Annotated in this window: 47 protein-coding genes and 2 rRNA genes (2 of these 49 only partly in view); 31 read left to right on the top strand and 18 right to left on the bottom strand. The window is 45.3% G+C overall.

The window, feature by feature from the left end:
• The 3 genes in view from ACZ5PW_RS09430 to prsT are tightly spaced (at most 22 nt apart) and all read right to left on the bottom strand, a layout consistent with a single transcriptional unit that may run on beyond the window.
• Positions 1-416, bottom strand: the 5' portion of a protein-coding gene (locus ACZ5PW_RS09430; protein WP_464560205.1) for a polysaccharide biosynthesis/export family protein. The gene continues 385 nt to the left of window position 1, outside the view; the window shows 416 of its 801 coding nt (coding positions 1-416); the start codon lies at positions 414-416; the stop codon falls past the left edge of the window.
• Positions 417-438: 22 nt separating this feature from the next.
• The gene (locus ACZ5PW_RS09425) at positions 439-1,794 is read right to left on the bottom strand and encodes a TIGR03013 family XrtA/PEP-CTERM system glycosyltransferase (protein ID WP_464560203.1); all 1,356 of its coding nucleotides are present in this window, start codon (positions 1,792-1,794) and stop codon (positions 439-441) included.
• Positions 1,794-4,466, bottom strand: coding sequence for an XrtA/PEP-CTERM system TPR-repeat protein PrsT (gene prsT, locus ACZ5PW_RS09420; RefSeq protein ID WP_464560201.1), 2,673 nt, complete (start codon positions 4,464-4,466; stop codon positions 1,794-1,796). Before prsT ends, ACZ5PW_RS09425 begins: the two co-directional genes overlap by 1 nt.
• A 751-nt stretch (positions 4,467-5,217) precedes the next feature.
• On the opposite strand from prsT, the gene ACZ5PW_RS09415 reads away from it, so the two are divergent.
• From ACZ5PW_RS09415 to ACZ5PW_RS09400, 4 genes are all read left to right on the top strand, one after another.
• The gene (locus ACZ5PW_RS09415; RefSeq protein ID WP_464560199.1) at positions 5,218-5,973 is read left to right on the top strand and encodes a PEP-CTERM sorting domain-containing protein; all 756 of its coding nucleotides are present in this window, start codon (positions 5,218-5,220) and stop codon (positions 5,971-5,973) included.
• Between the two features lie 132 nt (positions 5,974-6,105).
• Positions 6,106-6,777 carry a CAAX prenyl protease-related protein gene (locus tag ACZ5PW_RS09410; RefSeq protein ID WP_464560197.1) on the top strand — a complete coding sequence of 224 codons (672 nt, stop codon included), beginning with the start codon at positions 6,106-6,108 and terminating at the stop codon, positions 6,775-6,777.
• A gap of 147 nt (positions 6,778-6,924) precedes the next feature.
• Entirely contained in the window at positions 6,925-7,815 is an 891-nt protein-coding gene (locus ACZ5PW_RS09405; RefSeq protein WP_464560195.1) for a PEP-CTERM sorting domain-containing protein, read from the top strand.
• 74 nt (positions 7,816-7,889) lie between these two features.
• Positions 7,890-8,633, top strand: a complete 744-nt coding sequence (locus tag ACZ5PW_RS09400) for a class I SAM-dependent methyltransferase (protein ID WP_464560193.1) — start codon at positions 7,890-7,892, stop codon at positions 8,631-8,633.
• Positions 8,634-8,635: 2 nt separating this feature from the next.
• On the opposite strand, the gene ACZ5PW_RS09395 is transcribed toward ACZ5PW_RS09400, so the two are convergent.
• From ACZ5PW_RS09395 to ACZ5PW_RS09385, 3 genes are all read right to left on the bottom strand, one after another.
• Complete coding sequence (locus ACZ5PW_RS09395) at positions 8,636-10,654, bottom strand: ThiF family adenylyltransferase (RefSeq protein WP_464560191.1); 2,019 nt, start codon at positions 10,652-10,654, stop codon at positions 8,636-8,638.
• Positions 10,655-10,693: 39 nt separating this feature from the next.
• Positions 10,694-11,506 (bottom strand): N-acyl amino acid synthase FeeM domain-containing protein, encoded by an 813-nt coding sequence (locus ACZ5PW_RS09390; RefSeq protein WP_464560189.1) that lies wholly within the window; start codon positions 11,504-11,506, stop codon positions 10,694-10,696.
• Between the two features lie 76 nt (positions 11,507-11,582).
• On the bottom strand, positions 11,583-12,086 hold the full coding sequence (locus ACZ5PW_RS09385) for a PilZ domain-containing protein (RefSeq protein ID WP_464560187.1): 504 nt from the start codon (positions 12,084-12,086) through the stop codon (positions 11,583-11,585).
• 370 nt (positions 12,087-12,456) lie between these two features.
• Between ACZ5PW_RS09385 and ACZ5PW_RS09380 the strand changes: the two genes are divergently transcribed.
• Positions 12,457-13,890, top strand: a complete 1,434-nt coding sequence (locus ACZ5PW_RS09380; RefSeq protein WP_464560185.1) for a sigma-54-dependent transcriptional regulator — start codon at positions 12,457-12,459, stop codon at positions 13,888-13,890.
• A gap of 54 nt (positions 13,891-13,944) precedes the next feature.
• Complete coding sequence (locus ACZ5PW_RS09375) at positions 13,945-14,394, top strand: hypothetical protein (RefSeq protein ID WP_464560183.1); 450 nt, start codon at positions 13,945-13,947, stop codon at positions 14,392-14,394.
• 41 nt (positions 14,395-14,435) lie between these two features.
• Here the strand turns inward: ACZ5PW_RS09375 and ACZ5PW_RS09370 are convergent, their stop codons facing one another.
• Complete coding sequence (locus ACZ5PW_RS09370) at positions 14,436-16,085, bottom strand: diguanylate cyclase domain-containing protein (RefSeq protein WP_464560181.1); 1,650 nt, start codon at positions 16,083-16,085, stop codon at positions 14,436-14,438.
• A gap of 354 nt (positions 16,086-16,439) precedes the next feature.
• Between ACZ5PW_RS09370 and ACZ5PW_RS09365 the strand changes: the two genes are divergently transcribed.
• Positions 16,440-17,270: a PHP domain-containing protein gene (locus ACZ5PW_RS09365; protein WP_464560179.1), complete on the top strand. Its 831-nt coding sequence runs from the start codon at positions 16,440-16,442 to the stop codon at positions 17,268-17,270.
• A gap of 10 nt (positions 17,271-17,280) precedes the next feature.
• Here ACZ5PW_RS09365 and ACZ5PW_RS09360 read toward each other — a convergent pair whose 3' ends face one another.
• Both ACZ5PW_RS09360 and ACZ5PW_RS09355 read right to left on the bottom strand, forming a co-directional pair.
• The gene (locus tag ACZ5PW_RS09360) at positions 17,281-18,252 is read right to left on the bottom strand and encodes a glycosyltransferase family 2 protein (protein ID WP_464560177.1); all 972 of its coding nucleotides are present in this window, start codon (positions 18,250-18,252) and stop codon (positions 17,281-17,283) included.
• 45 nt (positions 18,253-18,297) lie between these two features.
• A complete protein-coding gene (locus ACZ5PW_RS09355) occupies positions 18,298-19,935 on the bottom strand; it encodes an ArnT family glycosyltransferase (RefSeq protein WP_464560175.1) in 1,638 nt (545 codons plus the stop codon).
• A 444-nt stretch (positions 19,936-20,379) separates the two neighbouring features.
• Between ACZ5PW_RS09355 and ACZ5PW_RS09350 the strand changes: the two genes are divergently transcribed.
• From ACZ5PW_RS09350 to ACZ5PW_RS09325, 6 genes are all read left to right on the top strand, one after another.
• Entirely contained in the window at positions 20,380-22,530 is a 2,151-nt protein-coding gene (locus ACZ5PW_RS09350) for a VPS10 domain-containing protein (protein ID WP_464560173.1), read from the top strand.
• Between the two features lie 153 nt (positions 22,531-22,683).
• On the top strand, positions 22,684-23,913 hold the full coding sequence (locus ACZ5PW_RS09345; protein WP_464560171.1) for a glycosyltransferase family 4 protein: 1,230 nt from the start codon (positions 22,684-22,686) through the stop codon (positions 23,911-23,913).
• Positions 23,914-23,921: 8 nt separating this feature from the next.
• Complete coding sequence (locus ACZ5PW_RS09340) at positions 23,922-24,941, top strand: glycosyltransferase (RefSeq protein ID WP_464560169.1); 1,020 nt, start codon at positions 23,922-23,924, stop codon at positions 24,939-24,941.
• A gap of 3 nt (positions 24,942-24,944) precedes the next feature.
• Positions 24,945-25,952: an acyltransferase family protein gene (locus ACZ5PW_RS09335; protein WP_464560167.1), complete on the top strand. Its 1,008-nt coding sequence runs from the start codon at positions 24,945-24,947 to the stop codon at positions 25,950-25,952.
• Between the two features lie 14 nt (positions 25,953-25,966).
• Positions 25,967-27,514, top strand: coding sequence for an acyltransferase family protein (locus ACZ5PW_RS09330; protein ID WP_464560165.1), 1,548 nt, complete (start codon positions 25,967-25,969; stop codon positions 27,512-27,514).
• A gap of 159 nt (positions 27,515-27,673) precedes the next feature.
• Entirely contained in the window at positions 27,674-28,726 is a 1,053-nt protein-coding gene (locus tag ACZ5PW_RS09325) for a class I fructose-bisphosphate aldolase (RefSeq protein WP_464560163.1), read from the top strand.
• Positions 28,727-28,898: 172 nt separating this feature from the next.
• Here ACZ5PW_RS09325 and ACZ5PW_RS09320 read toward each other — a convergent pair whose 3' ends face one another.
• Positions 28,899-30,959, bottom strand: coding sequence for a sigma-54-dependent Fis family transcriptional regulator (locus ACZ5PW_RS09320; protein ID WP_464560161.1), 2,061 nt, complete (start codon positions 30,957-30,959; stop codon positions 28,899-28,901).
• A gap of 317 nt (positions 30,960-31,276) precedes the next feature.
• Here ACZ5PW_RS09320 and ACZ5PW_RS09315 point away from each other — a divergent pair, with 317 nt between their 5' ends.
• From ACZ5PW_RS09315 to ACZ5PW_RS09290, 6 genes are all read left to right on the top strand, one after another.
• Positions 31,277-32,614 (top strand): dihydrolipoamide acetyltransferase family protein, encoded by a 1,338-nt coding sequence (locus ACZ5PW_RS09315; RefSeq protein WP_464560159.1) that lies wholly within the window; start codon positions 31,277-31,279, stop codon positions 32,612-32,614.
• Between the two features lie 7 nt (positions 32,615-32,621).
• Positions 32,622-33,008 (top strand): Lin0512 family protein, encoded by a 387-nt coding sequence (locus ACZ5PW_RS09310; RefSeq protein WP_464560157.1) that lies wholly within the window; start codon positions 32,622-32,624, stop codon positions 33,006-33,008.
• Between the two features lie 55 nt (positions 33,009-33,063).
• Complete coding sequence (locus ACZ5PW_RS09305; RefSeq protein WP_464560155.1) at positions 33,064-34,023, top strand: thiamine pyrophosphate-dependent dehydrogenase E1 component subunit alpha; 960 nt, start codon at positions 33,064-33,066, stop codon at positions 34,021-34,023.
• 52 nt (positions 34,024-34,075) lie between these two features.
• Positions 34,076-35,047 (top strand): alpha-ketoacid dehydrogenase subunit beta, encoded by a 972-nt coding sequence (locus ACZ5PW_RS09300; RefSeq protein ID WP_464560153.1) that lies wholly within the window; start codon positions 34,076-34,078, stop codon positions 35,045-35,047.
• 61 nt (positions 35,048-35,108) lie between these two features.
• Positions 35,109-36,089 (top strand): NAD(+)/NADH kinase, encoded by a 981-nt coding sequence (locus ACZ5PW_RS09295; protein ID WP_464560151.1) that lies wholly within the window; start codon positions 35,109-35,111, stop codon positions 36,087-36,089.
• A gap of 21 nt (positions 36,090-36,110) precedes the next feature.
• Positions 36,111-36,419, top strand: coding sequence for a DUF6506 family protein (locus ACZ5PW_RS09290; RefSeq protein WP_464560149.1), 309 nt, complete (start codon positions 36,111-36,113; stop codon positions 36,417-36,419).
• Between the two features lie 128 nt (positions 36,420-36,547).
• On the opposite strand, the gene ACZ5PW_RS09285 is transcribed toward ACZ5PW_RS09290, so the two are convergent.
• Positions 36,548-36,937: a PaaI family thioesterase gene (locus ACZ5PW_RS09285; RefSeq protein WP_464560147.1), complete on the bottom strand. Its 390-nt coding sequence runs from the start codon at positions 36,935-36,937 to the stop codon at positions 36,548-36,550.
• A 101-nt stretch (positions 36,938-37,038) separates the two neighbouring features.
• A complete protein-coding gene (locus tag ACZ5PW_RS09280; RefSeq protein WP_464560145.1) occupies positions 37,039-37,365 on the bottom strand; it encodes a carboxymuconolactone decarboxylase family protein in 327 nt (108 codons plus the stop codon).
• 315 nt (positions 37,366-37,680) lie between these two features.
• On the opposite strand from ACZ5PW_RS09280, the gene lipB reads away from it, so the two are divergent.
• Together lipB and lipA are read left to right on the top strand one after the other, a co-directional pair.
• On the top strand, positions 37,681-38,394 hold the full coding sequence (gene lipB, locus ACZ5PW_RS09275; RefSeq protein ID WP_464560143.1) for a lipoyl(octanoyl) transferase LipB: 714 nt from the start codon (positions 37,681-37,683) through the stop codon (positions 38,392-38,394).
• Positions 38,381-39,268 carry a lipoyl synthase gene (lipA, locus tag ACZ5PW_RS09270; protein ID WP_464560141.1) on the top strand — a complete coding sequence of 296 codons (888 nt, stop codon included), beginning with the start codon at positions 38,381-38,383 and terminating at the stop codon, positions 39,266-39,268. Before lipB ends, lipA begins: the two co-directional genes overlap by 14 nt.
• Positions 39,269-39,358: 90 nt before the next feature.
• Here the strand turns inward: lipA and ACZ5PW_RS09265 are convergent, their stop codons facing one another.
• Entirely contained in the window at positions 39,359-40,159 is an 801-nt protein-coding gene (locus ACZ5PW_RS09265) for an MBL fold metallo-hydrolase (protein ID WP_464560139.1), read from the bottom strand.
• 295 nt (positions 40,160-40,454) lie between these two features.
• On the bottom strand, positions 40,455-41,525 hold the full coding sequence (locus tag ACZ5PW_RS09260; protein WP_464560137.1) for a 2,3-butanediol dehydrogenase: 1,071 nt from the start codon (positions 41,523-41,525) through the stop codon (positions 40,455-40,457).
• Positions 41,526-41,974: 449 nt separating this feature from the next.
• On the opposite strand from ACZ5PW_RS09260, the gene ACZ5PW_RS09255 reads away from it, so the two are divergent.
• The 8 genes from ACZ5PW_RS09255 to ACZ5PW_RS09220 all read left to right on the top strand — a co-directional run bounded on the left by ACZ5PW_RS09255 (position 41,975) and on the right by ACZ5PW_RS09220 (position 49,234).
• Positions 41,975-43,372 (top strand): sigma 54-interacting transcriptional regulator, encoded by a 1,398-nt coding sequence (locus tag ACZ5PW_RS09255; protein WP_464560135.1) that lies wholly within the window; start codon positions 41,975-41,977, stop codon positions 43,370-43,372.
• Positions 43,373-43,640: 268 nt separating this feature from the next.
• Positions 43,641-43,913, top strand: a complete 273-nt coding sequence (locus ACZ5PW_RS09250; RefSeq protein ID WP_464560133.1) for a hypothetical protein — start codon at positions 43,641-43,643, stop codon at positions 43,911-43,913.
• 89 nt (positions 43,914-44,002) lie between these two features.
• Complete coding sequence (locus ACZ5PW_RS09245; protein ID WP_464560131.1) at positions 44,003-44,557, top strand: GNAT family N-acetyltransferase; 555 nt, start codon at positions 44,003-44,005, stop codon at positions 44,555-44,557.
• 14 nt (positions 44,558-44,571) lie between these two features.
• Positions 44,572-44,841, top strand: a complete 270-nt coding sequence (locus tag ACZ5PW_RS09240) for a hypothetical protein (protein ID WP_464560129.1) — start codon at positions 44,572-44,574, stop codon at positions 44,839-44,841.
• Positions 44,842-45,479: 638 nt separating this feature from the next.
• Entirely contained in the window at positions 45,480-46,598 is a 1,119-nt protein-coding gene (gene potA / locus ACZ5PW_RS09235; protein ID WP_464560127.1) for a spermidine/putrescine ABC transporter ATP-binding protein PotA, read from the top strand.
• Positions 46,588-47,442 (top strand): spermidine/putrescine ABC transporter permease PotB, encoded by an 855-nt coding sequence (potB, locus tag ACZ5PW_RS09230; RefSeq protein WP_464560125.1) that lies wholly within the window; start codon positions 46,588-46,590, stop codon positions 47,440-47,442. Before potA ends, potB begins: the two co-directional genes overlap by 11 nt.
• Positions 47,439-48,209: a spermidine/putrescine ABC transporter permease PotC gene (potC, locus tag ACZ5PW_RS09225; protein WP_464560123.1), complete on the top strand. Its 771-nt coding sequence runs from the start codon at positions 47,439-47,441 to the stop codon at positions 48,207-48,209. The genes potB and potC overlap by 4 nt, the downstream gene beginning before the upstream one ends.
• Positions 48,206-49,234 carry an extracellular solute-binding protein gene (locus ACZ5PW_RS09220; RefSeq protein ID WP_464560121.1) on the top strand — a complete coding sequence of 343 codons (1,029 nt, stop codon included), beginning with the start codon at positions 48,206-48,208 and terminating at the stop codon, positions 49,232-49,234. Before potC ends, ACZ5PW_RS09220 begins: the two co-directional genes overlap by 4 nt.
• A gap of 282 nt (positions 49,235-49,516) precedes the next feature.
• Here the strand turns inward: ACZ5PW_RS09220 and ACZ5PW_RS09215 are convergent, their stop codons facing one another.
• A complete protein-coding gene (locus tag ACZ5PW_RS09215) occupies positions 49,517-50,566 on the bottom strand; it encodes an acyltransferase family protein (protein ID WP_464560119.1) in 1,050 nt (349 codons plus the stop codon).
• 522 nt (positions 50,567-51,088) lie between these two features.
• On the opposite strand from ACZ5PW_RS09215, the gene ACZ5PW_RS09210 reads away from it, so the two are divergent.
• Complete coding sequence (locus tag ACZ5PW_RS09210) at positions 51,089-51,892, top strand: YkgJ family cysteine cluster protein (protein ID WP_464560117.1); 804 nt, start codon at positions 51,089-51,091, stop codon at positions 51,890-51,892.
• Between the two features lie 116 nt (positions 51,893-52,008).
• On the opposite strand, the gene ccsA is transcribed toward ACZ5PW_RS09210, so the two are convergent.
• A complete protein-coding gene (gene ccsA / locus ACZ5PW_RS09205; RefSeq protein WP_464560115.1) occupies positions 52,009-52,443 on the bottom strand; it encodes a cytochrome c biogenesis protein CcsA in 435 nt (144 codons plus the stop codon).
• Positions 52,444-52,755: 312 nt separating this feature from the next.
• On the opposite strand from ccsA, the gene ACZ5PW_RS09200 reads away from it, so the two are divergent.
• The gene (locus ACZ5PW_RS09200; RefSeq protein ID WP_464560113.1) at positions 52,756-55,164 is read left to right on the top strand and encodes an acetate--CoA ligase family protein; all 2,409 of its coding nucleotides are present in this window, start codon (positions 52,756-52,758) and stop codon (positions 55,162-55,164) included.
• A gap of 841 nt (positions 55,165-56,005) precedes the next feature.
• Here ACZ5PW_RS09200 and rrf read toward each other — a convergent pair.
• Both rrf and ACZ5PW_RS09190 read right to left on the bottom strand, forming a co-directional pair.
• Positions 56,006-56,120 (bottom strand): 5S ribosomal RNA (gene rrf, locus ACZ5PW_RS09195).
• Between the two features lie 209 nt (positions 56,121-56,329).
• A 23S ribosomal RNA gene (locus tag ACZ5PW_RS09190) occupies positions 56,330-57,671 on the bottom strand; it runs 1,594 nt beyond the window's last position.

Here is a 57,671-nt window from a genome sequence, read left to right as displayed (position 1 = left end):
TATGCTTTCTCAAGATCAGCCGCATCAAGACTGCCGACAGAAGCCAGAACCTGCAGCAGCGTTGTGCGCTGGGGCATATCGTAAACAGTGGGGTTAACTCCTCCACCAACAATAAAAACTCTGCTGTTAACACTTCTGATCAGGGAAACACTGACGATGGAATCTTTAACCAGCCGTGCAATCTGTTTCTCGGCTCTTTCTTTGAATTGGGTAAGGGTCAACCCGGCCGCTTTCAAATCATCAATACCGGGCATTGACACTTTACCGTCCGGACGGACAATAACCTGGGATTCAAGCTCTGATTCACCCCAGACCTGAACTTTAAGAGTATCGCCCTCACCGATAATGTAATCGCGAGCAAAAGAATTAGGGACCAGAGCTAACATCAACAGCAGTGTAAGAATAATTTTTTTCACAATCAGACCTCTTAAACCCGGACTATTGTCCCATTTTTTTCGCCATAACTGAAACAGTCTCCAGCATGATCCTGTAATCGAACCTGAGCGAATAGTTCTTAATGTAATACAAATCGTAACGCAGCTTTTCGATAGCATCCTCTTCAGACTCACCGTAAGGATAACAGACCTGTGCCCACCCTGTTATTCCCGGCTTAACAAAATGCCGTTCTGAATAGTAAGGAATTACCTTTTTAAGGTTCTTGACAAACTCCGGACGCTCCGGACGCGGACCGACAAGACTCATGTCACCTTTGAGAGAGTTGATAAGCTGAGGCAGTTCATCTATGCGGGACTTTCTAAGAAATTCCCCGACACGGGTAACACGTGCATCATTCTTTCGGGCCCATACTGCCCCGGATTTCTTTTCGGCATCTTTGCACATTGTGCGGAATTTATAGATCGTAAAATTCCTGTCTCCCTGCCCCACCCTTGTCTGCTTGAAAAGGATCGGTCCTTCAGAGTCGAGCTTGATGGCAAGGGCGATAAACGGGACAAAGGGCAGCACAACTACCAAGCCTATCAGAGAAAAAACAATATCAATAGTTCGCTTGATGAACCTACGCAAACCGAGAATTTTGAAGCCGCTTGAAAAAATAAACGAACTGGGCTTTATATTCTCCAGAAAAAGCTTACGTTCAACGCGTTCATAGAATTCAGGAGCATCAATAACTTCATAACCGCTCAGCTTGCAATTGATAAGCTGCTGCAGGGGCAGAGTTCCCCTTCGTTCAGAGAGAGACACTACGATAAGTGACGCCTTTTCAGAACGGGCTTTATCAAGAATTACGTTAGGGAGCTCCTCATTTGAATCATCACAGTCAAATTCGCCCGGTCTGCATTCCACAAAACCGCTCAGCTCATATCTCCCATTGCCGCCACTGGCCATGCAACACATATCTTCTGCCAGGGCCCCGTTGCCGACGACAAGGACATTATTCATCATGCCTGGAATTATCTTCCAATGGCTGACAATAAATATACAAACAAGCTGGGTCAGACCGAAGAAAAAGAGAATGAAGAAAACCATTTCCTCTATTTTTGAGAAAAGTCCGGTTGTCCAATACAGGACAAAGGCAATATTGGTAGCCAGAATCAGGCTGATAGCCAAGGTCAGAATGCTCCCTACTTCTCTTGGACGGGTAAGGTAAGTCACCACATGGACCACCACTGAGGAGAATACCGCCACCCCGGCAAGAATTGAAAGCTCAGAGGCCCGTAAGGACATTACTGAAAACATCTGTGCGAAATCCTTGAAAAAGAACAGCGAACAAATGAGCAAGGCAAACGAGAACAATAAAAAGTCCTTGAATATTCTAACGGAAGCTAAGGCAACCATTATTCTTTACCTCCTTGTTTAGAGCTATCTTTATTTATTCTGGATATTAGCTTTACTGCTTCACCCGACTCCTGGCAGTTCACGCACTCCGCAACCTTTTTGAAGTAGACAAGAGCCTCCTCGCTGCGGCCTGAATCAAGATAGGCAAGACCGAGGTGATAACCGATTGATGGATCATCCCCATTTATTGAGAGAGCTTTTTCAAGAACTGGAACTGCTTCCTTGGCCCGGTCATTTTTAATAAGTGTATAGCCGAATGTATCTAGAACAGTAGGTTCAAGCGGTTCCTGAAGATAAGCAGTATAGGCAAGACGCATTGCTTCAAGAGAGGTTTCAGGATCCTCAACATACAGCATTGCAAGATTGTTCAATGCGGGTACATAGCGGTCAGAATACTGCAGAGCCTTGCTGAAACTGTCTGCAGCTTTTTTCTCATATCCCATCTGCAGGAGAATATTTCCCTTGATTGTATGAGCAGCATGGTCCTGTTCATTACGCTTGATGGCTGCATCGACAAAATTTAAGGCTTTCTTGTACTCGCCACGGCTGCTGTAGTAGCCGGAGAAAGTTGTCATTATAACTGATTTGGGTCCACACTTCTGCTGGGCTTCCTTAAGAATCCCATAGGCACGCTCCGAGTCACCGATGCTGGAATATATCCTGTAAAGAGTAAGGTAACCTACAGGCTGCTTAGGAAAAAAATCAACAATCTGTCGGGCTGAACGTATGGCCTTATCACTGTCACCCATTATCATATGGGTGCGGATTCTTAATCCCAGTGCTGCACCCTGCTCTATCTTTTCCATTTCATTACAAAGCTGCAGGACTTCCTGAAACCTTTTCATTTCGAAAAGTACGCTCGCACGAGTCTGGGCAAGGCGCAGACTCATGGGATTCAACTTTCTTCCCTGCGCAAGAATTTCAAGAGCTCTGTCATTCTCACCATTTCGGGCTTTGCTGACAGCGTAACGAATAAAAGCCTCCGGAGCTTCGCTCTCCAAGGCCTTAAGATAACAAGCTTCTGCTTCATCTTTCCGGTCAAGCATATTGAGAATCTGGGCTTTGCCAAGAAGCCCCCTAAGAAAATCAGGATTTTGTTCAAGGGCACGATTGTACATGACAAGAGCTTCATCGGTTTTCTTTTCTGCAAGGTTCATTGTAGCAAGCATCATGTAAGGAGTGACTCCCTTCGGGTCCGCTTCAATAGCCTTGTTCAGATAATTCTTAGCCTTATCATATTTATTCTCAATCAGATCCATTCTTGCAAGAAGGGTGTAAAGCAGAGCATCCTCGGGACTTCCGTCCAATCCGCTGGCAAGAACCTCGCGAGCTTTGGCGTTCTCGGCATTGCGGAGATAAAAAGCCGCGAGAACAACCTTTGGACGAACATTTTCAGGTGATGCACTTATGGCATCCTTGAGAGCGGATTCGGTTTTGCCGAGTTCTCCCATGGAATAATGAACAGCTCCCATTTTGAAATATGACTGCGCAACTTCAGGATCTAGCTTAGTCGCCTTTTCATACTCTGCAATGGCCTTACTGCTCTCGCCCTTGGCAAAATATGCATCACCCAGTGTCATCCTTGCAAAAAGGTTGTCACTGTCTTCTTCAATAATCTTACGAGCTTCAGCAACGGATTCGTCATATCTCTGCTGATGGAGGAGAATCTGACTGATCAGTTCTCTTGCGCGTGAAAAGCCGGGCGAATAATCAACAGCTTTACGAAGATGGCTTATAGCTGTCTCGTAATTGCCATTTTCATAGTTACAAATACCCAGCATATAATAACCTTCAGGATCGGGACGCACGGAAACAGCTTCCATGTATGCATTGACCGCCGCGTCATATTTTTTCTGGGTATAGAAAGACAGCCCAACCAACTTTCGTCCGAAACCTGTTTCAGGAGCTATTTTATCCAGACTGTTGGCCAGACTCCATGCCTTGTCGAATTTACCTTCCTTAACAAGACGCTTACCTACTACATAAGCGGCATATGCATCATTAGGATGATTTTCATGGATTTTCAGGAAAATATCTTTGTAGGCTTCAGTGTCACCACGCTCAACAACGCATTTGGCCTTAAGGTACAACCCTTCATGGTTGATTTGATCTTTGGCAAGAATCTTATCGACAAGGACCTCAGCATCAGCGGTTTTTGCGTTGGACAGTAGAACGCGGGCCTTACCGAGCATTGCTCTGATATTTTCGGGATCAAGATTCAGGGCTTTATTGAAATAATCCATTGCCGCCCCATTATTGCGGGAGAAAAAGAAAGCCTGTCCCATCAGGATATTTCCTTCTACTGATTCGGGGTAAGCTTCATTATACTTACGCAGCAACTCGAGAGCCTTGATAAAATTTTTATTATGGAAAGCTATCTTACCTAAATCAAGGTAGACAGTATTGTCGTAAGGATTCTGTAAAAGATATTTATCAAAATTCTTTTGTGCACTCTCGTATTTCTCTGCCATTAAGTATGATCTGGCAAGACCGAGTCGTGCATCGAGGTTTTCAGGAGACTTATCAAGAACACTCTTGTAAACCACAATCGCGCCATTATAATTTTTGTCGGCAAAATGCTTCTTACCTTCCTCGACGAGTTTTCCGGCATTGCTTCCGCCACAACCAGCCAATGCTCCAATGACAAAGATAATTAGTATTAATCGCTTCAAAATGAATCTCCCGGAATTATATTTTGCCACCCAACTAAGCTATTTCCGTGCCAACTATATCTTCACAGACATAAACAACGGGATGGAATCAATTTTATAAAACCGAGAAAAACAGGAATAAATACAGACAATTACACAAAAAACATCGATATTTAAATTTACCGTCATATCATAAAACCGGAACTGTTAAACATACCATGAGAGGCCCCCGAACCTTACTAAACAAAGGAATATAGAAAAGGGAGGTTCTGGAAGAATAAATAAATAATCTATCAAACTTCTTATGGAACAAATTTAAACAAGATTAGCCTTTTTTATTTTTATGAAAGCCTTGAAAAGCCGCCAATATAACATCAGAACAGGAATAATCCGGATACCCGAGTACATAGTCCGGTAAAATCAGACGGCCACCTCAGCCAACACTCAAAGCATTTACCCTTATAAATCAGAATATTATAAATTATAAAAAAACACCCAAAAACCAACCCTATAGAATTATACCCTTAATACCCTCTACAAGTAGTGTCTGTTTAAGCCGGACAATCTAAACTTGCCCGTGCTACTCTCAGTACCTCTGTAGATCACAGGTTAGGATAAACAGTGTCCACTTTTTCAGGATTAGTATTCAGAATTGATTAGCTCATTTCACAACTGGAAAATTAAACTTCAATAAAATGCACATCAGAAAAACAGGACACGACTTTCACAAAAACTGGCACACATTATGCTTAGAATCAGCAGAGGTGAAAATATGAAAAACAAATCGCTACTGTTTATTATCACATTGTTTCTGATGCTGCAGTCATCGTTTGCTAGTGCAGGATATCTAAATTTCTACGACACCGCGAATGAGTGGGATGGAATCCAAACGAGATATCACAACACTGACGTGGTGGGAACGCCGCAACTTACAGGCGGAAGATTCGTTTTTGATGATCATACACTTAAAGGAATCGAACTTGATTACACTTCCACCAGTAAAAACATAATGCCCGCTGACTGGTTTTTTGATTTTGACCAGGACAACAAGTGGGACTACATTCTACATAACGTCAGTACCTGGAACGGTTGGCGTACGAGCAGGCGCAGCAACTATGACCTTTACAAGGTGGACATGCCCATCGATGACTGGGATAACTACATTGAAGCTTTCGTTCCATACGGTCATGGCAGAACCGGGCATGTTGTGCAGGCCGACAAGTGGTACCTGAATAAGTACGGAACACTCCTAGATAGATACATCAGTTTTTCCCAATGGGATTACAACACAAAAAGGGTAACAGAAGACTCTCCGGCTACGGCTATTTGGTCCGGTTTTGAAATTGAACTTGACCAGTATGCCGGACAGCACATGACCTATGCTTTTGCAATGACCTGCGCCAATGACGTTTTGTTCAGCGAGATTCCAATTCCATCTCCCGAACCCGGAACTTTCATTCTGTTCGGAGCGGGTGCGATAGGTCTCTTCTTTTATCAGCGCAGAAGACAATCTTCTAAAATAATTTAGGCAAGGAAAACTCAATAAGAAACACCATCAACTGGGAATACCCGGTTGCTGGTGTTTTTTCTTATCCCCTTCATTTACTCATTGCATTCTTCCGGACAGCAAAAGCAACACCTTCGAAATCTCGAGAAAAAGATGAACCACACCCTGGCCAGAGTACTCCCGTTTTCAATATATATGTCCTTTATTGCCATCCTTGAGATGCTGAAACTTTCGGGAATACACATCTCCTCCCAAGAGTTATGCTTAATCTATCCTGTAAAGATTGTTCTGGTTGTAATTTCGCTGGTAGTATTCAGGAAATTTTACACTGAAATAGTATGGAGTCAGTTGCTTTACCTGCGCCATACACTGCTAAGCATTATTGTCGGAACTGTGGTGATTATTCTCTGGATAAACTTGGCTGTACCGCCTTTCATTAGTGGAAAACTGTCCCCTTATGCCCATAACGTGTTTCTCGATGAGCGGATTAATATTTTATTGCTGTTAATCCGGGCTTCTGGTGCGGTGCTGGTCGTACCTGTGATGGAAGAACTTTTCTGGAGATCCTTTCTTTGCCGTTACCTTGTTAATTCTGACTTCATGTCTGTCAGACAAGGAAAATTTACACCTTTCACCTTCATTTCAACTGTGATCCTGTTCGGGCTTGAGCACCAACTCTGGCTGGCCGGTATGATCGCAGGCATCGCATATAACTATATATACTATAAAACAAGCAGCTTAGCCCAGTGTATTCTTAGTCATGCACTGAGTAATATGCTTTTAGCCCTCTTTGTCGTTTACGGTGACAACTGGAAATTCTGGTAAGCTGTAAACATTTACTTAAAAAAGCGTCGGAGAGTTTTACAGTTTTCACCAAAAAAACCTTATTTAAAAAATAAGCCCTTTAAAAACAACTATATAAAACATGGCACACACATTGCTAAGACTAAAGAAAACCAAAAGGAGTTTAAAATGAGGATTAAATCAATTGTTCTTAGCATGGCAGTTCTCATGACAATGGCTTTCGCCAGCTTTGCCCACGCAGACTATCTCGGCATGGATGATGTTGGTGATTACACCTGGAACCTGAGTTTCTACCAGAATGTTGTGGATGAAGCCGGTAATGACATCGACTTCAGCTACTCAGAATTTGCAGATGTCAGCACTCTCAGAACCAAGCTTGTTGGAAAATACATCTGGGGTGTTATGGATCTTGAAAAAGTACAGAACATCAGCAATGTTTCTGAAGATGTATGGCCTGAATCCGGAACCCCGCTGACAGTTACCGGTGTGTTCTGGGGACTTAAAATCGAAGATATTGATCCCGCCACACTCGTAATGAGCTTTTCCGGTGGTGAAGGTAAATTCTACTCCAGTGAAACAACTGATGTTACAACTGCACCTGAAGCTCCCACAGCCGGCACTACAGACATTACTAACGGCGAACTCGACCTTTCATGGTTCGAAGCCCAGTACGGTTCTTCACTTGCTCTCGATAGCGAGCTCGCAGATTTCCAGTGGGTCCCCGGTGCTGATGCCACTAACGCTGACATTACCCAGACTGCAGTAGTTCTGCCTCAGCTTGCTCAGGGAACCTTCTTCCTGGACTTCCTGAACACGAGCTTTGCTGACCACATCGGAGATGACACTTACTCAAATCTGGTAGATGGTACCATCTACGATGCAGCAGCACGCGGAACAGCCACTATCCAGTACGAAGACCCCAACGGATGGGACTTTGCAAGCAACCTCGGAACAACTCTGACCATGCATGCAGTACCTGAACCCAGTTCCTTTATCCTCATCGGACTCGGTCTGGCTGGTTGTTTCTTCTACACCCGCAGACAGAGAAATCTTCTTTAGAAATATACTCCCCAAGCCTAACCACAAGCGAAGCCGATTACCCCGGCTTCGCTTTTTCGCATTGAGGAAAAGCCATGAATACTCCACCAAGAATCCTTGAAAAAGAGATTATGTCCTCAGAGCAGGATGTCATTGCATATGACCAGCTCACCAAACAGTATCTTAATATACTGCACACCGGATTTGTCGAATCCATAGTCAATCTTGCTCCTGAAGAAGGACGATTCCTGGAAGTCGGTTGCGGTACAGGTTGGATATCCATAGGTGTGGCAACTCACAGCAGAGCTGTCATCACCGGGATAGATCTATCCGAAAACATGCTGAAAAGAGCCCGCAGTAATGCGGAAAGTGAAGGCATACACAATATCAACTTCACCAAAGGTGATGCTCTCAAAATTCCCTTTGAAGATAACTCCTTTGATTGTGTATACTCACATAACATGATGCATCATCTCGAAAATCCGGGGACGATGCTTAAAGAAATCATGAGAGTTTCCAAGAATAATGGTGCAATACTGGTACGAGATCTCAAACGGCTCTCCAGAATTGAGACAGCCCTGCACGTAAGTATTTTCGGATTTTCCTATGACAGTCTGATGAGAAAACAATACAGGGACTCAATCAGAGCAAGCCTGACTGAAAATGAGATGATCTCCCTTGCAGAAAGCGTGGGCCTTTCCCGAGACTCTTTTGCCAGATACTTCCTGACCCATATGGGACTGGAGCGCCCTGCTGCTGCAAGGCGCAAATCCAAAATAAGCATTTCTGTTCCCATGCGTCAGGCACTTGCAAAAAACTTCTACGTTTCACGCAAATAAGTTCAGCTTATGAAACTTTCAAGCGGCCTGCGATAGGTTCCATACTTGATTGATTTCCCGAAACCGATTCTGAAAAACAGGATCGGTTTTTTATTTGAAAATCCTGGAAAACACTGCTCGATTATCGGCCAGGTATTTTTTAGCTTCTGTCTGTGTTCCGGGGAAAAGCAGTCATCCCCTCTTTCAAGAACACGCATGCGGAACAGGGCCGGAGCGGCAATTGGCTGAAATTCGATTCCATAATGGGTGAAAGTAAGCCATGAACGCTGAAAAGCGCGTCCGGCTCTAAAAATGGAATCAGGATCATAAGAGTCAGCGCAGACAAGCCCTATCCCTCCGGATCGGAGAACTCCCTGCTCTGCTATTTTTGCAATTCCCTTGCTGGCCCCCATTGTATTCAAGACCTTGGCAACCGACCATTTTCTAAGTGCCTTCAAAAAATAATTTCCGACAAATCCGGCTTCAAGATTGTCAAGGGGCAACCCGTCTCTTGTTAACGCAGCTTCTTCCCTCGTAAACCTTATCTTCTCAAAAAGAAATTCATGAAGGTCCCTGCGCTCTGCGCGGACCTGATCTGCAATAAAAACAGCTTTAGCAAAAGTAGACAGCCGTTCTCTGTCAGAAATCCAATGTAAAGAGATTCCATCCAGATCAGAAAGGGACTCAGCTGCAGTCTCCCATATTCCCGGAACAACCATTTTTTTATCAAAAGGCTTACGGTTTGTGGTGCGCTTCCAGATGGAATCGAACAGCTGGGGTTCGTGAATGTTGTCGTCCTTTTCCAGATCAATTTTTACGGACAGACCGGATTCGCTTTGCTCACGCACAGAAACCATGGGATCGAAACCACACGCCTTAGAAGCAAGAACCATGTTTTCAACAGCGGCTCCGCAAGAGATAATTGACGCGGACTGATTGAGGTTGAAAAAGCTGTCGTCCGCTTTAGAGTCGAGCCTCAGAGTAATTCCATTATCATCCTTGATATATATCCAGGGCTGACAGTTATCACCGGAAGGAGCCTGAATCCCCGCCCGAATAATATAATCCCAAACGGCTCCGAAACCTTCGGACCTCAGGTCCGGAAAGTCCGGAACAACCGGACCGATGGTCTTCTTACGCTCAATCATTAAATTTTTTACAAGCCAGAGCTTCGCCCTCTGAGTATAAGCTCGGTTTCCTTTGCTCAATTTTCCCTGGATATATTTCCTCGTATAGGGATCAAACTGATGAAAGTATGGAGCAGCTTTCACTTTTCCTCTGCCTAGCAGGATTCTAACGGCCTCCGTTGTGGCCAGACCGGCACACAGTTGGCAGGCTGAACCGAAAGAAGGCCCCCGCTTACCGGCAAGATCCACAAATTTATCATCCATATATTTGAAATGTTTACCTCTTGGAGAAAGACCGATGGCAAACTTCAATATGCAGTCAAGATAGGAGTCATTGTCCTGGATATCAAAATATTGATCAAAATTCATGGAATCAGAGGTAAAAACCAGTAACGCTGAACTAAAGCCCAACGGTCCGGCTGTTATTACCGGAATGCCTTTGCGGTGTGCCGCCATGAACAATTCCCGGCGGATATCGAAGACAAAGAAATCAAGACCATCAATAACGACGTCAACTTCTTCCAGAAATTTATCAATGTTATCAAGAGAAAGCCCGGACGAGAACTTATCAATCTCCAGGTAAGGATTTATTTCATAAGCCGTTTGAGACATCACGTCTATTTTTGCACGGCCAAAGTTGTTTACATTCGCTCCATACTGCCTGTTGATATTGACCGGATCAAAAGTATCATAATCAGCAAGCCTGAATCTCCCGATCCCCGCTCTAACCAGAGTTATAAGGTGTGACCCTCCTACCCCTCCCATGCCGGGAATAGCCACCCTGGAATTCTTCAACTTTTCAAAATCATTGGCATTAACAACCCCAAGACTGCGACTGAAAGCCGTGCCAAAGTAAGTATTCCTACCGGAAACAGAAAAATTACCCAACTTCTCGCCAATATTCTCTTTGATCAAAATTCCCTCGCTCTCCACGGTAGCGGATTCATGTCCATTTCAATTCAAATAGTCTATACGTGACTGATTGCGCAAAGCCAACTTCTGTTTGTCACTTAAAGACTGCATCATGTCGGGACGTTTCTCGATAAAATGATCGAGAGTCTTCTGGTCAAGATAAATCTTGTTACTGTTGGGGTCCTCAAGACTAGGATCTAATTTGACATCAAAAACTTCAGTAAAGAAAGTATGCAAGTTGGTTTCAAAATCATTTTCGCCGTAAGCTTTCTTTATTCTCTCCATATAGGTATTCATATCAGCGCCGACTGCGATTGCAGGAGCACTCACAGCATCATACCATTTCTCATCCCCATACTGGTCAAACATGAGAACATCCGTGTAAAAGCGTAAATGTTTTGGATTTATCATCGCGCAGATGTGATCGAACCTGGTCATTATCGCATAATTGATAGCGACTTTAACTAGATAAATAACCAGATTATTCATACGCTTCTTTTTTGGAGTCGCAAGCATTCCCATCTCTACCAGCCTGCGTCCATTTTTCCTCAGTTCATCAAGCTCATCTTTGTATAAAGAATCCATGGGAAGCCCGAACTCTTTATTATCCCCGAAACTGGAAAGTGTGGAGACAACATCCAGATATTCCTTGAATATGAATACATTTGATGTAGGCAGCAGACAATAATGGTTATAATACATCTTGTCTGTGTTTGGCGGGATATAATTGCTGTCACGATAAGTCCTGTAGACTATTTTGAAAGCCTGCTCCAACTCATCAATAGTCTCAGCACATTTCAATGCGGGGCGGTCCAGATCCTCAAGTTTACTCTTGGTAAGTGCCGAACGTCTCAATCTAATTGTCCGGCGCCTCTCTATTCCAGGCTTCAATTTAGTTTTCCCCCTATTGCAGTCTATTCCGCATTTACAGTTAATGAGCGATGGACTCCTTGACCATGGAATCCACCATAGTTATGGCATTATCATCATTACCTTCAAAAGTTCCCACCATTGATACGTTTTCCGAAACATCATGGCGTAAACATTTACAGGATAAAGAAACTATTTGGGAATTGTGGGGAATAGTGAAAACTATCTCAAAGGAAGAAACCTTGGAAAGCTTCCTCACCAGATCAGATGAGCTCTTCTTAAAAGAGATACGCACGCCCCCTTTAGAGATATCCTCAACCACGACCGGATAACTGCGCAGTTCTTTGTCGGATATATTTACACATGATACCCCGGATATTGACACTTTTGCCCTAGGATGGACTCTCTTGTCATTATTGCCTTCAGCCTGGCCTTTCTTAGAGGCTTTAGACAGATAGCGGTTTAAAATATTTTTAGCGCAGCTGTTGATATCCAGACCGTTTCCCTCTGCCAGTTTTCTAAGAACATGAAATTCTTCACGTTCAAGATAGAATGAGATCATCATATTCAACCTGCACCTGCTCATTGTTTTCAAGTTCAGCTCTTAATATCATTGAGGAAGAAGCATACGAGCGAATGCTTATTTGCTTGCTTGGGAAAAGACAGATGCAATAAGCGTGCAATTAGACAAACGATGAAAACAACACTGATAATACTAACAAAACTATTAACGTTAAGACTCATGTTATTTTTAACCTTAAAGCCTATCAACCGCATAACTTTAAAACTTAACAAATAAACATTAAAATCGGACTGCTGTGAGGCTGACACACCTTAAATTATTTGATAGACAACACCTTCTGCAGTAATGATCAAATAATACTGAAAAAATGATCTGGCCTGAAGAAAATAAGTCAAAATAGAGGGTATCACCAGTGGGATCTATTCTAATCATAGATGATGACATTCTAGTCTGCGCCGAAGCGGAGCTGAGAATCACCAAATTCGGCCACGAATGCAGATATGTCCACTCCACCAGAGAAGCCAAAAAAGAACTCTTGAAGAACAAGTACAATATAATTCTTCTAGATATCCATCTGCGAGGCGAAAACGGTCTGGATCATGTTGAAGAGCTCTCTGAACTCAGCCCCGGAGCAAACATCGTTGCCTACACCAGCGAAAGTAACGACCAGTTCATCACTCAGGCTTTTGACGCCGGGGTTACTGACTATCTGATAAAACCGACTCCCAAAAAACAACTTAAGCAGCTGATTTCAAAACTACTCAGCCACAAAGGCAGTTATGAAAGCCTCGTTGACCTTGAACGCAACTTCATTGTCGGCGAAAGCTCCGAATTGCAGAACAGCCTGAAACAGCTCTCTGTTGCCGCAGGCACCAATGCCAACACCCTCATCACAGGCGAAACAGGTACAGGCAAGGAGCTCTTTGCAAGAGCATTACATAAAAACAGTTCAAGAGCGGATAACAGCTACATTGTTGTAGATTGTACGAATCTGCCGGCCCCTCTGGCGGAAAGCCTGCTGTTCGGACACGATAAAGGCTCTTTCACCGGCGCAAATTCCAAAAAAAAGGGAATGTTTCACCAGGCAGACGGCGGAACTATTTTTCTCGACGAAATAGGGGACCTCGACCTTGATATTCAAAAGTCACTCCTTCGAGTACTCCAGGAAAAGACCTTCAGACCGCTAAGTTCCAGCAAGGAAGTCTACAGTGATTTTCGCATTGTGGCTGCAACAAACCGCGACCTTGATGCGATGGTCAAAAACAAACAGTTCAGACAGGATCTCTACTACAGGCTCAACGCTCTGAGCATAAACCTACCTCCCCTCAAAGACAGAAAAGGCGACATAAAACTGCTCTGTGATTTCTTTATCAACAACTTCTGCGAAGAAAACGGAGTCCCGTTTAAAAGTATAGACTCTGAAGTCTTCGATACTCTCGAAACATACGACTGGCCCGGCAATGTACGCGAACTTCTCAACGTTCTTCAGACCGCTTTTTACAGATCTACATCATCAGACACAATAACCGTTTATGACCTGCCCAAGCACCTGCGCATGTGCCGCGTTTACAAAAACGCTAAAGACACGGAATGTGAACATAATCGGGAGCAGGAACATTTGTTGCAAAATGAAGTTGGTCTTCCGTTTGTTTTCAGCACAGGAGAATTGCCACCTATCAAGGCTGTCCGGCAGCAAACCATAGAACTAATGGAGCAGGCCTATTTGGAAAAACTTGTGGAAGCCTCTGATGCTTCTGTTGCGAAAGCCTGTAATATATCCGGGCTATCCAGGGCAAGATTATACGAATTACTGCAAAAACATCGTCTTTCCCTACAAAACAGTTAAAAATATGTTATTATAAAAAATAAAAACTGAATATCCCTGAAAAATGGAGCAGTTATGAAAAACAACAATTCTGCTGACCAGATCATGCAACTCATGATGGATGAAGAACATCAGGAGATTAAAAACGTCATTAAAGAGCTGGAAAGGTATAATTCGGAGCAGTGTGATAAAATTTCAACTGACCGCAGGAAAAATTTCAGAAAAGAAATCAACATCTCAGGCATGATCAAACTGACAATGAATACAAATGAAATTCTGTTTCTGCCTGTAGTGATTAAAAACATCTCCCGCAAAGGAATGCTCTTAGCTCTACACGACAAAGGTTATGTATTTGTGGAAATGCTGGACCGGATAACCGATATATCCGTTTCTTTTATTGCTGAAGATAAAGAGATCTCCACAGTGCACTGCCTGCCGAAGCATGTGCAGTTGAAAGAGCATATTAATGTAGGTGTTGAAATGCTGCGCGAGGATAAAGATCTTATTCACAAGTACCTGATGTAAATAATACCGACACCTCCTCTAACACATACACACTTAGTCCTCTACTCTGAACCGCCCTGCTGCTCTTTTTTGTCGCGATACATATTGGAATCCGCACAGCGCAACAGCTCCTCGAAAGTTTCACCTGAATCGGGATAAAATGAATACCCCATAGCTCCGCTGACCTGAAAAGAGATACCATCGATCACAACTGGGGCTGCGAGCTGCTCCCGTACGCGACTTGCAAAAACATCTACATCCTGCTGACTTTGCATGTCAGGCAGCAAAAATATAAACTCGTCTCCACCATACCTCGCCACTATATCTGTCTCCCTGATACAGGAATCAAGTATTTCACCGACCTTTATCAGCAGCTTATCTCCCACAGCATGTCCGTGGGTATCATTTACATTTTTGAAGCCGTTCAAATCAAGCATCATCAAGGCTATCTTAGTTTCTGAACGTTTAGCCCGTTTAATCTCCATATCAAGTCTTTCATAGAGCAGGGCCCGGTTTGGCAACCGGGTCAACTGGTCTGAATAGGCAAGACGGCGGACTGCATTTTCCGCATTATGCTGCTCTGTCTTATCCTGCAGACTGAAAACAAAGCCGCATGTTCCGTTTTCCTTAGGCAGACTGCTTATTCGCAACTCCAGAACTTTTTTTACTCCATCCACCATACACCATGAATTTACGGGGGCATGCTCGCCAAGGTCCATGGAGGCAATCGCTTTGCCCAGCCTGGGTCCGGAAATATTACAAAGAGAGGCTATATCTGCAAAATTGCACCCCAACCTGAGTTGCTCAGGGTTTTCAAAAAAGCGACTCATTGCCTCATTGAAATATATAATACTCAGGCTTTCATCAGTTCCCACAATTCCAGTCTGCAGGGATTTTGATAATGCCGTATTCAGAAAAAGAGCGTCATTTTCATTGTAGCGGCAATAATTATTTGGGGGACACTCATCAAGCCCGAAACTATTAGCTATATCAGAAAGTGAAACGGTTCCTTTTATGGTCCCTCCGCAATCGCTTACTACAATAATATCCCCGCCGACTGAAACAGCTCTTGAATAAGCATCTTTCAACCATGATTCCTCCGGCACACACACTACCGGCTGAACACATCTACCGGCTTTGGTGTTCCAAATATCGCATCCCTTCTCCACCAACTTACCAAGAAAAAAATCCGAGATCTGTCCACAGACTTCGCCGTCATCATTCCTGACCAGCGCCATCTTTTTCCTTTCCCTGTATAATCTGGTATGAACGCTATAGACGCTATCGTTTACACTGCTGATCACGAAATCTTCTGAAAGCTGCAGGTTCTGCACCCTGGGAACAATCGAAGGGGTAAGATGAACAAGTATTTCCTGGGCAGAAATACAACCAAGCACCCCATCATCCTTATTTACTACAAAAAGGGTATCATCCTTAAGATTCCTGTCATTCAGATAGACACAAACATAATCCTCAGGCGTAACATTAATAACGGACTGTGCAGGCTTGTCGCCACGTTCTAAATTGAGAGTCTGATCAAGAATATCAAGTGCTTCATTGGCTGTTAGTGAAATAACTCCAGCCTGTTCTGTCATAACCGGGACAGGTCGGAACTTGGTATCCCGAAGCACCTTCAGCATAGAGTCGATATTGCTCAGCAGGGCTGCGCCGTAAACTTTGCGCAGAGGTAGATCATTAAAATATGTAGGCATACATGCTCATTCTTTTTATTATTGATGCAAACTTTCTGATGAACCCGCCGCTCAATTCTCGTTACAGGGCGAATTCCTTTTATTAATCTCTTATGATCTCCGGAAAGCAATACCAGAAAAAACATACAATTTTAATCAGGTTTTCAGAACAGCCACAGTTGTCGGCGTTATATATAAAATACACAAGAAAAAAAATCTATAGTCAGTTTAATTTTTCCGAATGTAAAATTTCTGAAAACAAATTTTAAGACAAATTTAATTTGCTAAATATCTCTTGAACTATTCTTATAAACGGGTGAAAGTTCAACTAGATACAAAGTCTGCATAGAACCTGACACAAACCGAACCCTACAAATGAGTAAAATAGATTTACACATGCACTCCAGAGAGTCTGACGGCTCCCTGTCGCCGACTGAACTGGTAATGGCTGCCAAACAGGAAGGGCTTGAAGTAATTGCCCTAACCGACCATGACACCGTCAGCGGCATTCATGAAGCTCTGTGCGCAGGACGGGCTTATGGACTGGAAGTTATTCCAGGCTGTGAGCTTACCATCCAGTCAAACTCAGGCCTACTCCATATTCTCGGACTGTGGGTCAACCACGAATCCCCGGAACTGTCTCAAAAACTGAGCGAGATGAGCAGACAAGAACAGGCACGAATAAAAATAACAATCAACAAGCTTAACTCACTGGGGATCAATATTGACTTTGAAGACGTGCAAGAGACCACACAAGGTCAAATCAGTCAGATACACATAGCATCAGTTCTCAAAAACAAAGGAGCAGTCAACTCTATCAAAGAAGCTTTCGATCTATTTTTAGGCCATACCGGAAAAGCATTCATCCCCAGAGAAAAAATGTCAGCGGAAGAAGGACTCAGCATGCTCAGGTCAAATGGAGCCATTCCGATCCTTGCCCATCCTTTCAAATATTGTTCCGAAATAAACATATTGCGCAAGGAATTGGTAAGACTGAAATCACTAGGGCTGCAGGGAATAGAAGCATATTACGGTCTCCACAGCCGGAGCGAAGAAATAGCATGTGAACAGCTTGCGGAGGAACTGGGGCTTGTTTTAAGCGGTGGATCGGATTTTCACGGCAGAGCCAAGCCGCAAATAAATATGGGGCTTGGCAACATGACTGTAAAAAATTTTTACAAGTTAAAACAGATAAGATACCGGTAGTGAAACATCTTTAATTACGCTCCACATTTTTATCAAATCCAATAGAATTACGGACAATATAAATAGGCCTTCCCTTCACTTCTATAAATATTCTGGCGAGATACTCCCCTATAATCCCTAAGCTTATCAGAATGAGACCTGACATGAACAGCAGGACAACCATCAGGGAAGCATACCCCGGAACATCAATGCCGAAATAAAGAGTTTTAACTATTGTGAAAACTCCATACACAAATCCTGAAAAAGCTATAATTGCCCCCAGATAGGACCATATCTTCAAAGGGAATGAAGTAAAGGAGAGTATCCCCTCAAGGGCAAGGCGGTACAGTTTCACATAATTCCACTTGGTCTCACCCGCAGCACGAGCAGGACGCACATACTCTACAGTCGTGGTTCTAAACCCCAGAGAAGCAAACAGACCTTTCATGAACCGGGAGCGTTCCGGATACATCCGCAATGCATCCAGGACCTTGCGGTCCAACAATCTGAAATCCCCGACATTTGCAGGGATATCTATCTCCGACATTGAGTCTATAAGCTTATAAAAAAGATTTGAAGTCTGGCGCTTTACAAAAGTATCTGAATCTCGGTTGGAACGTTTGGCCAGAACAACATCATATCCCTCTCGCCATTTATCATACATTTCCAGGATAACTTCAGGCGGGTCCTGCAGATCACAATCAATGGGAACTGCTGCCAGCCCCGTGGCGTAATCAAGCCCCGCAGTCAGGGCCAGTTCCTTTCCGAAATTACGGGACAGATCAACCACTTTCACTCGCTGATCTTTTTCAGCGTAGCCAGTTATTATTTCAATCGTTCTGTCGGAGCTACCATCATTGATGCATATTATCTCATAATTTATATTTCGAGGGCTCAAGCATTTATCTATCTCTTTGAAAAAATGCTCAACTACTTCTTCCTCATTGAACATGGGTGCGATCAATGAAAGCTCGACAACGTCTGTCCCTGTTCCAGTACTCATAAATGCTCCTTAAACAACCAAATTAATGAGTAATAAAATCTATCTTCAACTTCCGGTTTCAACCGGACTGTCAAAATAATAAAGAAAGAAACTATTATTTATTATTTCTACGGGTTCATACTTTTTTAGCCAGAAATATTCCGATTTAGAAAATAAAGGATTCGCATTGATGGCAACCCAGCCTTGAACCGTTTCGGGCATATCTTTGGTGATATCCAGAAAAGAAGGAAGCGGATGTTTTTCCAGATCAGCAGTACCTACATAAATAATTGAAAATTTCTTAATATCCCTGTCTTCAAGAGAATCAGCCAGGTCCATTACATACTGACCCCAGTCAAGGTCTGCTTTGACCAGATACTCATATGGCTTATCACGAGCAATAAGATTGAATGACGAGATGTATGTTGGATGAGCCAAAACCGAAGCGGCAAGGATTAAGACCGCCAAACAGATTCCGAGCGCCCGGTATAATGAGGGCATCCTGTAAAATCGGACAAGCGCGTAACCTGCGACTACAGCAATGAAAGGAAAGATTGGAAGCACATGTCTGATCCCGATATTCATATTGGAAACAAACATGCATGAACAAAGCACTGCCACCGGAATGATCACCAGAAGGTAACGCATGCTTCCGACTTTTTCTCTGTCCAGAAAAACCAGACACCCACCTGATAAAAAGGTAATTAGAATTGCCAAAGGTACTTTTACTCCCAGCACAACAGGGAAATAATACCACCAACCATGCAGACCAACTTCTCCAAGAAGGTAAGTACCATGACCTTCCACATTATGCTTAACAACAGCGGCGATTCCTCTGAACAGCTCACTAAGAGGCAACGGAAAACTTCCAGCAGCGATTAACGTTTCCTTTGAGATATGCAGTTTGGCACTGAACAGATCAATCCAGTGCATATCTCTGGGAAAAGAAAGAAGAGGGTTAACCGAAAATCGGTAGGAAGCCCATCCGGCAAAAAGAAAAACAGCCACCACAAGGCTTAACATTTTAAAAAAACGTCCCCAACTGTCCGACTTATCGTAGAGTTCTCCCCGAAAGAACAACAAGGGGAGAACCACAACGAAACCTATTAGAAGGTAAAGAATAGTCGAAAACTTACTGAAAACACACGCAGCCAGGAGAATTCCCAGGACAACAGAATTCCTGATACTTTTATCCCTCCACCAAAAAGCAAAAAGCATTATCGCAGGAGCGTAAAAGGCAGTCGGTCCCATATCTGTTGTTGCAACTGCGGAATTTCCCAATATTGATGGCATCATAGTAAAAACAAATACCGACGCCACTGCAGTGAGAGGATCAAATATTCGCCAGGCCAAAACCGCCACTCCGATTGAAGCAAGAACAAAAAAGAGAAGATTACCAGCCCGGGCGGCCTTAAGAGTCTTCATGTAGTCGTTATTGTAGAGGATAAGGTTACCTTCTTCCCATATTGAACCTCCGCCCTGACTTCGCTCGCCAATGAGATAAGGCCCTACTGCCGCCATAATTCTCGTGAGGGGCGGATGCTGAGGCTCGTAAAAATATGTTCCCTTATCTATCCATTCCATTCCACACGCAATATGCGCCGGTTCATCATAAGTTTGAATAAATTCATCATGAACACTTATAATTCTTGCACATCCCACCAGTATCAGGAGAAAAATAAGCAATATTAATCTCTTACTCATTAGCTGTATCCAATTCAGTTTTTAGGGTCATCTCTGTTTATCAATACGAACCATTACATTTAAGACTGGATTTCCATGATCCAACCCTTTCCCTACGATTTTCTTGTCAGGCAACACACAGAATTAAACAGTAGCAAAATAATAAATGACACTGTTTTGCATTAACTGTGCCTAAAAAACATATCAGACAGCCACCATTTTTTGTCTCCATTTTCAGAAAACATTCTCCCAACATCATTCATATCAAACATGACCTCAAAACACGGACCAATAATTGCATTCAAACTTCGACTAAAAAAAACTTTTTAAATCAAGCATGATAAACGGGTTATCTGCAATGGCGACCTTCCCCCTACAACCTTAAAAGGAATTCATAAAAATCAATCATGAAAACTTTTTCATTGGATTAATTAAAGCAACCAGTATGAATCAGGAGAACACTTGATGAAACGGCTTTTAGTAATATTAATGATATTTCTTGGATTCTCACAGGCAGCTCCGGCAGCTGAACCGACTCCTCCAACGGTCACAAACTTCTCTCAGCGGGGAATTGGCGGGGGGGGAGGGATCTTCAGTCCGGCCATATCTCCTTTCAACCCGGACCTGCTTTTTGTGGCCTGTGACATGAGCGGAGTCTACCGCTCTACTGACCGGGGAAAGACCTGGGCTCTAATCCCTTCCAAGCATATCAAAGGAATTGCGGCGGCAAAATCTCCTGCTTTTTTCAAAGACAGAATGTACTGGTACACTCTCTATTCTCCACTGGTAAGTATGGATGAAGGCATCACATGGAAAAAAGTCAAATGGCCCTGGAGACCACGGCGTAAGATTCAGGGAATTAAGGCATACAACGGAAATAGAGACATACTTTTCATAGCAACCAAACAGGATCTCTGGCGTCTTGATATTCCAGATGACAAGTGGGACATGGTCCTCAAAGGAGGATGCCTTGCTCCGGCAATTCTCGGAGATACAATTGTAACAGCAAGCTCTGACAGAATCATGAGCAGTACAGATGACGGTCTGACATGGAAACAGAAAGCGGCGGTCGGACTTGATAAAGGAAAGATACTGTCTATAGCCGGTTCATCCAATGGAGATAAGTCGCTGCTTATAGCAAGTGTTGAAAACAAGGGGCTTTTCCGTTCAACTGATAAAGGTGCCAGCTGGACCAAAGTAGCTCCTTTTGACAACCAGTGGATACTGAGCATCCCACAGAATCAGGTGGATGTAGCCTGGGTGGCGGAGAAGAGAAAACACACCGGTAAAAAGCTATGGCGTTCTGAAGATGGCGGCCGCAGCTGGGAAATTGCATTCAATTATTACGGCTTGAGCAAAAATGTTGAATACTCATGGATCGAAAATGATCTGCGCTGGGGATACTTCATCACCAAAACAGGCTTCACCGCATCCCCCACTTCATCGGATGTCGCTCTGCTGACCACACAGGCTGAAGTTTTCATAACCGAAGACGGTGGTAAATCATGGAGCTCTCTGGTTAACACAAAGGTTGGGACCTCCCCTGACAATGGAATGCCTATCTACAAAAGCAGCGGACTCGAAGTGACCACCTGCTACCAGTATCAGATTCACCCGGAAAAGCAGAATATGCACTTCATATCATATACTGATATCGGATTTGCGCGTTCGCAGGACCACGGTAAAACCTGGAGTATTAGCACAAAAGGAAGCCCGTGGCGAAATTCATTTTACAGGGTTCGCTTCGACCCCGAAACCCCTAAAGTTATGTACGCAGCCGCAGCAAGCAGACATGACATCCCCCACTGGCCCCAACTGGGAATTCCCTGGAGATGCAAAAAATGCAATACAGGTGGGGTCAATATATCAAAAGACTACGGAGCAAACTGGACTCCTCTGGGTGATGGTTTCCCAGAAGCGTCCTGCACTGACGTAATCGTATACATGGATAAAGAGAATAAAGAGCGGATTCTTTTCGCAACTGCTTACGGGAAAGGACTTTTTAGATCTCGTGACAGCGGACAGACCTGGCAGGATATCACTTCCGCTTTCGATCCTGAAAACCATAATTTCCTCAGACTTTGGAGAACCCCGTCAACCGGAAACCTGTTCTGCCTTGTTACCGCTCTGAGAGAAAAAGGTGAAATGATTCATGGAGGCTTATGGAAATCCACAGACGACGGCGAAAGCTGGAAAGATATAACAGCATCAAGCCCGATGGACTGGCCCAATGCTTTTTACGTCGACCCTGAAAATGAAAAGATCATATACCTCGCCACAGCCAGTATTCCCGGCAAAAAAGTCCTTCAGGGCGGTGTCTGGAAATCTGAAGACGGCGGTGAAAGCTGGCAGCATAAAATAGACCGCAAAAAACTGTCATTTGCTAAAATGATGGCTATTGCCGTTCATCCGGAAAACAAAAATGTTGTACTAACCGGTGGAGTTAAAAACGGTCTATGGTTTTCAATTGATTCAGGTGAATCATGGAAGAAATATGATGATTTCCCTTTCAAGGCTGTTCAGGGAATAGATTTCAACCCGCAGAATCCCGATGAAATTTTCGTCACTACTTTCGGAAGCGGAGTGTGGGTTGGTCCGGTTATTCCAGAGAATTAAAGTCACTGTATATCTTACATTTGAAAATCAACTACAGGGGACTGATGCCTTACAGGCATCTCCCCTGCGTTACGGAACTTCAAGAATACATTAATATAGAACTTAAGCTCCGGAAATCGGACTGGAAACTAGCCTCCGGGCAGGAGAACATTCATGCAGGAGAAAGCCGACTCTCCTTTCAAGAAGACCAAGGTCCTCTTTCTTAGTTATTACATATACGATCCTTCGGTTCCGGGGTTCAAACCCAAATATGAACTGCTTTCCAGTGAATGGAAAGGAGATATATTTCATCTGACCACAAGCACAAAAGATCTCAAGGCCGGATCATTCACATTCCGGGGCTGTAAATCTCTCCAGACCAATGTGATTTTCAAGCAGATGTACTACTTGTGGTTCTGCATCCGGTCAGCCATGCGCCATGGCCCATACGATGTAATCATCAGCTATGACCCGATGATATGTGGCATTATAAGTATTCTTTTGAAATTTTTCATGAGATCAAAGCTTCTTATTGAAGTAAACACGGACCATTTTTATCGAGTTCCCGGCGAGGGAACAGGGATCAAATCAAAGATGATCCGCAGAATAAAAGAATTCATGATGCGGATATCATTCAGCAGGGCTGATGCAGTTAAATTCATCAACTCCAAGCTTGCCACAGAATACAGGGCAAGATTCGACCTTCCCGAGGATAAAATACACCAGGATGTTTTTTTTTCGTACATTGGGACTCAAGCCTTTTACCCCTCTGAAAAACCTGAAGAGAACACTATCCTCATGGTAGGGCACCCATTCAGGATTAAAGGTGTTGATATCCTCATCAAAGCCTTCAACCGGATATCCACAGACTATCCGGATGTAAAACTGCGCATAATCGGCATGTGCAGAAATCTGGATCATTACAAATCAATGGTTGCAGACAACAGCAAAGTCGAATTTCTGCCCGGTATACCTCATGATGAGATTGTCCGTTATTTCCAGAACTGTATGTTCTATGTTCTGGCTTCACGGACAGAAGCAATGGGAAGAGTAATGATTGAAGCAATGGCCTGCGCCAAACCTGTTATCGGGTCAAGGGTAAGCGGAGTTCTGGATGTGGTCGATGACGGAAAAACCGGCCTCATTTTTGAGTCGGAAAATGATGAAGATCTCAGCGAAAAAATGCGCATACTTCTGGATAATCCTGAAACGAGAATGAGTATGGGACGTGCAGGTTTAAAGCGGGTGACTGAATATTTTTCTCCGGAAATTTACGCTCGGCGTTATTTTGATTTTATGAGTAAGGTCATTTCAGAACCAGAGAACAACAAAGGAGATAAACAGGACGCGACGGATATACATGGCAAAACAGAAAAGCAGGATTTATCCAAACAGGCACTGTAAGGCAACTGATGAATAAAATTGAATGTAAAGTTTATACCAATGACATTGTGCGTCATCTAACACAGGTTGTTTCGGGTTTTTTTAAAATAAAAAAAAACCCGCAATACTCTGTAATATTTTCCAGAAATAATGATGAGTCATATTCCGGTGCATACCTTCTTACCAGAATAAACAACATCAAAGTAGTCTATGACCTTTACGACAACAGTACTATAAACGGGGAAATTTACTCTCAGTGCGATTTCTACTTCAAGCGCAGTTTTCTGGATAGCCATGCCATAGATTACCCTAAAGTCCGAGCGCTGGGTTTTTATTTTGCAATTGCAGATTACTTTAAAGAACTCCACCCATTCAAATTTAACTTGCAGAACACTGCAGGAGCTTTTCTTGGCAGAACCATGCATCTTTGTGAAAAGGATATCCTTACTGATCCTTTCGTGAGCGATAATCCCCGTATACTTTTTATACCTAGACTATGGGACCCAGATGCTCCGGATATCGAGAATAATGATGTCCGTAAAGAACGCATTGAAATTAACAGTTTCAGAATTGCCTGCGTTAAAGAGTGTCTAAAAAAATTCCCCGAATCATTCACCGGAGGAATTCAGCCTACTGATTTTGCATTCAAACACCTCGGAACAGACTTACAATTGATTATGGATAAAAAAAGTACAATTCGCGGACGCTACATCAACATAATGAAATCAACTGACATATGCGTTTCCACTCAGGGGTTGCACAAATCTAACCCCGGCAAGATCGCCGAGTATATAGCTGCTTCTCGTGCAATAGTGAGTGAACCGCTGCATTACAAAGTGACCGGGAACTTTGAGGAAGGCAAAAATTATCTTAGTTTTTCATCAGTTGATGAACTTATCTCCAACATACTGACCCTGTACAACAACTCTGAACTTCGTCTGGAAATGATGAAATCAAACCGCGACTATCGAGACAGATATTCACTCACTGAAAAAATAGTCGAGAACTCAATAAATACCGTCATCGCACAAAGCAGCACAACTGAGTGAATCATGCGCAGTACTATCGATGCGGGGGAAAATATATCGAAAGGGAGGCTTAAGATGGACAAGCAGGAAAGCTCAAACATGAATATGCTAAGAGGTCTGGTTATCCTGTACATAGTTGGGATATGCCATCTGGACAACTACATAGGAGGGGTTCTTGAATCTCCTCTGAATTCGGTCTTGACGTATATGTGTCTGGGATGGCTGTTCTGGTCCTCAGGGTACACCCTTTCAAGTATCTATTCCGGGCAATTTTCGAAATCCGAAGCCGTAACCTTCCTCAAAAAAAGATTCATCAGAATATATCCGCTGTTCCTGCTGGTCAGTGTCCCGTTTTATTTCGCTGTTGATCAGAATTTAGACAAGCTTATCAATACAGTTACATTTGCAAGTATATTTACAGGTGAATCAATGTACACCCTCTGGTTCGTTCCTGTAATATTCTCCTGCTACATTATATTTGTCCTAGGTAGAATGACTCCGAAAAAGTACCGTTACATATTTTTAGTATCACTATACATCCCAATGGCTTTAATATGGGCTAAGTTTAAAATATTCGAATTCAGAGTAATAGCATATATTCCGATATTCTACTTAGGATGCGCTGCCGCTGAATCACAAAAAATTAAAAATATACTGACTGCCAAAAAAACTCTGATAGCGAGCATCCTGTCATTTATCTTCATTGTAGGGATGGAATCATTCCACCCACTAAAATATTACCAGATAATGTTTCTCAGCGCGGTAGTAGCGGTTCCTCCCCTGCTTATATCTGCTCAAAAAGTAGACATATCCATATCAAGTCTTGATTTATTCAAAAAACTTTCTCTGGCTTCCTATGTAATGTATCTAATACATAGGATAATATACACTTTAATATCAGAGACTTTCAATTCTTTTAATATTGAATGGAAAACTATTGCACTATACCTAATCGGCCTCCCATTGGTAATCGGACTTTCCTATATCATCCAAAATAAATACAACATGAAAATGGCTAAAGCTGCCGCATAGATAAATCAATAAACATGATGGACTACTCCAGACAAAAGAATGAAGCATATCTTCTTTACATAACATCAGGTATATTTATTATACTTGGTCACCTTCTCCAATACACATCAACTATTAATACTCTCGATTATCCATTCACATTACTATATTTACAGATTGCGTATGGATTTATTTTCTTCATTTCCGGCTACCTTTGCGCATTGGAAATGAAAAATAGACGCTCGGAATCTTCGTTAAAACTGGCACTTAAAAACATATCCTACATCTACCCTCTTTATCTGTTAGCTATTTCCTCATATGCTTTACTTGGATTTATAGACAAAACAACTTTCATACATGGCGCAACGCTGCTTTCTATATTCAGGACACCTCCCCTCCCTACTTTGTGGTTTGCAACAATCATAATACTTCTAACCATGCTTACACCCGCCCTGCACTACATCCAGAACAAAAAATCCAGGACGGTTTATTACGTATTGCTATCGTTAAGCCTCATAGCAATACTTACTTTTTATAAGCTCATATTCCAAGCACTTGATATAAGGATTGTTCTGTATCTCCCAAGTTTTATCGGCGGTTTTTATCTTGCGCAAAACCGGGTTAGGGGATCAACATGTCTTGGTCTACTCATCCTTGCAGCAGTTTTTTATTTATTACCTTTAAAAAAAGGCTACTTCGAAATTATTTCCACAGCACCTTTAATTTTTATGGTGCCAGCCTTTACAATGGTGTTATTGAATACTTTTCTACGGCAAGTTACCCCCCGCGTAGAAATTACAATCACATACAAAACAATCTTATGTGCACTTTTATTTTACAGGGTAATTTTTTACGGTATTATAAACATATTCTTCCCGGCTAAGGATCCATATTCATTTATATATCTGGCTTTGATATGCCTACCAAGCATATTGCTAATTTCTTATGTTATTCAACGAACGTACAGCGTGACCTATAACAAGATTATGATCAAAGATCATGCAGTGCATAAAACTATTTATGCACTATTTTTTAGCACGTTAGTATTTTTAATATTCACATATTCTTTTACTTCTTCACATCCAAAAGTTCCTGCCGACTATAAAAATAAAATAAACCATGAGATGATTACGTTAGCCAACAGACTGATGTCGATCAAAATCAATCCATACATGCAATACAGCTATGCTTTGATGGAAAAGGGGGTTCTGCAAAATACCGACAGAAGATATACCTACGACTATATCCCCGAAAGCATCAAAGGAGGATATTTGTTTCAAGGAATCCACAGAACCCCTAGAGGAACTTCCTTCAACTTTAAGGTACATGAACCGCTAAAAATCTTTTTCTTTTTTCATACAAGGCTGGATGGCGGATACGGATCTGTTTTTCCTAAAATGGCGAGATGGCAAAAAGAAAATGACGTACCCATGTATGACATATACAATGGAGACCATGGACGATCGATAACTATGTATTCCGCTGAGTTTGCCCCCGGCAGCTTCACACTGCCAGAGACAACATCAAAAGATGCGTGCATTGGCTTTGTTGTAAAAGCAATTTCTCAAGATAATCCTTTATAGGCTTGGAATTAAAAGCGTAAAATAAGAATTAACATCCCCCGGCCAAACAGATCAAGGTTCTCGTAGGACTAAATTTCACTAAGCACTTTCTATTCTTACCGACTCTGTTATAGTGATGTTAACCCCTGCTTAAACCATAGCTAAAATGAGGATTCATCAATGACAGTAAACATTCAAAATTTATTGGGAGCTGAAGCCGAGTCACTCCTTTCTCACACATGTACCACTGTAGACAAAGATGTCCTTCACATACCCGGTCCTGACTTTGTGGACCGTGTCTTCAGGATCAGCGATCGTCCGGTTAATGTGTTGCGCAACCTACAACTACTTTATAATCACGGACGTTTGGGAGGCACTGGATATCTTTCAATCCTGCCTGTAGATCAGGGGGTGGAACATACTGCAGGCGCGTCATTTGGTCCTAATCCAGTGTATTTCGATCCTGAGAATATCATAAAACTGGCAATCGAAGCTGGATGTAACGCTGTTGCGTCCACGCACGGGATTTTATCCATGACGGCCCGTAAGTATGCACACAAGATTCCATATATCCTGAAGATAAATCATAATGAACTTATGACTTATCCTCAGAAAAATGAGCAAATCCTGTTTTCGCATGTTAAGCAGGCTTTTGAGATGGGAGCCACGGCCATTGGAGCAACCTGTTACTTTGGTTCACACGACTCCAATCGCGAGATACAATACCTGACTGAAGCCTTTCGTATAGCCCATGAGTTTGGTTTGGTTTGTATTTTATGGGCTTATACTCGTAATGATGCCTTCAAACATAAGGGAGTGGACTATCATGCCGCGGCCGATCTCACAGGTCAGGCAGTGTATCTGGCAAGCACCATGGGCGCGGATATTGTGAAGCAGAAACTTCCTGTAAATAATGGTGGTTTTACCGCTTTAAATTATTCCAAGACACATCCGGCAATGTATGAACAACTTTGCTCCGACCATCCTATAGACATGTGCCGCTATCAAGTGTTGAATTGCTATAATGGACGTATAGGATTGATCAATTCCGGCGGAGGCTCGGGAGAAAATGATCTCGCAGCGGCTGTAAAAACTGCTGTCATCAACAAACGCGCAGGTGGTATGGGACTGATTTTGGGTCGCAAAGCTTTTCAGAAGCCTTTCAGTCAGGGCGTAGAACTTATCAATGCCGTTCAGGATGTATATTTGGACGATACTGTGACCATCGCCTGATTTAATATCTGAAAGTAAAAGAGCTTCTGTACTTAAATATCAAATAAAATAAAAAGGTTAACCCATGCTTTGAGTTAACCTTTTTTATATTTGGTTCATCATGTCGAACTAAAATTCGAGATCAATCCAGGCTGTCGTGAATATTTCCCGGTAAGGACGGTAGTCGCCGGCTTCATATCAGAATATTATGCCTTTCCAACTTGGAATATAAAGTATTCCTTCCAATCCCCAGAGCTTTTGCAGTCTTGCTTATATTTCCTTTGTGGTAGTCAAGTGCCTTACGGATGGTATTCGCCTCCATCTGTTTCAACGCAAAGCCGGAATCAAGAGATTGCCTGCCATTTGTCTTGCGGTCTTTGGTTCTTTCAAGCAGGTAAGGAGGTAGATTTTTTACCTCCAGCCAGACGCCGGACATATTGTTTACCGCATATTCAATACAGTTGACTAATTCCCTGACATTTCCCGGCCAGTCATGAAGCATAAAAACACTTTTTGCTTCATCGGTCATACCCTCACATTCAATGCCGAAATCATCACACATGCGCTTCAAATGAAATTGAGCCAACTGAACAACATCATCACCGCGTTCACGCAATGAAGGGATACTGACACCAACAACATTCAGACGATAATACAAATCTTCCCTGAATCTTCCTTCCTTCACCAGTTGCAGCAAATCCTTATTTGTTGCGGCGATAATCTTGACATCAACAGGCTGTGGAGTTGTTCCTCCCACAGGAACCACAGCCCTTTCCTCAAGCACCCTCAGCAGTTTAACCTGCTGGGAAAGAGGCATCTCTGAAATTTCATCCAGAAATAAAACCCCTTTATCCGCCTTTTGAAACTTGCCCTCGCGACCTTTTTTAGACGCTCCGGTAAAAGCTCCACCCCGATAACCGAACAGTTCACTCTGAACCAGTTCTTCGGAAAAGGAGCCACAGTTCATGGCAATAAAAGGCTTATCCGCTCTTGGACCCGCCTTATGGATTCCTTTAGCAAAAAGCTCTTTTCCCGTACCGGATTCACCGAAGAGCAGGACGGTTGAAGGAGTTCTTGCAGCTTTTGAAGCCTGCCGGATAACCTGCCTCATACATTCACAGGAGTGAAGGATGTGCTCAAATCCTTCCGGGGTACTTTCAGATTGAATATTTTTCCTTACGCTTGCTGCACCGATCTTATGAGAAGGCTGTGTCTCGCAGATAGTCACGATTGTATCAAGTCTGGAACCGGTCAGACTGTAGACAGTCAGTCCACGAACAAACAAATCAGGGTTTACATGACAATCCATTGTTACCGGTTCGCGTAATGAAGAACGCTTTACCTTTGCTGAAAATGACTCAAAATCAAAAAAATCGGATGCACGACGACCTCGCAATGGCTCCCACGGATTACCAAGCAGAGTCTCCGCAGCGGAATTGGCACTTAGAATAGTTCCGGAACGGTCAAGAGACAGAACTCCTGTCATTACTGAATTGAACATTGAAGAGAACATGGTTCCCAGATGGCCTTCAAGTTCAGAACAATAAAGGCGGCACAGCCTCTGCTCCAGTGACCTTGTAGCCTGCAGAACGAGTTCAAGATTTTTGCTGTGATCTGAATCAATGGGGCCGGAAATGTCGAAGCAGCCCCAGATACTTCCATGGGGATCTACAATAGGAGAAGCGGTGCAGCTCCAGCTGTGATGACTGCGGCAGAAATGCTCTTCACCGAAAACCTGCATGGGCCGTCCGATTTTAAGTGCAGTGCCTATAGCATTGGTCCCGACACAGTCTTCGGACCAGTTTGCTCCCGGGCCGAAATTAAGATTATCGGCCTGCTTCAGCACTTCGAGATCTCCGCAGGTACGGATTACCCGGCCCTCGGCATTTGTAAAGGTGATAAGCAGCCTCTTCCCCCTGATGGCTTCATAGGCGGTCTGCTCAACATTTTTACATATTTTTTCAAGTGTAGACGAATAAGGTTCAAGCTGTGACATGGGTAAAAAATCCCAACAGCTTCGGGGATTATGGTCTACGGCCATCCCCCTGCATCTATCCCAGGAATCGACAATCGCACTATCGAGCCCCTTCAGATCTACCTTCTTTCCCTCAACAAACCTCTTCCACCGCGCGTAATCAGTCTGTGGACCACGCTTGGGGGTTGGGCATGAAAAATGATTTTTAACCGGACCTGACGGCTCACCCTGCTTAGGGCTGATTTCAAAGCTGTCACCATCTCTAATGAGTAAATGCATCTCAATCTCCGTGACAAAGCAAAAATATTCTCGATTATTTTAGAGATACCTTACCGATCATAACCAACTCGTCAAGTGTTCATAATTCGAACAGCCAAACTTACCTATTGTACACAATAACTCTTTTATTTCAATACCATATATCGGAAAAGGATTAAACTATATCTCCACTCAAGGCTTGTTCCACTACAGAACACAAAACCACCAACATCTCGCAAAATTTATATATAAGACATTGAAATAAAACAATATAACTCCTTGGCATCTCCATTGCAATCCGCCGATTCAACTACCTAAAAAAATCAGGAGGATTGGTCATGGCTCAAGAAGTGATTATGCCCAAATGGGGCTTAACCATGAAGGAAGGTAAACTGGCCCGCTGGCTCAAAAGCGAAGGGGACACGGTGGAAGCCGGGGAACCTCTCTTTGAGGTTGAGACTGATAAAATTACCAACTCGGTGGAATCACCCGCCAGCGGCGTTCTCGCCCAGATCATTGTGCCGGAAGGAGAAGTCGCGGAAGTTCAGGCAGTTCTGGGCATTATTGCCGCTCCGGGAGAAACACCTGAAAAAGTAACTGCCAAGGCTGCAGGTTCAAATGAAGCTCCGGCAGAAGCTGAAACCGGGAGCACACCCGCGACTAAAGCTGATGCAGGCAGCGGAGAATTTGTAAAAGCAATGCCGGCAGCCCGCAAACTTGCCAAAGAGCTTGGAATAAACCTTTCAACAGTCAGTGGAACCGGACCTAACGGCTCTGTTACAATGAAAGATGTGCAGGAAGCCGCGGACGCTCCCTTCAAAGACGTCAATGCCAGCCCGAAAGCCATTGAGTTTGCCCGCAAGAAGGGAGTTGATCTCAGCCAGGTAACCGGAACCGGAGAAGGCGGCAGGATAACCAAGGCCGACATCCTGAAAGCAATGAATCCCGCTGTGGAGCAAACTGCACCCGCAAGCCCGGCTAAAGCTCAGGATACAATCATTCCGATGGACGGTGTGCGCAAGCTTATAGCGGATAATATGCAGGCCAGCCTGAACAGTGCGGCACAGTTATCAGTTTTCGTGGAACTTGATGTTACTGAAATGGTCCGCCTGCGCAAAACCCTGCTTGAACGCAACAAACGCAATAAGGAATATCGTATCTCATACAACGATATCATTTCCTATGCCACCTGCCGCGCTCTTAAACGCCACCCCATCATGAACTCCACTATGCAGGATGACGGCATTCACCTGCATGACTACGTCAACCTCGGAATTGCTGTGGCCCTTCCCAACGGTCTCATCGTCCCCAACGTTAAAATGGCCGACTCCTTCACTCTTGAAGAACTCAAGGAAAAAGTCCGTGACGTTGCCGGACGCGCCCGTAAAGGCGGCCTTGAAATGGACGAGATCTCCGGTGGAACTTTTACAATCAGCAATGTGAGCATGCTCGGCGTGGATGGTTTCACACCAATACTCAATCCGCCTGAAACCGGAATTCTGGGTATCGGACGGATAGTGGAAAAGCCTGCCGTCAAGGATGGCGAAATCCAGATCAGAAGCATGATGACCCTTTCCCTGACATTCAACCATATGACCACAGACGGTGCTCCTGCCATGTCGTTCCTCAGAGAACTGGGCGACATGCTTGAGAATCCCGGTCTGATGACCGTGTAGGCCCGCCATGGCAAGAAAACGGTTTGCCATTGAGCTCGGCTACGCTGCCGACCTGCACGGAGAAGATATGACGAAGGCTGCAGTCCGTGCCGTCCGTGACGCGGTGTCACGGATATGCCTGTGCGGTATCGTTGAGATCTGCGGACGGGAACGGTTTCAGGGCGTCTATGTTCACGCGGATCTGGCCGTGCCCGCCCCGGAAAGAGTTGATCGGGAAGCTGTGCTTGCCGCTATTCCCATCGGCGAAACATCGCTGAACGTAACCACCGGTGGAATCAGCGTGCCGGGCATCGAAGCTCCCTGCTTCGCTCCCGGTGTGAGCAACATCGTGGCCGCGTGTGCGGCTCTGACCGTATCAATTGAAACCGATATGGACAGCACTGGGGATCAATAAAGGAAAACTGGTCCGTGAAGCTATCCGGACTGAACAATCCATAGGAGAAACAATAATGGCTCTCAGCAAAAAGACATTGACCCAAATGTACGAAACCATGAACAGGATCAGACTGTTCGAGCTGAAGCTGCAGGAACTTTTCGCCGCAGGCGAAATTCCGGGCTTCGTTCACCTTTACCTCGGCGAGGAAGCAGTAGCCACGGGAGCATGTTCTGTGCTCACCGATGCAGACATGATTTCCAGTACCCACCGTGGGCACGGACATCTTCTCGCCAAGGGCGGTGACGTCAAGCTGATGATGGCCGAAATTTTCGGCAGACAGACCGGATACTGCAAAGGCAAAGGCGGATCCATGCATATCGCCGACCTTGATCTCGGAATTCTCGGTGCCAACGGAATCGTTGGCGGAGGCGGTCCCCTTGCTGCCGGGGCGGCTCTTGCTGCCAAATATAAAAAGACAAAAGACGTAGCACTCTGCTTCTTCGGTGACGGTGCTTCCAACCAGGGAACCACACAGGAATCCCTCAACCTCGCCAGTGCATGGAAACTTCCTCTTGTCTTCGTTAACGAAAACAACGGATACGGCATCTCCTGCCCGCAATGCAGATCCATGGCCGTTGTCGACATCGCAGACCGTGCCGCAGCCTACGATATGCCCGGCGTAGTTGTAGATGGCAACGACGTTCTGGCTGTTCATGAAGCCATATCCGAAGCCGTCAAACGCGCACGCAAGGGTGAAGGACCTTCTCTTGTTGAATGCAAGACCTACCGTTGGCGCGGCCATTTCGAAGGTGACGCATGCACCTACCGTTGCAATGAAGAACTGAAGGAATGGATGGCTAAAGACCCCATCCCCAGATTCGAAGCAAAGCTGATTGAAAGCAAGACCCTCACCCAGGCTGAATTGGATAAGATCAAGACACGCATCGGCGAGGAGATAGACGAGGCTGTTAAATTCGCCAAGGAAAGCCCCATGCCGTCGAGCAGCGCTCTGATGGAAGATGTCTACGCATAGGCATTAACCTTCCCCCTTTCATCAATTCATATATAATCCCACGGAGGAAATAATGTCCGAAAAAACATACCTTCAAGCACTCAATGAAGCATTGAGACAGGAAATGGAGATAGATGAGAATGTATTCATTCTCGGCGAAGACGTCGGGCAATTCGGCGGTTGCTTCGGTGTAACTCAGGGCCTTTATGAAGAATTCGGTGCAGAGCGTGTCATGGACACTCCCATCACTGAAAGCGCCATTGTTGGCGCGGCTACCGGTGCGGCCTTCAGCGGCCTGCGCCCCGTTGCGGAACTCATGTTCGTTGATTTCATCGGTGTGTCCATGGACCAGCTTTTCAACCAGGCTGCCAAGATGCGCTATATGTTCGGCGGTAAATCCACTGTACCCATGACCCTGCGCATGCCCCAGGGAGCGGGCATCGGTGCTGCCGCCCAGCATTCACAGTCACTGGAATCGTGGTTCATGAACATCCCCGGACTTAAGGTGGTCATCCCTTCCACCCCTTATGATGCCAAGGGACTTCTGACCAGTGCCATCCGTGATGACAACCCCGTGGTATTCCTTGAGCATAAACTGCTCTACGGAGTAAGCGGAGAGGTTCCGGATGACAGCTACTCCATTGAAATAGGCAAAGCAGACATCAAGCGCGAAGGAACTGACGTAACAATCGTTGCCACCTCCCAAATGGTCTACACCGCCCTTGCCGCTGCAGAAAAGCTGGCAGCCGAAGGTATCAGCGCCGAAGTTGTCGACCCCCGCTGTGTGCAGCCCCTTGATACCGAGACTATTCTTGAATCTGTCAAAAAGACCCACGCACTGGTCATAGCCCACGAAGCGGTTCAGTTCGCCGGTCCCGGAGCCGAAATTGCGGCTCTGGTTGCCGAAGAAGCACTTGAATATCTTGATGCGCCCATTAAACGCGTCGGTGCACCCTTCTGCCCCGTTCCCTTCTCTCCGCCATTGGAACAGCACTACATTCCCGGAGTTGAGAACATCATTGAGGCAGTAAAAAGCATCCGCTAACCATATAACGGGGAGAACTGTTGTCCCGGCGGTTCTCCCTGAATTTTGATGAGGCATCCAAGTGAGTGTTGCAGCAATACTGGCCAATCCCGCATCAGGCAAGGACATCCGGCGCCTGATTGCCCATGGCAGCGTTTTCGATAATCAGGAAAAAGTCCGCATGGTCCGCAGACTAATTCTCGGTCTGGAGCGAGCCGGAGTAAGTAAGATTCTCTATATGCCGGACTCCTACCAGATCATCCCCCGGGCCCTCAATTCTATTTCGCCATCCATTCCCGTGGAAGCAATAGAGATGCCCGTCAGAAACAATCAGACAGACACGACCATCGCTGCGGGCATTATGGAGACACTTGGCGCAAAGTGCCTCATCGTACTGGGTGGGGACGGCACAAGCAGAGTCGCCTGCAAAGGCACTGTCGCCGTCCCCATTCTTCCGCTATCCACCGGAACAAACAATGTTTTCCCGTATATGGGTGAAGCAACGGTTGCCGGGCTGGCGGCAGGTCTGGTTGCCACCGGAAGCCTTCCGGCAGACAAATGCTGCTACAGATCATCAATATTCGATATTATTGTTGATGATAAAGTTGAAGACATCGCTCTGGTCGATGCTGCGGTTTACAATGATGTGTTTCTGGCATCAAAGGCGGTATGGCAGATAGACAAAGTTCCCCAGCTGTTCCTGACACGCTGCTGCGCCTGCTCCATAGGGCTTTCTGCTATTGGCGGGCAGTTATGTGAGATACTTCCCGAGGAACCCCGAGGGCTGGCGCTTGATATCGGAGATTCAGCCGAAACAAAAGTAACGGCATCGATTGCACCGGGAATGTTTGCGGAAGTTCCCATTCAGAAAATGACTGAAATGGAACCGGGTGAACTATTCTCTATAAGTGTTTCCCCGGGACTTGTGGCCGTGGACGGAGAAAGGGAAGTGGAAATTCCATACGGCTCAAACGCAGGCATAAGACTAAATACTGCCGGGCCTATGGTTGTTGATATCCAGAAAACAATGGATCTGGCCAGGGACGAAGGCCTGTTCCGTTAAAAGCAGTCAAAGGAATATAATATGAGTGATAAACTTAAGGCGGCATTTATTTTCATAGCGCCCAATGTAAACCCCGAAGAACACAGAAACTGGATTCGTACGGAAGCTGTGGATCTCCTTGCTGTAGCTGTGAGCGATTACAAACAGGCTGAAGAACTGGCCCCTGCCCTTGTAAAAGACGAAGGGATCGCCGCAATAGAACTTTGCGGAGGATTCGGTTCGGTTGGAACTGCCAGGGTTGCGGCTGCAGTGGATATTCCGGTCGGAGTAGTCAGATTTGATATTCACCCGGGACTGAAAAACTTGAGCGGTGATAAATTATTCAAATAATCAGAAAACAAACAGGGGCGCTACCGACTCAACGGCACGCCCCTGCATAATAGAATACAACAATACATAAGCCGGCGAATCACCATCACCTAACTCATCTGTTCCAAGCTTTACCTGATTTAAGTTAATCAACCAGCATCTAAAACATGTCTGGCAGGGATGAAACAAGTGAAGGTTCCGCTGAAAACAACAGTTTCTTCGCAGGAAACCTCTACCTTTACTAAATGCTTGCTCCCTTCAGAAGGCAGACACTCAGCCCGTGCAAGCAGCTCGTCACCGACACGTGAGGGTTTAAGAAAACGTGTTTCAGCTGCTCCTAGAACAACATTGGGATGATTCACAGCAAGCATGGCGGCGTAATCAGCCAGTCCGAATATGAATCCACCATGAACGAGCCCGCTCTCATCTGCTTCCATGCACTGTGCGCATTTCAGTTTAACTTCACTCGTTCCGTTTTCTACCTTAACCGGCTCTCCGCATAATGAACGGTCAATATGCGCATGGGTTCTGATTTCCATTTCTTCCTCTTGTAAGTGTTCCCCTGGCCGATGCTCAATGCGACATCATCCCCGACAGGCGGAGACAACTCCGCCTGTCAGAGGAAAAATGTATTAAGTGATTAATCGAACAGGTCTTCCAGTTCATCAAAAACGTAATGCATATACATTACTTTGGGAGATCCCCCCATGGCAATAGCCAGCATGGCGGCCTGCATGATTTCTTCTTTGCTGGCGCCGTGGCTTGCTGCTCCCTGAATATGAAGAGAGATACACATCTCGCACTGAGACATCATGGAGCATGCCACATGGATCAATTCCTGAGTTTTATGGTCAATGGGACCGAATTCACTTATTTCTTTGGTGAAGGCAAGATATTTAGGAAATACATCTCCGGCTTTCTGGGTCATCTTGGACAAAGTGCTCGCTGCTTTTTCTGCTGCATCCATTTTTATTTCTCCTGTTTAAAGTTTAAGATACAACTGTAAAGCAAAGAGCGTGCCTCTTCTACTTTGGTCTGAATTGGCTTAAACTAACTGTAAAAAACACATTCAGGCCCCCAAGAATCATCATTTATACATGTTCTGTTGATGAACATTGCTCCAAAATTGAACACATTATTACCAACTAGAATTGACATAACTCCACCCAAAACATCATCAAATTAAATATCAAGCTAGTTAATGCTTAATTTCAAGCTGCAAGTCCATAACACCCGACCTTGTACATAATACAATGGCATGCATGTTGCTGTTTTAAAAGTCATGTATAAGGAAGACTCACATCATAGAACGGCGTTGCTGCTTAATTTATCCATGCACGACTACATGGAGGCACTTGAATTACAAAAAATAATCCACAACAGGCGAAAACAGGGGCTGATACCTGATGTTGTGATTATGCTTGAGCATCATCCCTGTTTTACAATCGGACGCAGCGGCAGCCGTACCCACCTGCTGGTTGATGAGCATGTTCTTGATCAGCACAATATTAGTGTCCATGAGTCTTCCAGAGGTGGCGACATTACTTACCACGGCCCCGGACAGCTGGTCTGCTACCCCATCCTGTCCCTTGAAGGTGAGGAGAGAGACCTGCATGCCTATGCACGGAAAATGGAAGAAGTAATGATAAAGACATTGAAGCCGTTCAATATTTCAGCAGACCGGAAAAGTGAATTCCCCGGGGTCTGGGTAAAAGACCGTAAAATCGGGGCAATGGGCATTGCGGTCCGCAACTGGGTCACAATGCATGGCATAGCTCTTAATGTGTGCCCGAACCTTGAACATTTTTCCTTTATCGTTCCCTGCGGTATTTCATCATACGGAGTAACATCAATGTCTGAAACTACAGGCGAGTTGGTTGATGTAAAAACAGTCCGTAATGAAATGCGTAAACAATTCAGCGCGGTTTTCAACATCCCTCTGCAGGCGGTAACATTAGAAGACATCATCAAGGAGAAATCATATGCAAAAGCCTGAGTGGTTGACCATCCCTGCTCCGGATGCCCAACACATGAACGATATCCGAGGACTGTTAGGCAAAGGAGAGCTTCATTCGGTCTGTGAAAGCGCCCAATGCCCCAACATAGGAGAATGTTTTGCGAGCAGGACCTGCACATTCATGATCCTCGGGGATATCTGCACCCGCAATTGCGCTTTCTGCGCAGTGACCCACGGCAAACCTCAACCGCCGGACCCGGAGGAACCGGTCAAACTGGCCCGCACCGCCAAACAGCTAGGCCTTAAGCATGTGGTCGTAACCTCAGTTACACGGGACGACCTTCCTGACGGAGGAGCAGAGCATTTCGCGGAAACAATCCGCGCTATCAGGAATGACAATCCCGGATCAACAGTCGAAGTCCTGATTCCCGATTTCAAGGGTCATATAATTCCCCTACGCAAAGTGATTGACGCTGCCCCGGAAGTTATAAACCACAATGTTGAAACAGTTCCCAGATTATATGCCGCAGTCAGGCCGGCAGCTAAATATAGACAATCTCTCCAGCTTCTCAGTAATGTTTCAAGGTTAGACTCTTCATCCCGGATCAGAACAAAATCCGGAATAATGCTCGGACTGGGGGAAACAAATGAAGAGGTCGTAGCGGTGATGGAAGATCTGCTTGAGGCTGGATGCAGCATATTGACAATAGGGCAATACCTCTGCCCCTCTCCTGAACATCACCCTTTGGTGGAATATATTCACCCGGACCAGTTCAAAGAATATGAAAAAATAGGGACGGAACTCGGTTTCATGCAGGTTGTATCCGGTCCTCTGGTGCGCAGTTCATATCATGCCGGAAAAAGTTTCGAGCAACTGGACTCCGGTTGCTGCGGCGGCCATCAGCGATGCTGAAGCTATGATTTCCCCCGGTGGTAGCCCCTAAGCCTGCGCTCACCCGGATTATGCGTGTTGCTGAAGCCACCGGGAAGAAAAGAAGGGGCCTCACCCATCCAAAAGGGTGTTGGCCCCTATACGCATTTTCTGTCTGGATTTCTGAAAAATATGGGTACGTATTCCGCATCCGGTATATTTTTCCATAGCCCGTTCCACAGTATACCATAAATTCAAAGGATCAGAGTCCTTAGACGGCAAATGGTAAACAACGACATTACGGGTCCGAAAAACATTTTGGATAATGTTAAACCCATCGCTATTATGGTAGAAAATAGGATTAACAAACACTGCATCCAGATCAATTCCCGACAATGCCTTCTCATAATATTGTGCTTCATGGTCAGCATCTCCGGTAAACAGGATATTAATCCCGCCTGACGAAAGCAGAAAACAATCATTACGGACCTTCCGGTACTGCGGCCCCATATGCCGCGCACCGATAACAGTAAGCTCAACTTCTCCACCAAGTTCATAATTATCGAAAAATCCGGCATCCAGACTCAGAGAATGGCATTTCACCCCCTCTTTTCGTGCATAATTATAAAGTTCTTCAAGCTTGTTTGAGCCGAACCTGTAATCCGGCATAAATAGGCCCTTTAACGGCCTGCTATTCAATTGCTCCCCGACAAGTGCAGGAGTGAAATGGTCTGGATGTTCGTGGGTGAAGAGCAGGTAATCCAGTCTTGAGAAAGGAGACGTGCCGGTTCTCATGAGGTGCAGATCCATCGGGCTAACACTGCAGAATGGATGACCATCCTCACAATGAATCCCATCAACCAGAAGATTCAGCCCATTATACCGAACCAGAACTCCTGCGTTAGCCACAAGCTCACATTCAACATAATCCATTTAACCAACTCCACTATAAAGACTGTTGCCTACAAAAAAAGGGAAGAATCTTGCGACTCTTCCCTGCGGACGTATATGGGCTGCACAACCCGGATTCCGACAGTAACACATCGAAAAAACGCCCTTTCCTCAGCCGATGTACCAGACACCAGGGCTTCAACCCTGATCTTCAGCTCTGCTCAGAATCCGGCAGGATTCGTAAGCAGAACGAAATCAATATTCAACTATTCCAACCTACTATAATGGATTAACTTAACGCATATTTCATAATTATTTGCGGCCTGGGCCTTGTTCATTAAGGCTTTACTATAATTTTAATATTTTCATCTTTGTTGTTAATCAATTCTAGAAAACCCTTCTCGACTATGTCCTCAAGCTCAATTTTCCCGGTAATCATAGGGTCAGCCTTGAGTTGTCCTGTTGAAAGCAGCGCAGAAACCCCCTTGAAATCTTCAAGAGTATAGGCAAGTGTCCCGATAACCCTTTTGTCTGTGCCACTTAGACTGAAAAAGTTGAAGGAACTGGGCTCCTCAAAAATACCTACAATGACCGCCCGCCCTGCATTCCGGATTACATCAACAGCAAGCGGCCCGGTAAATTTATTACCCACGCACTCGAAAGACACATCAGCCCCCGAACCATCGGTCATGGCTTTTATTTCAGCCACGGCGTCACATTCAGCCGGATTGAGAACAACATCCGCTCCGCATTCCTTGGCCTTTTCGGTTCGCGCCTTGGACATTTCCAGTACGATAACCTTCCCAGCCCCTGCGGCTTTAGCAGCCATGAGCGTACCGAGACCTATGGTCCCTGCTCCGAGCACGACAACAGTTTCCCCAAGAATAGGACCGGCTTCACGCACTGCTTTGAATCCAGTTGCCAACGGCTCTATAAGGGACCCGGCTTCAGGGGTTACCCCGGATGGAAGCTTATAACATAATTCTGCAGGGATGTTCACATATCTAGCAAATGCGCCATCATTGTGAAGTCCGGTAAAGGCAAGCTTTTCACATACATTATAACGTCCTGCACGGCAGGTCACACATTCACCGCAATGCTGGCAGGCATCAGGAGCGACAAAGTCACCGACACTCACATTGGTGACTCCGTCACCGACTTCAACAATTGTTCCAGTAAATTCATGCCCCAGAATAAGGCTGCCCTGTTTTCCTGTCAGTGGATGAGGGGCCTCGGTCGGAATAAAAATAGGTCCTGCCATGTATTCATGCAGGTCTGAACCACAGATACCACACCAGTCGACTTCCACCTTTACCCATCCGGCATCCGGGAAAGGAGGAACCGGTACTGTTTCAACCCTTACATCCTCTTTTCCATGCCAAACGGCAGCTCGCATTGTCTCGCTCATAGGAACCTCTCTTGAATTATCGTGCTATGGAATTTCCTGATACAAACCAACGAAACCGCAAATAATTGAGGAGCTGTAAGCATTACGTATGCCACCAACCGCATTATGAAGAACAGTGGACAATAATTGAGAGAAGCATAAAAAATAAAATCGATATATCGGCCTGTTATCTTCTCTATATGTATCAACAGTAATTCAACTACCACCTTCGTGGACGCACTAAATAAGCAGGCACTCATGTTCAAAATCAGTACAATTCCTGATTTATGTCCAGTTTTAGAACAATCCAACCTTAATATAACTCTTCATTACCCCGTTTCATCTAATTTATTATCTGGATTTCACACTAAGAGTTCTTTTGTCAGCAGAAAACAGATTCATAATCACTAAACTTTCTGATTGTGCTCAAGGCGACATAGCCTTAAAAGCTTTATGAGGAGTTGTAAGTTATGCGAAAAATGCTTGTAATCACCCGCGATGGCAGCAAAACGGAAGAGAACGGATCCCAAGTTAATCAGATTGAGAAAATTCTGACCGAAATATCCACCGAATCATCAAGCCCGGGAAATGACCGAGAAGTCGACACTCTATTTGTGGATGTGGAATCACTACTCAAAAAAAACAAATCCATGAACAAGGCCCTTGAAGGACTTTGGCAGCACTACCCTTCCGCGGCAATAGTTGTACTGGCCAGCGAGGAACAGACCAAGGAAGCTGTGGATGCTGTGAAAGCAGGAGCTTTTGATTACCTTACCCACCCCATTGAAAAAGAAGAACTCGGGCTGGTAATGGAAAAAATCCGCGAATCAGACGTGCTCCAATCGGAACTTGACTACCTCAGGGGACAATTCTGGAATGAAGATTCCCTGGAATATGTGGACACCCGCAGTAAGGCCATGAGAGATGTCTTTGCCAAAATCCGTCAGGTGGCAGGGACCAGAACAACAGTACTGCTCACCGGAGAAACCGGAACCGGAAAAAGCCTGATCGCTAAACTGATCCACGCACACAGTAACCGCAAAGAGATGCCTTTCATCAGCGTCCACTGCGGAGCAATTCCCGACACTCTCGTTGAAAGTGAATTATTCGGCCATGAAAAAGGAGCCTTTACCGGGGCAATCCGCCGCAAGCTGGGAAGATTCGAACTGGCCAATGAAGGTACAATCTTTCTTGATGAAATTGGAACCGTAAGTCAGTCGGTTCAAGTCAAGCTGCTTAATGTTATTCAGGAACGGATTATCCAACGGGTAGGAGGAGAAAATGATCTTTCCGTAGACGTTCGCATAATCGCGGCAACCAATGAAGATATGGGCCAACTCTGCGAAGAAGGTAAATTCCGCCGTGATCTTTTTTACAGACTGAATGTATTCCCCATACGGATTCCTCCATTAAAGGAAAGACGTGAAGACATACCGAGACTCTCGGAAGGATTCATAAGGCAGTTCAACGGACTGCTGAACACTGAGATAAAAGGTATCCACCCACAGGTTCTGGATACGCTGCTGGAATACGACTGGCCTGGAAACGTACGCGAACTTGAGAACGTCATTGAGCGTGCCTGTATTCTTGAAACAGGAGATATTCTTCAACCAGACAGTTTTCCCCCGGACCTTCTGGACAATCAGGGTGAAGTAGTGACCTCCCCGGTCAAGACCAATCTTCCACTTAAAGAAGCCCGTCAGATAACAGTGGATAAATTTGAGAAACAGTACCTCTCCAGCCTGCTTGAACAATGTTGCGGGGTTATCAAGACCACCGCGGAAAAAGCAGGAATCACTACCCGGCAATTAAGCAAACTCATGAATCGGCATGGTCTCAAGAAATCAGACTACAAAAAAAAGAAATAAAAATTCCTATCTTGTCACAGATAAGAACTAAAATTTCTTAAATCTACATAAACTACTTAAATATTGTAATTTAAAGAGCAAATCATTAGCCCCGAACTGTTCCAAAACAGGCCGGGGTTAATGCTTTTTATGTGTGTAAACATTAAAAAAGAACTTAGAATTCTCATCAGAATACAACGCTCTCATTTTTTACCATTAAATTCAATATGTTAACAAAATGGCACTACTCCTGCTTATGCTGTTCAGTTAAAAATAGCCGTGAGGAAACATGAAAGATTCGTCCACATCAGAACAAAACGTAAAGACCACCATCAGGGGAATGATTCTACCTGCACAATGGGATGCCCGTTTTGAAGTTACCGAGATTCTTGTCGCGTGCAGGGACGAAAGGGAACTGCGTGTGGAGAATCTGGAATGCTTTCCGATGCTGCGAGACCTTTCGCGCAAAGAGGCTGTTTTCACAGGTTTTATTCATAGCAGCAATGGAGTGGAGTCTATTCTTCTGGAAAGCTTCACACCTATTGAAACGGCCGAGGATTGACGGAAAACACGCCACAGCAGGCATAGCGCAACTGTTTGACGCACTCGTCACCTAACGCAGGCCAGAACTTAAAGCAAAGGTGCAGAGAGATGATTCCAAAGGAAAATCCATCTGTCGCAACACACGAGGTTGAAATCTCTTCGGGGATTACACCTGATGATGTTGATAAAATTTTAAGCATGATCGCAGCAAGCGGACTGTTTTCATCGTCGGAAATTATTTCTGCGGAATCGCTGGCATGGGACATCGCTTATGGCGACGGTAACGGGTCCGACAGATTTATCAAGGCAACCATCAACGAAGATGGACAGGAACTGATAGTCGGCTTTATCTGCTTCGGATCTATACCCTACTGGCCCGGCAATTATGAAATGTACGCCTTGGCCGTAGAACCTGAATTTCAACGCCTCGGAATAGGCTCCGCCCTCATCTCTGAAATGAACAGACTGGTCGAGAATGAAGGTGGAAGCCGTATATTTATGGAGACAAAAACGGATCGTGCATTCGAAGCCGCGCGTCTTTTTTGCGAAGCCAACGATTTTTTCCACGAAACACGCTACATCAAACAATTCACACCTGAAAACGGGGGGATTGTTTATTGCTGCGACCTGTACTCCGGCAATACAGATGAACTGAACCAGTAACCACGGGGAAAGCTATGTCTGAAATATATCAGGACACACTATATGGACAGATCCTGCCCGCCGGATGGGACGGTGAAGACATCTCAGATCTCATTCTGCTCGTGGACGGTGAGGAAGAATGCATCCTTGAAAAAAACGAGTTCAGCAGAATTCTCACGAATTACATAGACAGATGGATAACCGTGCAGGGTCTGGTAACCGAGAATGAAGACGAAATCAGTATCAAGGTACAAAGCTACACCCTGGAAGACGAGATGAATTTTGGAGAAGAGGACGCCTGGTAACTGCTGCTGTCACGGTAAAAACTATATTTACCTTTAAAGCAGCAGACCAGCCGGAATCTCCCCGGTTCTTAACACAGCAAAGGTGTAATACGACAAGCCGCAGGCAACACCCAGATTTTAATCGGGTAGCGGGTATGAGGCCCGCTGCCCTTTTTTATATTCCGCGACTTGAAAGACATCCCACATCACCTATTGTGAGTACGGACAGTTAACGAATGCTGAATTGAGTCCTCCGGCATAATCTGAGCCCAGTGACATGAGTTAACCTGCCTGCTGACCAGAAAAGAGAAAAGCTATTTTGCATACAAGAAGCTAAAGCACGCCGGACATCGTATTGCCAAAATCATGATCAATAATAAAAAAATGGCTTGCCATAAAACTCATCATGGGTATAGCGGGGTCGCAATTGAACCGCTGTCATAAGACTGAGAGAAGTTCAGCAGGAAGTACAAGTAAAAAAAACGCCCCTAAGGGCATGCCGCACCAAATCCAATGCGATTAGATGTTCATTAGATTAAGTAAATTGCCTGCACAAAAATCAGTTGAACAGAAAAAAGAGATCATGCAAATTTTATTCTGGCTCGTTTTCCTGTAATTAAGCAATGCCCGGAAGGGCTAAAGACAAAAAAGGGGTAGTAATGGCGAACAAGGTCATTGAATTATCCGAGGTATCAAAGTCATTTGAAGGGACCATGGCTGTGGAAAGCCTGTCCCTGTCTGTAGAAGATGGAGAATTTCTGACTCTGCTGGGCCCTTCCGGTTGCGGCAAAACTACCGTGTTGCGTCTTCTCGGTGGCTTTGAGAAATGTGACGGGGGCACGATTCATCTTGACGGTAAATCAATGTCCGGAGTTGAACCGGAATCACGTCCGGTCAACACTGTATTTCAGAGCTACGCCCTTTTCCCTCACATGACCGTTTATGACAATGTCGCCTTCGGTCTCAAAATAGCAAAGATGAAAGCCACTGACATTGCCAGTGAAGTTGAAAAGGCACTAAAGTTGGTCCGCCTTGAAGATAAAGGGCAGCGCATGCCCGGAGAACTATCCGGCGGTCAGCAGCAAAGGGTTGCCATTGCCCGCGCCATAGTCAACAAGCCCCGGCTGCTGCTTCTGGACGAGCCGATGTCAGCCCTTGATTACCGTCTGCGCAAGGAGATGCAGAAAGAACTCAAAGAGCTTCAGCGTACTCTCGGTATTACTTTCATACTGGTCACACACGACCAGGAAGAGGCATTCACCATGTCTGACCGGGTGGTTGTCATGAACGGAGGGCGTATTGAGCAGATCGGCACACCCCGTGAAATTTATGAAGATCCTGTAAACCTCTATGTTGCCCGTTTCGTAGGTGAAATAAACATACTAGATGGAGTTATAACCGAAAAAAACGCGACCGGTTTCAACGCTGAAGTTGAAGGAGTACCGGTCATCGTAAAATCAGGCCGGGATTTTTCCAAAGGAGACAGAATACACGTTCTGCTCAGACCAGAAGATTTCCGGGTAGAAGTAATGCGCGAAGTAAAGGACGACCCCGAACTGGCTGAAAAGTTCTCCAAGGCACTGCTCAAAGGAAGAGTGGAAAACACTTATTACAAAGGAGCAACCTACGACCTGGACATCATCCTTGATGACGGTAAGAAAATTCTGGTTTCCGAATTTTTCGATGAAGATGCCGAGACCCTTTATTTCCATCCCGGAGACCAGGTCGCGGTGGGCTGGTTTGAAGGATGGGAGGTAGTGCTGCCCCATGAAGGATAGACAGCTATTCAAAAGATTCATCATTGTCGGTGTTCTCGGCTGGATCGCTTTATTCGGAATTATCCCCACCCTGATGCTTGTGGGAATAAGCTTCATGACCCGCGACCCCGACAAAATCATCAGTCCTGTTTTTTCAATGGAGAGCTACTTCAGACTTTTTGAACCGGCACTGGGGACCATGCTCGCCCAATCCCTGCTGATGGCGGGTACAGCCACACTTCTCTGTCTGCTGGTGGGATACCCGTTTGCCTATATCACTGCGCGTGCACCCAAAAGCACTTCACGGCTTATGCTTCTGTTGGTGATGATACCTTTCTGGACCAACACCCTTATCAGGACATACGCCATGGTGGCGGTCCTCAAAGCTGACGGTATCCTGAACAAGGCTCTCATGTTCTGCGGTCTGATCGATGCTCCCATCAAAATCATGTACACCCAGTCCGCAATATTTATAGGGCTGGTATACACACTGCTCCCGTTCATGATTCTGCCGCTTTACGCCGCGATCGAAAAACTGGACCACAGGCTGCTTGAATCCGCCAGAGATCTCGGAGCCGGAAAATGGATGATATTCCGCAAAATCACCATTCCCCTGACCATGCCTGGGATTCTGTCCGGCTGCATGCTGGTATTTCTCCCCGCCCTTGGAATGTTTTATATTCCTGACATTCTCGGCGGCGCGCGTACCATGCTCCTCGGCAACTATATCCGCGACCAGTTTCTTACTGCGAGAGACCTGCCCATGGGGGCTGCTGCTTCCTTTGCATTAACCCTCATGATGATGGTCCTGCTCGCCCTGTACTACCGAAGCATGCGCCGCTCGGGAAGGAGGCTCAAGATATGACCAGATTGATCAAATCCGCTTATGTCGCACTGGTGTATACTTTCCTGTATCTCCCTCTGGCGGTCATGGCTGTATACTCTTTCAATGCCTCCAAATACTCTCTCTCATGGAAAGGATTCACCCTTAAGTGGTACGGCAAGCTGCTTTCCAACACCACCCTGATTGATGCGGCCCTGCGCTCCATGACCATTGCCGTAATTTCAGCAACGATAGCCTGTCTGATCGGAACAATAGCCGCTTTCATGCTGCACCAATACCGCTTCAAAGGACGCGGGGCTGTTTTCGGCAGCATATTCGTAATGATGATGTCGCCGGACATAGTTATCGGTATTTCCCTGCTGGTGCTGTTTCTGGGAGCCGGGTTGACCCTGGGATTCTGGACCCTGCTCATGGGGCATGTAACCCTTTGTGTGCCCTTTGTTACCGCTACTGTATACTCACGTTTCAAGGGCTTCGACAGGACCGTTGTTGAAGCTGCCCGCGATCTGGGGGCCAGCGAATATCAGGTGTTCAGGAAAATTGTAATTCCGATGGCCCTTCCGGGACTCATGGCCGGATGGCTGCTGAGCCTTACACTCTCACTGGATGATGTAATAATAAGCTTTTTCACTACAGGCCCGACCTATGAAGTGTTGCCCTTGCGCATTTATTCAATGGTCCGTCTTGGTATAAAACCCGATGTCAACGCACTGAGTGTGGTGATGATAGTGATAACCGTAGCTGCCGTAATTCTATCCCGGCGGCTGCTCAAGGAGAAAAAAAGATGAAAAAAACACTGCTGGCTTTCGCCATGGTCCTGTTTTGCAGCATGCCCGCCTTTGCCGGAAACGGTGAACTTTTTCTCTACATCTGGTCCGAATACATCCCGGACGAAGTGGTGGAAAACTTCACCAAAGAAACCGGGATCAAGGTCCACATGTCCAATTATGACAGCAATGAAGCCATGTACACCAAGGTTAAACTGACCGGGCAGGGATACGACCTGATAGTCCCCTCCTCGGACTATGTAAGCCTGATGCGCCGTCAGGGCCTTCTGGTTCCTCTGGATAAAAACAAACTGAGCAATTTTGCCAACCTTGCGCCCAGATTCACCAATAAGTCCTTCGATCCGGAAAACATGTATTCAGTTCCATATATGTGGGGTTCAACATCAATAGCTGTAAACACCGCCACTCTAGGCAATAATAAGATCACATCCATTGCGGATCTCTGGAAACCGGAACTCAAGGGCAGGCTGCTTCTGCCAAATGAACCACGCGAAGTATTTGCTCTTGCTTTGAGAGTGCTGGGATACTCCCTCAACGAAACTGATCCCGCGCACATTGAAGAGGCATACCAGCAACTTAAATCACTGATTCCCAATGTCCTTGTTTTCGACTCCGATTCACCCAAACAGGCTCTTCTGGCAGGAGAAGTGGCGGCTGGTGTAGTTTTCAACGGAGAAGCATTCATTGCCAATCAGGAAAACCCGGATATCAAGTACATTTATCCGGTTGAAGGAAACAACCTCTGGATGGATTCACTGTGTATTCCCAAAGGCGCAAAAAACATCGACGAAGCACATGCATTTCTGAACTACCTGCTACGCCCCGATGTTGCAGCAAAGATATCATCTGAGATGGGCTACTCGACACCCAACGCCAAAGCTATGGATCTTATTCCAGAAAATGTGAGGAACAACCCGATCGTCTACCCTTCCGAGGAAGTCATCGAACGCGGGGAGTTTCAGGACTATTTAGGAGAATCCATGAAGCTTTATGATGAATACTGGATAAAGCTGAAAACTAATTAGTTGCCTCAACTCAGATATCAAGCCTCTGCAAAGCAAAGCGGGACCTGATTTGGCGGTAGACTCTAACTCAACAGACTGCTTGACAAAGTCATAAAATAAAACACTGGAACGATACATATTCAGATACGTATCGTTCCATTGTTTTTTATAACTCCCCCCAAAGCCCAACACTCAAAGCCAAGGGCTCTAATCCATTTAATCTTGCTGAAACAGATAAACGCATTTCTCTGCAGCACACAATATTACCGAAAGCATAAGCACAGCCCCACGGGGAATGACCTTTTAAGCAGGCTCAGGAGTGGGATTGCCGTTAAAACGACCGTTGATTTTTGATTTCAGTACTCTAAGTCCGGGGCTGAAAAAAAGAAAAGCAATCAACGCAGCCATCATTGTAACGGCTACCACCTGCCATCCCAGCGGATCATCAGAATACTCCTCAAACAGGCCTATCACGGTATAATGCAGCAGATAAAAGGGATAAGTGATTTTGCCTACGACACAGTCAAGCAGAAGCGACTGGAACGCCCTGAAAATAAAAGGCTGCAGGATAAGGGCAGACACTGGGAGAAAAAAGGGTTCATAAACGCTGCTCACTCCTCCGGCGACAAAGGCAAGCACAATCAGGACAAAGAAAGCCGAATAATCAAATACAGAGGCAGACTTAGGAAGCGCTCTATAAAATCTGAAAGAAATGATTCCAAACCCGAACAGCCAGAAATCAGCAGGAAAGAAACGCAGGAAAAAATCATACTCCGAAAGGGAAGTCATAACAATTGCCAATCTCAATAGAAGGCTTGCAAAACTCAGAAGCAGAAGGATCTCCAACTTCAAACGAACAAGAAAAGGAGCCAGAAGATAAAATATAATTTCAAATGATAGCGACCATGCCTGCACCAGAAAAACACAATTATACAGACTGGGCATTGTCCCGGTTACGAATTGCAGACTCCCACCCTCTGTCAGACCGACACTGAAAAGCAGTTCCTGTCCCACCACACACAAAGAAGTCCACAATACGACAGCGAATCCCCATGGATTACCAAGAAATTCTAACATCTGGGGCCGGGATATAAGGGGATGAGCATCAAAAAAGAAAAGAAAAAAAGCACTTACAGTCACAGCAAACAAAAACATAGGGTACAATGATAATATCCGGTTTCTATAAAATATCGACGGAGATTCGTTCCTCTCCTGCAGAATCATAGCCATATAAAAACCTGATACCGCGAAAAAAGTCAGTACCGCCTCATGTCCGTCAACCATCGGAAGATCAGTCAACTCGAAATGAGAGTTACAGACAGCAATAGCAAGCAGCAGCCTTATTATTCCCAACGCCCGCTCCCGGAATATTTATTCATCATAAAACAGGCAATGTCACTCTGACACCTGTCAATGCATGAAAAATTATGTACTCCGGTTTGTTATCAACATACATGCCATCAAATAAAAGGCTGTAATATAAGAAAATGAGGCTGTTACTCCCCATTGGATGCGAACTTAAAATTCCTATTCGAACAGCCCCACTCTCATTTCTTCATAATACCGTTAACAGCCAAGGGCTGACCACAAGAACCAATAGTTCTCTTTAGACCACAAAGAAGAACTAAAAATTCTCTTTTATTGAAAAAATACACATAACAAATCTAAAAGTGCCAACATACTGCGACTCTACTTTCCAAAATTAACTTGTATTAACAATACCTTAAAAAACAGACTCAATAAAAACACCTAGACAATCTACTCCACTTTAATGGCATGAAAAATGATTAACTCAGGTTTAACCATCAATTGCAGGATATACTGGTTACTAACCATTGATTGTTCTGCCAGCATTGTAACTTGAGGTAACACTAAATGTCTTCCAAACCAAAAGCACGGCAGAACAAACCCGGGAAAAGAAAAACTCCTAAATCCACTAAGAATAGGCCCCAACCATTAAACACCCATTCGCAATACGAAGAAATAGCTCTCAGGATTTCCGAGGAAAGGCGCAAAACGCTTTTAGATAAACTGGATGTAGCTTCAACAGCAGAGGCAAAGCAAAGTCTTTACCAGTTGATGCAGGAATCTTTTGATATTTTTGGGAAACTGGTAGAACAGACAATTTTGAATCCCCCACCCGCCTGTAAGCAGGGTTGTACTTACTGTTGTATCAATCAGGTTTCCTTAACAGAACCCGAAGCTCTTTATCTTGGGATGCATCTTTTGGAAACCAGAAATGCAAAGCAGCTTCTTGAGCTCAAAGATAAAACTAAGTCACTCCTCGAAAACCTCAAAGGTAAATCCCGTCAACAGATAGGTATGGAAAGACACCTGCACCCATGCCTCTTTATGGGAGAAGAAACCTGCTCTATTTATCCGGCCCGTCCTCTAGTATGCCGGGGCTGGAACTCAGTCAGTGCGGAAATGTGCAAACATAGCAACCAGTCAGGTGACGCTCTAGCTCCGATTGAGAACCACCCGTTCCCCAGAATTCTGGCAGACAGTATCCAACTGGGCCTTTTAAACGGCGCCAGAGAAAAAGGGCTTGAAACTGGTTTTCTGCTCCTGCCTCGAGCAGTTAATCTGATTCTGGAGCATGGAACTGATAACATCGGTGAGCTTGCTCGGGGCTGGTTGGCTGGAAAACCTTTTTTTGCAAAGGGTGTATCCGGGTAAACTTCAAAAGTATGAAGTACATCCATTAAAATTCCAACAAAAAGGGCCGACTAATTTTTAGTCGGCCCTTGAAGTTTGTTAAACTCTATATGCAAATTAAATCATCATGAAGGCGTCTATCCGGCAATATGCAGCTCAAAAAGAAATGAAAGCGCCGCGCAGGAAAAACCGCAGGCTGCAAGCTGAGCGGGAATCCTTCCCCTTAGCCCGGTCAGAAGACGGAACAGGAGCAGAGCGAGATAAAACAGCCAGATAAAGAACGGAAATACCAAACGGGGTGATGTAAGATCTATCACACCGTAAACAAGCTTATGTACATAGACTCCAAGCAGCAATCCGCCCCCCATGAACGCAAATCCGGCGACAAGGGAAATAAAAAGCGCGCGGTCAAGCTGGTTCAGACTCCACGGAAAGCGGTCACCCATTTTATACTGCTTGGTTTTTATCCTATGGTCACGGTATATATATACGCATGAAATTGCGAAAGCCGCCCCGAAAAGCAGATAACCCAGCGAACTTATCGCAATATGTAAAATCAAAGTAACCGGCATCTTATCCTCTTTTTCAATTTAAAACTCAGCTATTTTTGAAAGCAACAATATCCATTGCCACTGACGTAAGCTGTCACTTACTCTAGCACGACTGCGGATGAGAATCTACATCAATTAAGTCTGAATTTAACTTATGATGAAACAGACGTGTAAAAATTGATTTCGGAGGGTTGAATAGATCTTTAAAATTTAGCCTTTACGCATCTCCGAAAGTAGCCGACAATCTTTGCCCGTGAGTATTGTTTTGCCTGCAGCATGTATTGGCTTGATGCTTATGCCCATTTTGAATCATATCAAATAAAAGAGAAACAAATGTTCATAGAAAATGAAATAAATTTTGAAACCATCACCGACCTCTTTCGCAGCGCAGACAGCGAAGGCCGGAATTTTCTTTTTGAATATGAAGTTTATAATCTTCTGGCCAATTCCGGAGCGGAAACTCCTCCGGCATCCAATCTGCTGCCCCGTGGTGCGCGCTTTTCAGATGAAGAACTAACCGCCATCCCCGGAGATAAGACTGTACTAAAAATAGTTTCACCGACCATCATCCACAAAACCGAAGTGGGTGGTGTCCGCGTTGTAAAAAAACAGGCTTCCAAAATCCGCTCAGCCGTGCGTTCCATGATGTATGAAGTACCGGAAAATTATGCGGCCATGGTCGAACGCAATCCGGGGCATGCTCCCGAGCAATATCGCGGACTCAGGGGCGAAGCATTGGTCCAGGCCATCAGCCGTGATCTGAAGGGAGTACTGCAGGTCCAGTTCATGCCCCCGGATTCGGATTCATTCGGAAATGAGCTCATTGTCGGCCTGCGCCGAACCCGTGAATTCGGGACCATCATCAGTGCCGGGCTGGGTGGAACGGACACCGAACTATATGCAGAAAGGTTCCGCAAAGGACAGGCCATAGTCGCAGCCTCCACGGAAATGGTGGACGGGCGTGATTTTTTCAAACTTTTCCGTAGCACAATCTCATATAAGAAGCTGGCAGGGCTTACCCGTGGTCAGCGACGCGTTGTCACCGATGAGCAGCTCATTGAATGTTTTGACTCCTTCATTGAGATGGGCAGATATTTTTCGCCTTCAAATTCAGAGGCCCCTTTTATAATTGAAGAATTGGAAATCAATCCGTTTGCATTCACTGAATATTTGATGGTCCCTTTGGACGGACTGTGCAAGTTTTCCAGTCCGCAAGCCACGCCTGTTACCCGACCCGCTCACAAAATTCATAACCTGCTCCATCCTCAGCATATTGGAATTATCGGAGCATCAGCCACGCGGCGTAATTTCGGGCGCATTATTCTGGAAAACATTCTCGCTGAGGGATTTCATCCTGACAATGTGGTGCTTATCAAGGAAGGTCAGGATAAGCTTGACGGAGTGCGCTGTATTCCGGACCTGAAGTCGCTTAGAGACAGGCTCGATCTTTTCGTTGTGGCCATTGCGGCGCAGCATGTTCCTGACCTTGTGGATGAAATTGTGAATCTTGACTGTGCGGCGTCAGTAATGCTTATTCCCGGCGGAATGGGCGAAACCGAAGAGAGCCGGGAACGTGCCGCGCAGGTGATCGCCCGCATCAATGAGCGTCATGCTGAACCGGGCGGAGGTCCGGTATTCCTTGGAGCCAACTGCATGGGTGTGGTTTCTCGGCCCGGTAATTACGATACTTGGTTTATACCTGAGGAAAAATTTCCAAAAAATCGTAATTCTCCAATACAGCGGGCAGCACTCATCAGCCAGAGTGGAGCTTTCATGCTGCACCGTTCCAGTCAGTGCCCCGAGCTGAATCCCGCCTTTATGGTATCCATGGGTAATCAGACCGACCTGACTCTTGGCGACATGGTCCGGTACTTCAAGGACTGCGACGACGTTGATGTGATTGCCGTCTATGCCGAGGGATTCAATGATCTGGATGGCCTTGAATTCTGCCGTGCGGTCCGGCAGGCGGTTTTAAACGGTAAGGAAGTCGTCTTTTACAAGGCCGGGCGCACTCCCGAAGGCAAGACAGCAACCAGCGGACATACCGCCTCCCTCGCCGGAGATTACATGGTCTGTGAAAGTTGTGTGCAGCAGGCGGGAGCAATTGTGGCCCGCACATTTCAGGAGTTTCAGGATCTATTCATGCTCGCGGAAAAACTTGCAGGTAAGTGCATTTCCGGCAATCGCCTCGCGGCGGTAAGTGGCGCGGGGTTTGAAGCCGTTGGAATGGCAGATTCCATCCAATCTGACGATTATGATATGGAACTTTCAGCCTTCCGCCCTGAAACAGTTGAAGGAATCAGTGCAATACTGCGGGAGAAGCACATTGATAAGCTCATCACGGTTCAGAATCCACTGGATATAACTCCTGCCGCTGATGATCAGGTTCACGCCAAAGTAGTAGAGGAACTGATTAAAGCTCCTGAGGTGGATTCAATCGTAGTCAGCCTCGGCCCTTTGTCTCCGGTAGTGCATTCCCTCGCCGAACCGACTGTGCCTGATTTTTCCATGGAAGATGAGAACTCAATCGCCGGCCTCATTATGGATATCGTCAGGGAGAGCAAGAAACCACTGCTGGGTGTTGTGGATGGCGGAAGGTTGTTCGATCCGCTGCGTGATCTGCTGAGGGAAAATGGAGTGCCTGTTTTTCAAGTCTGCGACCGTGCCGTTGCGGCCATTGCGTTATACTCAAAGGCCCGCTTGCATGCCGATACGATCAGGCTGACTCATGGTAGTGTCTAAAGAGCATAGCTGTCCTAGGACTTCCTGCCGTTGGAAAATGGGATTGTTTAGCTAAAATCAGGGTAATACCGTTCGACAGAGATTTGCAGCAATAATCTTGATAAGTTTAAACAGGATTCGCACTCTAAGTGAAGGTATTGTCCCAAAATATACACCGCTCTATCTGTGTAGGCCATGCACATTTAGAACGGTTTTCTTTAGGAAAATTGTTTGGCTTACTGTAGCAGAGAAAAGCAGGCGGTGTCCCATAAGTCCAACTGGCTTATAACAGTGCAGATAACCGTGGAATAAGTAATTAATGATGGGCTAATAAAAGAGACTTCGTTTCTTTATATTTCCCTCTATCAAGGGAAGCCCCTTCATACAGGTCCGACAGAAATATTTTGGAGCGGAACTGAAAAGATACCAAATCATGGCCCAGAATATTACATCTGTGATGACTGATTTGTAGTTGCCCTTATAAATTTTCACAGCCTCAAGGGAAATCAAGGAAATTAACAGAACCGTCCCAAGCTGCTTGAAACTGAGTGTCCGAGAAGTTTTTGAACATTCGGAACATTCAACCTTGATTCCCAGAAAAAAAATAGAATCCTGCAAACAGAAGAAGAGCAAAAACCACAACAGCATTATATAGGCTCATTTAATTCCTTTTAATATTGATTGAAGTGCACTTTTGAATGGCCTGAAAGGTCTTCATATATCACTGAGACATCAATTTCATCAATATTATTTCTATATATTTACCAGTTAATTTAGACTCACACGACCTTCCCCCTCCGCTCAAATTTCCTGCATTAAACGCAAGAAAGCCCCCTTGTTCACAAGGGGGCTTTGAAATAAAAGCTTGCGACGACCTACTTTCCCACTGGCTACCCAGCAGTATCATCGGCGATGGAGAGCTTAACTTCCGAGTTCGGAATGGGGTCGGGTGTGGCCTCTCCTCAGTGGTCGCAAGCAAATTTGCCTGCTACGATGAGCAAAATATATTGTTAAAACAGAGAAGATTTTTTCTACAACTCAATTTTGTGTAGTGTGCGTCAGATGTGAATTTTATCAATCTGAAGCCAGATGCGAAGTGTATTCTCAATACATGAGCAGTTGGCTCAGATTTAAAAATTCGCAGATGGCGTGCAATACGCAAAATTAAAGTTATAGGGAAGAGAAGAAAGATAAGTCGCACGATTTATTAGTACCGGTCAGCTGAGTGTGTCGCCACACTTACACCTCCGGCCTATCAACCAGGTGGTCTACCTGGAATCTTCAGATGCGTTAAGCATAGGGAGAACTAATCTCAAGGCAGGCTTCCCGCTTAGATGCTTTCAGCGGTTATCCCTTCCGAACATAGCTACCCTGCAGTGCCGCTGGCGCGACAACAGGAACACCAGAGGTTCGTCCACCCCGGTCCTCTCGTACTAGGGGCAGACCCTTTTCAATTCTCCTACGCCCACGGTAGATAGGGACCAAACTGTCTCACGACGTTTTAAACCCAGCTCGCGTACCACTTTAATCGGCGAACAGCCGAACCCTTGGGACCTGCTTCAGCCCCAGGATGTGATGAGCCGACATCGAGGTGCCAAACCGCGCCGTCGATGTGAACTCTTGGGCGCGATCAGCCTGTTATCCCCGGCGTACCTTTTATCCTATGAGCGATGGCCCTTCCATGCGGGACCACCGGATCACTAAGACCAACTTTCGTTCCTGCTCGACATGTCTGTCTTACAGTCAAGCTCCCTTATGCCTTTGCACTCAACGGCTGGTTTCCAATCAGCCTGAGGGAACCTTTGCAAGCCTCCGTTACTCTTTGGGAGGCGACCGCCCCAGTCAAACTACCCACCAGACACTGTCTCCAAGCCGGATAACGGCGTTGGATTAGAATTCAAGACTATCAAGGGTGGTATTTCAAGGTTGGCTCCACCGACACTAGCGTGCCGACTTCAAAGCCTCCCACCTATCCTACACATGATAGCCCTAAACCCAATGTCAAGCTATAGTAAAGGTGCACAGGGTCTTTCCGTCTTACCGCGGGTAACCGGCATTTTCACCGGTAATTCAATTTCACTGAGTCTCTGGTTGAGACAGTGGGGAGATCGTTACGCCATTCGTGCAGGTCGGAACTTACCCGACAAGGAATTTCGCTACCTTAGGACCGTTATAGTTACGGCCGCCGTTTACTGGGGCTTCAATTCGGAGCTTCGACCGAAGTCTAACACCTCCTTTTAACCTTCCAGCACCGGGCAGGCGTCAGTCCATATACATCGTCTTACGACTTAGCATAGACCTATGTTTTTAGTAAACAGTCGCCCCCCCCGATTCTCTGCGGCTCCTGACAGCTCGGATAGTAAATAACTTCACCGTCGGGAGCATCCCTTATCGCTAACTTACGGGATCATTTTGCCGAGTTCCTTAACCAGAGTTCTCTCAAGCGCCTTGGTCTACTCGACCCGACTACCTGTGTTGGTTTGCGGTACGGTCAACAAGTGCTAAACTTAGAAGCTTTTCTAGGCAGT

The sequence above is a fragment of the Maridesulfovibrio salinus genome, assembly GCF_055394525.1.
The sequence above is the reverse complement of the archived record's forward strand: the minus strand, read 5'-3'. Positions and strand labels throughout refer to the sequence as shown.

What these genes read in the sequence shown, in the direction of transcription:
- potA (WP_464560127.1), top strand. Translation starts at nt 45,480, where the DNA reads ATGGCGAACAAGGTCATTGAATTATCCGAGGTATCAAAGTCATTTGAA.
- ACZ5PW_RS09425 (WP_464560203.1), bottom strand. Translation starts at nt 1,794, where the DNA reads ATGGTTGCCTTAGCTTCCGTTAGAATATTCAAGGACTTTTTATTGTTC.
- ACZ5PW_RS09240 (WP_464560129.1), top strand. Translation starts at nt 44,572, where the DNA reads ATGTCTGAAATATATCAGGACACACTATATGGACAGATCCTGCCCGCC.
- ACZ5PW_RS09360 (WP_464560177.1), bottom strand. Translation starts at nt 18,252, where the DNA reads ATGAGTACTGGAACAGGGACAGACGTTGTCGAGCTTTCATTGATCGCA.
- ccsA (WP_464560115.1), bottom strand. Translation starts at nt 52,443, where the DNA reads ATGCCGGTTACTTTGATTTTACATATTGCGATAAGTTCGCTGGGTTAT.
- ACZ5PW_RS09200 (WP_464560113.1), top strand. Translation starts at nt 52,756, where the DNA reads ATGTTCATAGAAAATGAAATAAATTTTGAAACCATCACCGACCTCTTT.
- ACZ5PW_RS09285 (WP_464560147.1), bottom strand. Translation starts at nt 36,937, where the DNA reads ATGGAAATCAGAACCCATGCGCATATTGACCGTTCATTATGCGGAGAG.
- ACZ5PW_RS09405 (WP_464560195.1), top strand. Translation starts at nt 6,925, where the DNA reads ATGAGGATTAAATCAATTGTTCTTAGCATGGCAGTTCTCATGACAATG.
- ACZ5PW_RS09310 (WP_464560157.1), top strand. Translation starts at nt 32,622, where the DNA reads ATGGCAAGAAAACGGTTTGCCATTGAGCTCGGCTACGCTGCCGACCTG.
- ACZ5PW_RS09245 (WP_464560131.1), top strand. Translation starts at nt 44,003, where the DNA reads ATGATTCCAAAGGAAAATCCATCTGTCGCAACACACGAGGTTGAAATC.
- ACZ5PW_RS09300 (WP_464560153.1), top strand. Translation starts at nt 34,076, where the DNA reads ATGTCCGAAAAAACATACCTTCAAGCACTCAATGAAGCATTGAGACAG.
- ACZ5PW_RS09365 (WP_464560179.1), top strand. Translation starts at nt 16,440, where the DNA reads ATGAGTAAAATAGATTTACACATGCACTCCAGAGAGTCTGACGGCTCC.
- ACZ5PW_RS09350 (WP_464560173.1), top strand. Translation starts at nt 20,380, where the DNA reads ATGAAACGGCTTTTAGTAATATTAATGATATTTCTTGGATTCTCACAG.
- ACZ5PW_RS09290 (WP_464560149.1), top strand. Translation starts at nt 36,111, where the DNA reads ATGAGTGATAAACTTAAGGCGGCATTTATTTTCATAGCGCCCAATGTA.
- potB (WP_464560125.1), top strand. Translation starts at nt 46,588, where the DNA reads ATGAAGGATAGACAGCTATTCAAAAGATTCATCATTGTCGGTGTTCTC.
- ACZ5PW_RS09315 (WP_464560159.1), top strand. Translation starts at nt 31,277, where the DNA reads ATGGCTCAAGAAGTGATTATGCCCAAATGGGGCTTAACCATGAAGGAA.
- ACZ5PW_RS09370 (WP_464560181.1), bottom strand. Translation starts at nt 16,085, where the DNA reads ATGCCTACATATTTTAATGATCTACCTCTGCGCAAAGTTTACGGCGCA.
- lipB (WP_464560143.1), top strand. Translation starts at nt 37,681, where the DNA reads ATGTATAAGGAAGACTCACATCATAGAACGGCGTTGCTGCTTAATTTA.
- ACZ5PW_RS09355 (WP_464560175.1), bottom strand. Translation starts at nt 19,935, where the DNA reads ATGAGTAAGAGATTAATATTGCTTATTTTTCTCCTGATACTGGTGGGA.
- lipA (WP_464560141.1), top strand. Translation starts at nt 38,381, where the DNA reads ATGCAAAAGCCTGAGTGGTTGACCATCCCTGCTCCGGATGCCCAACAC.
- ACZ5PW_RS09385 (WP_464560187.1), bottom strand. Translation starts at nt 12,086, where the DNA reads ATGATGATCTCATTCTATCTTGAACGTGAAGAATTTCATGTTCTTAGA.
- ACZ5PW_RS09210 (WP_464560117.1), top strand. Translation starts at nt 51,089, where the DNA reads ATGTCTTCCAAACCAAAAGCACGGCAGAACAAACCCGGGAAAAGAAAA.
- ACZ5PW_RS09255 (WP_464560135.1), top strand. Translation starts at nt 41,975, where the DNA reads ATGCGAAAAATGCTTGTAATCACCCGCGATGGCAGCAAAACGGAAGAG.
- ACZ5PW_RS09340 (WP_464560169.1), top strand. Translation starts at nt 23,922, where the DNA reads ATGAATAAAATTGAATGTAAAGTTTATACCAATGACATTGTGCGTCAT.
- ACZ5PW_RS09345 (WP_464560171.1), top strand. Translation starts at nt 22,684, where the DNA reads ATGCAGGAGAAAGCCGACTCTCCTTTCAAGAAGACCAAGGTCCTCTTT.
- ACZ5PW_RS09265 (WP_464560139.1), bottom strand. Translation starts at nt 40,159, where the DNA reads ATGGATTATGTTGAATGTGAGCTTGTGGCTAACGCAGGAGTTCTGGTT.
- ACZ5PW_RS09250 (WP_464560133.1), top strand. Translation starts at nt 43,641, where the DNA reads ATGAAAGATTCGTCCACATCAGAACAAAACGTAAAGACCACCATCAGG.
- ACZ5PW_RS09400 (WP_464560193.1), top strand. Translation starts at nt 7,890, where the DNA reads ATGAATACTCCACCAAGAATCCTTGAAAAAGAGATTATGTCCTCAGAG.
- ACZ5PW_RS09410 (WP_464560197.1), top strand. Translation starts at nt 6,106, where the DNA reads ATGAACCACACCCTGGCCAGAGTACTCCCGTTTTCAATATATATGTCC.
- ACZ5PW_RS09320 (WP_464560161.1), bottom strand. Translation starts at nt 30,959, where the DNA reads ATGCATTTACTCATTAGAGATGGTGACAGCTTTGAAATCAGCCCTAAG.
- ACZ5PW_RS09220 (WP_464560121.1), top strand. Translation starts at nt 48,206, where the DNA reads ATGAAAAAAACACTGCTGGCTTTCGCCATGGTCCTGTTTTGCAGCATG.
- ACZ5PW_RS09305 (WP_464560155.1), top strand. Translation starts at nt 33,064, where the DNA reads ATGGCTCTCAGCAAAAAGACATTGACCCAAATGTACGAAACCATGAAC.
- ACZ5PW_RS09335 (WP_464560167.1), top strand. Translation starts at nt 24,945, where the DNA reads ATGCGCAGTACTATCGATGCGGGGGAAAATATATCGAAAGGGAGGCTT.
- ACZ5PW_RS09280 (WP_464560145.1), bottom strand. Translation starts at nt 37,365, where the DNA reads ATGGATGCAGCAGAAAAAGCAGCGAGCACTTTGTCCAAGATGACCCAG.
- potC (WP_464560123.1), top strand. Translation starts at nt 47,439, where the DNA reads ATGACCAGATTGATCAAATCCGCTTATGTCGCACTGGTGTATACTTTC.
- ACZ5PW_RS09330 (WP_464560165.1), top strand. Translation starts at nt 25,967, where the DNA reads ATGATGGACTACTCCAGACAAAAGAATGAAGCATATCTTCTTTACATA.
- ACZ5PW_RS09415 (WP_464560199.1), top strand. Translation starts at nt 5,218, where the DNA reads ATGAAAAACAAATCGCTACTGTTTATTATCACATTGTTTCTGATGCTG.
- ACZ5PW_RS09375 (WP_464560183.1), top strand. Translation starts at nt 13,945, where the DNA reads ATGAAAAACAACAATTCTGCTGACCAGATCATGCAACTCATGATGGAT.
- ACZ5PW_RS09260 (WP_464560137.1), bottom strand. Translation starts at nt 41,525, where the DNA reads ATGAGCGAGACAATGCGAGCTGCCGTTTGGCATGGAAAAGAGGATGTA.
- ACZ5PW_RS09325 (WP_464560163.1), top strand. Translation starts at nt 27,674, where the DNA reads ATGACAGTAAACATTCAAAATTTATTGGGAGCTGAAGCCGAGTCACTC.